General features: G+C 72.1%; 57 protein-coding genes (1 of these 57 only partly in view). 33 read left to right on the top strand and 24 right to left on the bottom strand.

Annotated elements, in window-relative coordinates; all coding sequences use genetic code 11:
- Nucleotides 1-1126 carry the 3' end of an aminomethyl-transferring glycine dehydrogenase gene (gcvP, locus tag IEY91_RS37990; RefSeq protein ID WP_164326519.1) on the top strand. Its footprint begins 1763 nt before the window's first position, so 1126 of the gene's 2889 nt are visible here — the last part of the coding sequence; its start codon lies beyond the left edge, outside the window; its stop codon occupies nt 1124-1126.
- 112 nt (nt 1127-1238) lie between these two features.
- Here gcvP and IEY91_RS37985 read toward each other — a convergent pair whose 3' ends face one another.
- Entirely contained in the window at nt 1239-1445 is a 207-nt protein-coding gene (locus IEY91_RS37985) for a DUF5999 family protein (RefSeq protein ID WP_164326520.1), read from the bottom strand.
- A gap of 328 nt (nt 1446-1773) precedes the next feature.
- A complete protein-coding gene (locus IEY91_RS37980; RefSeq protein ID WP_164326521.1) occupies nt 1774-2358 on the bottom strand; it encodes a hypothetical protein in 585 nt (194 codons plus the stop codon).
- Nucleotides 2359-2841: 483 nt separating this feature from the next.
- On the opposite strand from IEY91_RS37980, the gene IEY91_RS37975 reads away from it, so the two are divergent.
- Nucleotides 2842-4362, top strand: coding sequence for a glutamate-cysteine ligase family protein (locus tag IEY91_RS37975; protein ID WP_164326522.1), 1521 nt, complete (start codon nt 2842-2844; stop codon nt 4360-4362).
- A 9-nt stretch (nt 4363-4371) separates the two neighbouring features.
- Here IEY91_RS37975 and IEY91_RS37970 read toward each other — a convergent pair whose 3' ends face one another.
- Entirely contained in the window at nt 4372-6144 is a 1773-nt protein-coding gene (locus tag IEY91_RS37970) for a substrate-binding domain-containing protein (protein WP_189177401.1), read from the bottom strand.
- A gap of 182 nt (nt 6145-6326) precedes the next feature.
- On the opposite strand from IEY91_RS37970, the gene IEY91_RS37965 reads away from it, so the two are divergent.
- Entirely contained in the window at nt 6327-7127 is an 801-nt protein-coding gene (locus IEY91_RS37965) for a CPBP family intramembrane glutamic endopeptidase (RefSeq protein ID WP_164326524.1), read from the top strand.
- 42 nt (nt 7128-7169) lie between these two features.
- On the opposite strand, the gene IEY91_RS37960 is transcribed toward IEY91_RS37965, so the two are convergent.
- Nucleotides 7170-7997, bottom strand: a complete 828-nt coding sequence (locus IEY91_RS37960) for a PhzF family phenazine biosynthesis protein (RefSeq protein WP_189177400.1) — start codon at nt 7995-7997, stop codon at nt 7170-7172.
- A 291-nt stretch (nt 7998-8288) separates the two neighbouring features.
- On the opposite strand from IEY91_RS37960, the gene IEY91_RS37955 reads away from it, so the two are divergent.
- Both IEY91_RS37955 and IEY91_RS37950 read left to right on the top strand, forming a co-directional pair.
- Nucleotides 8289-9077, top strand: a complete 789-nt coding sequence (locus IEY91_RS37955) for a trypsin-like peptidase domain-containing protein (protein WP_189177399.1) — start codon at nt 8289-8291, stop codon at nt 9075-9077.
- 228 nt (nt 9078-9305) lie between these two features.
- Nucleotides 9306-9935: a PadR family transcriptional regulator gene (locus tag IEY91_RS37950; RefSeq protein WP_164326527.1), complete on the top strand. Its 630-nt coding sequence runs from the start codon at nt 9306-9308 to the stop codon at nt 9933-9935.
- 102 nt (nt 9936-10037) lie between these two features.
- Here IEY91_RS37950 and IEY91_RS37945 read toward each other — a convergent pair whose 3' ends face one another.
- The gene (locus tag IEY91_RS37945) at nt 10038-10466 is read right to left on the bottom strand and encodes a type II toxin-antitoxin system Rv0910 family toxin (RefSeq protein WP_189177398.1); all 429 of its coding nucleotides are present in this window, start codon (nt 10464-10466) and stop codon (nt 10038-10040) included.
- A 155-nt stretch (nt 10467-10621) separates the two neighbouring features.
- Here IEY91_RS37945 and IEY91_RS37940 point away from each other — a divergent pair, with 155 nt between their 5' ends.
- On the top strand, nt 10622-11404 hold the full coding sequence (locus IEY91_RS37940; RefSeq protein ID WP_189177397.1) for a putative protein N(5)-glutamine methyltransferase: 783 nt from the start codon (nt 10622-10624) through the stop codon (nt 11402-11404).
- A gap of 73 nt (nt 11405-11477) precedes the next feature.
- On the opposite strand, the gene IEY91_RS37935 is transcribed toward IEY91_RS37940, so the two are convergent.
- Nucleotides 11478-11648 carry a hypothetical protein gene (locus IEY91_RS37935; protein ID WP_229697511.1) on the bottom strand — a complete coding sequence of 57 codons (171 nt, stop codon included), beginning with the start codon at nt 11646-11648 and terminating at the stop codon, nt 11478-11480.
- Between the two features lie 215 nt (nt 11649-11863).
- Between IEY91_RS37935 and IEY91_RS37930 the strand changes: the two genes are divergently transcribed.
- From IEY91_RS37930 to IEY91_RS37920, 3 genes are all read left to right on the top strand, one after another.
- Nucleotides 11864-12418 carry a Clp protease N-terminal domain-containing protein gene (locus tag IEY91_RS37930; RefSeq protein ID WP_229697510.1) on the top strand — a complete coding sequence of 185 codons (555 nt, stop codon included), beginning with the start codon at nt 11864-11866 and terminating at the stop codon, nt 12416-12418.
- Between the two features lie 130 nt (nt 12419-12548).
- On the top strand, nt 12549-13586 hold the full coding sequence (locus IEY91_RS37925; RefSeq protein ID WP_373288114.1) for an EamA family transporter: 1038 nt from the start codon (nt 12549-12551) through the stop codon (nt 13584-13586).
- A 317-nt stretch (nt 13587-13903) separates the two neighbouring features.
- Entirely contained in the window at nt 13904-14914 is a 1011-nt protein-coding gene (locus tag IEY91_RS37920) for a DMT family transporter (RefSeq protein WP_189177395.1), read from the top strand.
- A gap of 313 nt (nt 14915-15227) precedes the next feature.
- On the opposite strand, the gene IEY91_RS37915 is transcribed toward IEY91_RS37920, so the two are convergent.
- Both IEY91_RS37915 and IEY91_RS37910 read right to left on the bottom strand, forming a co-directional pair.
- Nucleotides 15228-15872: an FMN-binding negative transcriptional regulator gene (locus IEY91_RS37915; RefSeq protein ID WP_189177413.1), complete on the bottom strand. Its 645-nt coding sequence runs from the start codon at nt 15870-15872 to the stop codon at nt 15228-15230.
- A gap of 7 nt (nt 15873-15879) precedes the next feature.
- On the bottom strand, nt 15880-16584 hold the full coding sequence (locus tag IEY91_RS37910) for a pyridoxamine 5'-phosphate oxidase family protein (protein ID WP_164326532.1): 705 nt from the start codon (nt 16582-16584) through the stop codon (nt 15880-15882).
- A 156-nt stretch (nt 16585-16740) separates the two neighbouring features.
- Here IEY91_RS37910 and IEY91_RS37905 point away from each other — a divergent pair, with 156 nt between their 5' ends.
- Nucleotides 16741-18072 (top strand): aminotransferase class I/II-fold pyridoxal phosphate-dependent enzyme, encoded by a 1332-nt coding sequence (locus tag IEY91_RS37905; protein WP_189177394.1) that lies wholly within the window; start codon nt 16741-16743, stop codon nt 18070-18072.
- Here the strand turns inward: IEY91_RS37905 and IEY91_RS37900 are convergent.
- Complete coding sequence (locus IEY91_RS37900; RefSeq protein ID WP_229697509.1) at nt 18063-19067, bottom strand: DMT family transporter; 1005 nt, start codon at nt 19065-19067, stop codon at nt 18063-18065. The genes IEY91_RS37905 and IEY91_RS37900 overlap by 10 nt on opposite strands.
- 74 nt (nt 19068-19141) lie before the next feature.
- Between IEY91_RS37900 and IEY91_RS37895 the strand changes: the two genes are divergently transcribed.
- The gene (locus IEY91_RS37895) at nt 19142-20044 is read left to right on the top strand and encodes a LysR family transcriptional regulator (RefSeq protein WP_164326534.1); all 903 of its coding nucleotides are present in this window, start codon (nt 19142-19144) and stop codon (nt 20042-20044) included.
- Between the two features lie 9 nt (nt 20045-20053).
- Here IEY91_RS37895 and IEY91_RS37890 read toward each other — a convergent pair whose 3' ends face one another.
- The gene (locus tag IEY91_RS37890) at nt 20054-20521 is read right to left on the bottom strand and encodes a pyridoxamine 5'-phosphate oxidase family protein (RefSeq protein ID WP_164326535.1); all 468 of its coding nucleotides are present in this window, start codon (nt 20519-20521) and stop codon (nt 20054-20056) included.
- A gap of 206 nt (nt 20522-20727) precedes the next feature.
- Between IEY91_RS37890 and IEY91_RS37885 the strand changes: the two genes are divergently transcribed.
- The gene (locus IEY91_RS37885) at nt 20728-21372 is read left to right on the top strand and encodes a cysteine hydrolase family protein (RefSeq protein ID WP_164328709.1); all 645 of its coding nucleotides are present in this window, start codon (nt 20728-20730) and stop codon (nt 21370-21372) included.
- A 67-nt stretch (nt 21373-21439) separates the two neighbouring features.
- On the opposite strand, the gene IEY91_RS37880 is transcribed toward IEY91_RS37885, so the two are convergent.
- Entirely contained in the window at nt 21440-22006 is a 567-nt protein-coding gene (locus IEY91_RS37880; protein WP_229697508.1) for a Rieske (2Fe-2S) protein, read from the bottom strand.
- A 32-nt stretch (nt 22007-22038) separates the two neighbouring features.
- Nucleotides 22039-24174 (bottom strand): S9 family peptidase, encoded by a 2136-nt coding sequence (locus tag IEY91_RS37875; RefSeq protein WP_189177393.1) that lies wholly within the window; start codon nt 24172-24174, stop codon nt 22039-22041.
- Nucleotides 24175-24304: 130 nt separating this feature from the next.
- Between IEY91_RS37875 and IEY91_RS37870 the strand changes: the two genes are divergently transcribed.
- The 7 genes from IEY91_RS37870 to IEY91_RS37840 all read left to right on the top strand — a co-directional run bounded on the left by IEY91_RS37870 (nt 24305) and on the right by IEY91_RS37840 (nt 30581).
- Nucleotides 24305-25081: a HipA family kinase gene (locus IEY91_RS37870; protein WP_189177392.1), complete on the top strand. Its 777-nt coding sequence runs from the start codon at nt 24305-24307 to the stop codon at nt 25079-25081.
- A 131-nt stretch (nt 25082-25212) separates the two neighbouring features.
- Complete coding sequence (locus tag IEY91_RS37865; RefSeq protein WP_164328711.1) at nt 25213-25563, top strand: DUF3037 domain-containing protein; 351 nt, start codon at nt 25213-25215, stop codon at nt 25561-25563.
- Nucleotides 25564-25790: 227 nt separating this feature from the next.
- Nucleotides 25791-26552, top strand: a complete 762-nt coding sequence (gene fabG / locus IEY91_RS37860; protein ID WP_164326538.1) for a 3-oxoacyl-ACP reductase FabG — start codon at nt 25791-25793, stop codon at nt 26550-26552.
- A 51-nt stretch (nt 26553-26603) separates the two neighbouring features.
- Nucleotides 26604-27359 carry an SDR family oxidoreductase gene (locus tag IEY91_RS37855; protein WP_164326539.1) on the top strand — a complete coding sequence of 252 codons (756 nt, stop codon included), beginning with the start codon at nt 26604-26606 and terminating at the stop codon, nt 27357-27359.
- Between the two features lie 216 nt (nt 27360-27575).
- Complete coding sequence (locus IEY91_RS37850; protein ID WP_164328712.1) at nt 27576-29108, top strand: ABC transporter substrate-binding protein; 1533 nt, start codon at nt 27576-27578, stop codon at nt 29106-29108.
- A gap of 145 nt (nt 29109-29253) precedes the next feature.
- Entirely contained in the window at nt 29254-29937 is a 684-nt protein-coding gene (gene ung, locus IEY91_RS37845; protein ID WP_189177391.1) for a uracil-DNA glycosylase, read from the top strand.
- A 125-nt stretch (nt 29938-30062) separates the two neighbouring features.
- Entirely contained in the window at nt 30063-30581 is a 519-nt protein-coding gene (locus IEY91_RS37840; protein ID WP_164326541.1) for a hypothetical protein, read from the top strand.
- Nucleotides 30582-30631: 50 nt separating this feature from the next.
- Here the strand turns inward: IEY91_RS37840 and IEY91_RS37835 are convergent, their stop codons facing one another.
- Nucleotides 30632-31225 carry a hypothetical protein gene (locus IEY91_RS37835; RefSeq protein ID WP_189177390.1) on the bottom strand — a complete coding sequence of 198 codons (594 nt, stop codon included), beginning with the start codon at nt 31223-31225 and terminating at the stop codon, nt 30632-30634.
- A gap of 217 nt (nt 31226-31442) precedes the next feature.
- Nucleotides 31443-32060: a TetR/AcrR family transcriptional regulator gene (locus IEY91_RS37830; RefSeq protein WP_189177389.1), complete on the bottom strand. Its 618-nt coding sequence runs from the start codon at nt 32058-32060 to the stop codon at nt 31443-31445.
- Between the two features lie 206 nt (nt 32061-32266).
- Between IEY91_RS37830 and IEY91_RS42160 the strand changes: the two genes are divergently transcribed.
- The gene (locus IEY91_RS42160; protein WP_229697506.1) at nt 32267-33172 is read left to right on the top strand and encodes a Gfo/Idh/MocA family protein; all 906 of its coding nucleotides are present in this window, start codon (nt 32267-32269) and stop codon (nt 33170-33172) included.
- Here the strand turns inward: IEY91_RS42160 and lnt are convergent.
- From lnt to IEY91_RS37800, 5 genes are all read right to left on the bottom strand, one after another.
- Nucleotides 33096-34757 (bottom strand): apolipoprotein N-acyltransferase, encoded by a 1662-nt coding sequence (lnt, locus tag IEY91_RS37820; protein ID WP_229697505.1) that lies wholly within the window; start codon nt 34755-34757, stop codon nt 33096-33098. The genes IEY91_RS42160 and lnt overlap by 77 nt on opposite strands.
- A 107-nt stretch (nt 34758-34864) precedes the next feature.
- A complete protein-coding gene (locus IEY91_RS37815) occupies nt 34865-35407 on the bottom strand; it encodes a nuclear transport factor 2 family protein (RefSeq protein WP_164326544.1) in 543 nt (180 codons plus the stop codon).
- A gap of 305 nt (nt 35408-35712) precedes the next feature.
- On the bottom strand, nt 35713-35862 hold the full coding sequence (locus IEY91_RS37810) for a hypothetical protein (RefSeq protein WP_373288113.1): 150 nt from the start codon (nt 35860-35862) through the stop codon (nt 35713-35715).
- 231 nt (nt 35863-36093) lie between these two features.
- Entirely contained in the window at nt 36094-36705 is a 612-nt protein-coding gene (locus tag IEY91_RS37805; RefSeq protein WP_189177388.1) for a DUF2165 domain-containing protein, read from the bottom strand.
- A gap of 86 nt (nt 36706-36791) precedes the next feature.
- Nucleotides 36792-37775: a LysR family transcriptional regulator gene (locus IEY91_RS37800; protein WP_189177387.1), complete on the bottom strand. Its 984-nt coding sequence runs from the start codon at nt 37773-37775 to the stop codon at nt 36792-36794.
- A 140-nt stretch (nt 37776-37915) separates the two neighbouring features.
- Here IEY91_RS37800 and IEY91_RS37795 point away from each other — a divergent pair, with 140 nt between their 5' ends.
- On the top strand, nt 37916-38479 hold the full coding sequence (locus IEY91_RS37795) for a cupin domain-containing protein (RefSeq protein WP_229697504.1): 564 nt from the start codon (nt 37916-37918) through the stop codon (nt 38477-38479).
- Here IEY91_RS37795 and IEY91_RS37790 read toward each other — a convergent pair.
- Nucleotides 38451-41288: an alpha/beta hydrolase gene (locus IEY91_RS37790; RefSeq protein WP_189177386.1), complete on the bottom strand. Its 2838-nt coding sequence runs from the start codon at nt 41286-41288 to the stop codon at nt 38451-38453. The two genes, IEY91_RS37795 and IEY91_RS37790, sit on opposite strands and share 29 nt — an antisense overlap.
- A gap of 233 nt (nt 41289-41521) precedes the next feature.
- On the opposite strand from IEY91_RS37790, the gene IEY91_RS37785 reads away from it, so the two are divergent.
- The 9 genes from IEY91_RS37785 to IEY91_RS37745 all read left to right on the top strand — a co-directional run bounded on the left by IEY91_RS37785 (nt 41522) and on the right by IEY91_RS37745 (nt 47491).
- Entirely contained in the window at nt 41522-42085 is a 564-nt protein-coding gene (locus tag IEY91_RS37785) for a GNAT family N-acetyltransferase (RefSeq protein ID WP_189177385.1), read from the top strand.
- A gap of 409 nt (nt 42086-42494) precedes the next feature.
- On the top strand, nt 42495-43514 hold the full coding sequence (locus tag IEY91_RS37780) for an ATP-grasp domain-containing protein (protein WP_229697503.1): 1020 nt from the start codon (nt 42495-42497) through the stop codon (nt 43512-43514).
- Between the two features lie 83 nt (nt 43515-43597).
- Nucleotides 43598-44083, top strand: a complete 486-nt coding sequence (locus IEY91_RS37775; RefSeq protein ID WP_189177384.1) for a pyridoxamine 5'-phosphate oxidase family protein — start codon at nt 43598-43600, stop codon at nt 44081-44083.
- Between the two features lie 195 nt (nt 44084-44278).
- Nucleotides 44279-44653: a hypothetical protein gene (locus IEY91_RS37770; protein ID WP_164326552.1), complete on the top strand. Its 375-nt coding sequence runs from the start codon at nt 44279-44281 to the stop codon at nt 44651-44653.
- A gap of 138 nt (nt 44654-44791) precedes the next feature.
- Nucleotides 44792-45121 (top strand): peptidase inhibitor family I36 protein, encoded by a 330-nt coding sequence (locus IEY91_RS37765; protein ID WP_164328713.1) that lies wholly within the window; start codon nt 44792-44794, stop codon nt 45119-45121.
- Nucleotides 45122-45237: 116 nt separating this feature from the next.
- Nucleotides 45238-46404: an acyl-CoA dehydrogenase family protein gene (locus IEY91_RS37760; protein ID WP_189177383.1), complete on the top strand. Its 1167-nt coding sequence runs from the start codon at nt 45238-45240 to the stop codon at nt 46402-46404.
- Entirely contained in the window at nt 46401-46679 is a 279-nt protein-coding gene (locus tag IEY91_RS37755) for a hypothetical protein (protein WP_189177382.1), read from the top strand. Before IEY91_RS37760 ends, IEY91_RS37755 begins: the two co-directional genes overlap by 4 nt.
- Nucleotides 46658-46810: a hypothetical protein gene (locus IEY91_RS37750; protein WP_189177381.1), complete on the top strand. Its 153-nt coding sequence runs from the start codon at nt 46658-46660 to the stop codon at nt 46808-46810. The genes IEY91_RS37755 and IEY91_RS37750 overlap by 22 nt, the downstream gene beginning before the upstream one ends.
- Before the next feature lie 213 nt (nt 46811-47023).
- Nucleotides 47024-47491, top strand: a complete 468-nt coding sequence (locus IEY91_RS37745; RefSeq protein WP_189177380.1) for a hypothetical protein — start codon at nt 47024-47026, stop codon at nt 47489-47491.
- A gap of 390 nt (nt 47492-47881) precedes the next feature.
- On the opposite strand, the gene IEY91_RS37740 is transcribed toward IEY91_RS37745, so the two are convergent.
- From IEY91_RS37740 to IEY91_RS37730, 3 genes are all read right to left on the bottom strand, one after another.
- On the bottom strand, nt 47882-48757 hold the full coding sequence (locus tag IEY91_RS37740) for an undecaprenyl-diphosphate phosphatase (protein ID WP_164326557.1): 876 nt from the start codon (nt 48755-48757) through the stop codon (nt 47882-47884).
- Nucleotides 48758-49033: 276 nt separating this feature from the next.
- Nucleotides 49034-49678 (bottom strand): SAM-dependent methyltransferase, encoded by a 645-nt coding sequence (locus IEY91_RS37735; protein ID WP_189177379.1) that lies wholly within the window; start codon nt 49676-49678, stop codon nt 49034-49036.
- Between the two features lie 114 nt (nt 49679-49792).
- A complete protein-coding gene (locus tag IEY91_RS37730) occupies nt 49793-50263 on the bottom strand; it encodes a winged helix-turn-helix transcriptional regulator (protein WP_164328714.1) in 471 nt (156 codons plus the stop codon).
- 95 nt (nt 50264-50358) lie between these two features.
- Between IEY91_RS37730 and IEY91_RS37725 the strand changes: the two genes are divergently transcribed.
- Entirely contained in the window at nt 50359-51528 is a 1170-nt protein-coding gene (locus tag IEY91_RS37725) for a thiolase family protein (RefSeq protein WP_164326559.1), read from the top strand.
- 91 nt (nt 51529-51619) lie between these two features.
- Here the strand turns inward: IEY91_RS37725 and IEY91_RS37720 are convergent, their stop codons facing one another.
- Nucleotides 51620-52324, bottom strand: coding sequence for a TVP38/TMEM64 family protein (locus IEY91_RS37720; RefSeq protein ID WP_189177378.1), 705 nt, complete (start codon nt 52322-52324; stop codon nt 51620-51622).
- Nucleotides 52325-52361: 37 nt separating this feature from the next.
- On the opposite strand from IEY91_RS37720, the gene IEY91_RS37715 reads away from it, so the two are divergent.
- Both IEY91_RS37715 and tuf read left to right on the top strand, forming a co-directional pair.
- The gene (locus tag IEY91_RS37715; RefSeq protein WP_189177377.1) at nt 52362-53120 is read left to right on the top strand and encodes a DNA alkylation repair protein; all 759 of its coding nucleotides are present in this window, start codon (nt 52362-52364) and stop codon (nt 53118-53120) included.
- A 321-nt stretch (nt 53121-53441) separates the two neighbouring features.
- A complete protein-coding gene (gene tuf, locus IEY91_RS37710; protein ID WP_189177376.1) occupies nt 53442-54623 on the top strand; it encodes an elongation factor Tu in 1182 nt (393 codons plus the stop codon).
- Nucleotides 54624-54651: the final 28 nt, after the last annotated feature.

Genomic DNA, 54651 nt, shown 5'->3' with positions numbered 1-54651 from the left:
CCACCGCGCCAACGGCGACGACCAGCGCACCGTGTGCCTGATCCCGTCCTCCGCGCACGGCACCAACGCCGCCAGCGCCGTGATGGCCGGGATGAAGGTCGTCGTCGTGAAGACCGCGGACGACGGCGAGATCGACGTCGAGGACCTGCGCGCCAAGATCGAGCAGTACCGCGAGCAGCTCGCCGTCCTGATGATCACGTACCCGTCGACGCACGGCGTCTTCGAGGAGCACGTCGCCGACATCTGCGCGCAGGTGCACGAGGCCGGCGGCCAGGTCTACGTGGACGGCGCCAACCTCAACGCCCTGGTGGGCCTCGCCAAGCCGGGCCACTTCGGCGGCGACGTCTCGCACCTGAACCTGCACAAGACCTTCTGCATCCCGCACGGCGGCGGCGGACCCGGCGTCGGCCCGGTGGCCGTGCGCGGGCACCTCGCGCCGTACCTGCCCAACCACCCGCTGCAGCCCGCCGCGGGACCCGAGACGGGCGTCGGGCCCATCTCCGCGGCGCCGTGGGGCTCGGCCGGCATCCTGCCGATCTCCTGGGCGTACGTCCGCCTCATGGGCGGCGAGGGCCTCAAGCGGGCCACGCAGGTCGCCGTGCTCTCGGCGAACTACATCGCCAAGCGCCTTGAGCCGCACTTCCCGGTGCTCTACACCGGCCCCGGCGGGCTCGTGGCGCACGAGTGCATCATCGATCTGCGCCCGCTGAGCAAGTCCACAGGCGTCAGTGTCGATGACATCGCCAAGCGGCTCATCGACTACGGCTTCCACGCGCCGACCATGTCCTTCCCGGTCGCCGGCACGCTGATGATCGAGCCGACGGAGAGCGAGAACCTGGACGAGCTGGACCGTTTCTGCGAGGCGATGATCGCCATTCGCGGCGAGATCGAGAAGGTCGCGAGCGGCGCCTGGTCCGCCGACGACAACCCGCTGCGGAACGCCCCGCACACCGCCGCCGCGCTCGGCGGCGACTGGGAGCACGGCTACAGCCGCGAGGAGGCCGTCTTCCCGGCCGGTGTGGTGGCGGCGGACAAGTACTGGCCGCCGGTGCGCCGCATCGACCAGGCGTACGGGGACCGGAACCTGGTCTGCTCCTGCCCGCCGCTGGATGCGTACGAGGACTGATATCGCGGCAGCATGCGTGAAGCCGGCACCGATCGTGGGGTGCCGGCGGACATGAGTCAGGGCCGGTTCGGACAGTGCGTCCGGGCCGGCCCTTGGATTCGTGGTGGACGGCTCAGGCGGCCGTCATCACCTGGGTGGCGCCAAGCGGTCGGTGCGGGGCGATGATCTCCCCGTTCGGCAGCAGCTCACCGGTGTCCTCGAAGAGCAGGACGCCGTTGCACAGCAGGCTCCAGCCCTGTTCCGGGTGGTGTGCCACGAGGAACGCGGCTTCCCGGTCGGCGGATTCGGCTGTCGGACACGGTGGCTGGTGCTGGCACATGGATGGGTTCTTTCGCTGGGTCGTGATCGTGGTGAAGTCTGTTCCGCGGCTCGATGCGTTGGTCATGGCCGCTCCCCCGTTTTCGTCGGTCCGGTCCAGTGTTGCCCCACGAGCTCGATTCCGCAGGGATTTTGCTGCAGCGGTTCCTACTGCTTAATGACGTATCACCCGCCCGGACGGTTCAGCCCAACTTCCCTGTCCCTTCGGGTGGTTCGTGATGGCCGAAGTGGACTAGTCCGGATGGGCCCCGCGCGTCGGACACGGTCGTGCCCCGCGGCCCGGGCGGGGCGGCGGGGCACGAGAAGGCCGGGGTGGCCGAGGGGCCGGGTCAGGCGGGCGAGCCCAGGAGCGGTGCCGGGCTCAGGCGGTGGGTGAGCACGGGCAGCAGGTCGGCGGCGCGGTGCGGGCGGTGGGCCGCGATGCCGGGGGGTGCGGGGGCGAGCGGCACCAGGAGGTCGGCGGGGGCGAGCGCGCCGCTCGCGCCGTCGTCGGCGCAGTCGGCGTGCAGCCACAGCGTGAGCATGTAGAGCTCCGGCACCGAGAGGAGCCGGGGCTGATAGGCCTTGGGCATGGCCTCGGCGTGGCGCAGGGCCAGCTCGGAGGAGGTGATGTACGGGCCCTCGCAGAAGTGCGAGAAGGCCCAGCCGTCCGGGGTGAGCATGGTGTCCGCGGCCGCCACGGCGCCCTCGTCGCAGCGGATCAGGAAGCGCCAGCCGGTGAGCCTGGTCGGGGACGTGCCCGCCGCCGTGACGTGGTCCAACTCATGGACGGGCAGCGGCAGCTCCGGGCTCATGGGTCCCTGGGCGGCGCGCAGGGACGGGGTGCGGGACTCACGGACGGCGGTCGGGGAACCGAGGGCCGCGAGGACGCTGCGCAGGGCGGGCGCTGGAGCCGGGGGGACATGCAGGGGCATGGTGGGTCGCCTCTCTCATTCGACAGGCACAGTGGAGCGGGGGCAGGTGCGGACGGCGCTGTCAGCTCTGGGCCAGAGGGGCGGGGGCAGGGGGACCGCGAGCGCCAACTCTCTGCCTCAACCGCGGAGTTTATACGACCCGTGTTCAGGGGGTGTTTCAGCTAGCCGCTTCCCATATGACGGGCAAGTCGCTATTCGGTCGCCGTCCTGGGAGGTTTCTCCCGATTCCGGATCGCCTTCCGGGCGGTGGCCTCGGTATTTCCCGCGGCCGCGGTCGGCTGATTCTCGTCGGTTTTTTTCACCACAACCCCGGGACCGGAAACTGCGCCTTCCCTCATGCCCGGTGAATGTGCCGCGCGGCAACTCCGCCAAGGGTACTGCGCCATGGTCCGCGGCGGGGCGTTATGGATCACATCGGCTGGGCATCATCCCCCGTACACAGCGGCCGGGTCACCGGCAGCCCATCTGAGGAGGGAAGCTTCGATGGGGGAGAAGGTCGTGGCAGGAACGTTCGACCTGTCCGATCGCCACCAGTACCGGATCAAGCTCCGGCAGTGCCTGGACGGGCTCGGCCGGCTCCTCGAGGAGCAGCGCTTCGACCGGCCCAAGAATCTGATGGGACTGGAGATAGAGCTGAATCTGGCGGGGCCCGACGGCATGCCGAGAATGATGAATGCGGAAGTTCTCGAGCGTATCGCGAGCCGTGATTTCCAGACCGAGCTCGGAATGTTCAATCTGGAAGTGAACATTGCTCCGCACCGCTTGGGCGGACGCGTTCTCGACCGGCTTGCCGAAGAGCTGCGCACGGGCCTCGCCTATGCCCACCGGAAAGCGAACGAGGTGGACGCGGGCATCGTGATGATCGGCATTCTGCCGACGCTCTCGCGCCAGGACCTGGTCTCCGCGAACCTCTCCGACGTCGACCGCTACGTGCTGCTCAACGACCAGATCGTGGCGGCCCGCGGCGAGAGCTTCGCGCTCGACATCGAGGGCGTGGAACGCCTGACCTGCACGTTCGGGTCGATCGCGCCCGAGGCGGCGTGCACGTCCGTGCAACTGCACCTCCAGGTCACGCCGGGGAAGTTCGCCGACGTGTGGAACGCGGCGCAGTCCGTCGCCGCCGCGCAGGTCGCGGTGGGCGCCAACGCGCCGTTCCTGTTCGGTCGCGAGCTGTGGCGCGAGTCCCGTCCGCCGCTGTTCCTGCAGTCCACGGACACCCGGCCGCCCGAGCTGCAGGCGCAGGGGGTGCGGCCGCGCACCTGGTTCGGGGAGCGGTGGATCTCCAACGCGTACGAGCTCTTCGAGGAGAACCTGCGGTACTTCCCGGCCCTGATCCCGCTGTGCGAGGACGAGGACCCGCTGCGCGTGCTCGACGCGGGCGGTGTGCCGCAGCTCGCCGAACTCGCCCTGCACAACGGCACGGTGTACCGCTGGAACCGTCCGGTGTACGGCATCGCCGACGGCGTACCGCATCTGCGCGTGGAGAACCGGGTGCTGCCCGCCGGGCCCACGGTGACCGATGTGATCGCCAACGTGGCCTTCTACTACGGCGTGGTGCGGGCGCTGGCCGAGGAGGCGCGGCCGGTGTGGTCGCGGCTGCCGTTCGAGGCGGCGGCCCGCAACTTCGACACCGCCTGCCGCTACGGCATCGACGCGCGCCTGGAGTGGCCGCGGCACGGGCGCTACGGCGGCATGACGCAGATCGCGGTCGTCGACCTCGTACGGGACGAACTGCTGCCGCTGGCCGCGGCCGGGCTCGACGCGTGGGGCGTGGAGCCGGCCGACCGGGACCTGTATCTCGGCGTGATCGAGGAGCGGTGCCGCAGGCGGGTCAACGGGGCCTCCTGGCAGGCGGCCACCTATCACCGTGCCCTTGAGCGGGGTATGGAGCGCGATGCGGCGCTCGCGGCGACCACGCGGCGCTACTGCGAGCTGATGCACGAGGGGGAGCCGGTGCACACGTGGCCGGTGGGGCTGCCGGAACCGGCTCTGCCGCTGGGGTAGACGCTGTTCCTACTGCTGTGTGCCCGCCTGCATGATCGCCTTCAGGATCACCGAGTGGATCTGGGCCGGGTCGTCGACCTCGTGGCCGGAGCCGCCCGTGGCGCGGGCGATCTGGTCGACCTCCCGCTCGTCGGCGTCCGGGCCGACCGCGATCGCGATGATCGGCAGCGGCTTCTCGGGGTCGGCCAGGGCGCGCAGGCGGGAGACGAGTTCGGTGCGCGTGATGCTGCCGGGGTCCTGGTTGACGCCGTCGGTGAGCAGGACGAGGGTGTTGAACCTGCCCTTCACGTAGCCCTTGCGTGCCTTCTCGTACGCGGCCAGCGTCGTGTCGTACAGACCCGTGGCCCCTCCCGGCACCGGCCGCAGCGCACCGAAGGCCTTGGTGAGGCGGTCGCGCTGGGTGCCGTCGCCCCGGCGGTCGCCCAGGCGGCCGGTGGGCACCAGCTCGCGGTAGTCGCGCGCGCCGTCCAGGCGGGTGGCGAACTCCCACAGGCCGATCTCGTCCTCGTCCGTGAAGCCCGAGAGGGCTTGCAGCAGCGCGGCCTTGGTGACGTCCATGCGGGACTCGCCGCGCCCCGGCACGATCTGTCGCATGGAGTCGGACGCGTCGACGACCGTGATGAACCGCGCGCTCTGCACGGTGATGGTCCACAGGCCGAGGGTCTCCTGCACCTCCTTGTCGGAGGGTGTGTCGCCGGGCTCCTGCGCGTACGGCTGCGGTGTGCGGCCGCCCGCCGTCGTGACGAGTGCGGCCGACGGCTTCGAACCGTCCGTGCGGAACCCGTGCTTCTGCAGGATGCGCCGGCCCGTGTCGTCGCTGAACAGCGTCATGAAGCGCAGCGCGGCCCGGCTCTGGTCGGTGGAGAGGTCGTTCTCGCGGATCAGCGTGTAGGGGTAGTCGAGGGCCGGTGAGCCGTCCTCGGGGTAGAAGAGGTCGAGCGCGTGCTCCTCGTCCTCCGCCGCGTTGTGCGCGAACGACGCCTGCTCGGAGAGGATCAGCGCCTGGTTGCGGCGCGGGTTGCCGCTCTCGGCGCCGGAGGCGTCGCGGGCCAGGGTGTCCAGGAGCCTGCTGTCGTTGTCGGACGTGCGCGACGCCAGTGCCTTGGCCGTCGCGGCGGCCCGGGTGTCGGCGTCCTTGGATCCTGACTTGCGCGCCGAGGCGCCGAGTTTGGTCAGGGCGAGCAGGCCGCTCGCGCTGCGCGCCGGGTCGGCCGCGCCCAGGCGCAGCTTGTCGCCGTCGGCCGCCGCGCCCGCCAACTCGGCCCAGGTGTACGTCTTCCGGGGCCAGCCGAGCTTTTCGGCGGCGGACCCCACCATGCCCACGCCGATCGGCGACGACGCGATGTTGCCCGCGGGCGACACCTGCGACCGCCCGCCGCCGAGCCCGGCGCGCTGCACCCACAGGCCCGAGTCGGGCACCCACACGTCGTACTCCGGCTTCTCGCCGTCCCGGCGGAGCTCGTCGGCGACCTTGTACGGCTCCCGCGCGGCGACGCGGATGTCCATGCAGTGGCCGTCCGAGGTGACGTCCTTCTCGCGTACGTGGGCGGCGGCGTCGCGCAGGGCCGGGGCCACGGCGGGCGCGGCGACGACGTCCAGGCGCACCGCGTCGTCGCGGCAGTCGTCACCGAAGGGCAGGAATCCGGCGCGGACCGCGACCGCCGTGCCCGCCGCGACGCACAGGACGAGCGCCGTGGCGAGGGCGACGGTGCGCCCGCGCCCGCGTGGTCGCGGGTCGGCTGCTCCCGTCCTGCGCCCATCAGGCAAGCTGTGACGTCCCATGGCGGTGCTGCCCTCCCCGTGTGAACAAGGAACGAACAAGGATGAACACGGACAAGGGGGGCGGCACGCCACGGTCGGCGTCCGTCCCCCTCGGCCTGTCGCGCACGTGGTTCGTAAGTTCTTTCGAGACCCTAGCGGCACGGGGACGGGGATGAGGCGGGATTACTCAACTGGAGGCAGGAGTGCAAGCGGAGCCGGGGCCAATGGCCGGTTCTTTTCCTGAGGCGGGGCTCTCGCGACGGTTCCTGCGGGACGAGACGGTGCTCGTCCTGGCGCTCTCGCTGGGCGCGAGCGGAGTGTCCGCGCTGATCAGCTTCATCGGCTCGGTCACCAGGCCGGGCGGTCTGAAGGATCAGGCGGCGACCCTCAACTCGTCCGCCGCGCCGGGGCGTCCATGGCTCGATCTCGCGTGGCAGCTGTTCGGCATCACGACCGCCCTGGTGCCGGTGGCGCTGGTCGCGCACTTCCTGCTGCGCGAGGGCTCGGGGCTGCGGGCCATCGGCTTCGACCGGAGCCGGCCGTGGCCGGACCTGGGCCGGGGCACGGCGATCGCCGCGGTCATCGGTTCGACCGGCATCGCCTTCTACCTGGCGGCGCGCGGGCTCGGCTTCAACCTCACGGTGGTGCCGGAGGACCTGCCCGACGTGTGGTGGAAGTACCCGGTCCTGGTGCTCTCCGCGCTGCAGAACTCCGTCCTCGAGGAGGTGATCGTCGTCGGCTATCTGCTGCGCAGGCTGGACCAGTTGGGGTGGTCGCCGATGGCGGGGCTCGTCGGGAGTTCGGTGCTGCGCGGGTCGTACCACCTGTATCAGGGCATCGGCGGGTTCGTCGGCAACATGGCGATGGGCGTGGTGTTCGTGCTTCTGTACCGGCGGTGGGGGCGGGTCGGGCCGCTCGTGGTCGCCCACTCCCTCTTGGACATCGGGGCGTTCGTGGGTTACGCGCTGCTCGCGGGGAAGGTGGGGTGGCTGCCTACGGCGTGACGCCCGACCGGGCGCCACGCCGACAGGGCGCGCCACCTGGATTTACGCCAGCAGGTCGCCCTCGATGACCGTGACGGCGCGGCCGGTCAGCAGCGTGCGGTCGCCGCGGAGATCCGTACGTACGAGGCCCGAGCGCGCCGAGGCCTGCAGTCCTGTCAGTTCGGTGCGGCCGAGGCGCCCGCTCCAGAACGGGGCGAGCGCGGTGTGCGCGCTGCCCGTCACCGGGTCCTCGTCGATGCCGACGCGCGGGAAGAAGCCGCGCGAGACGAAGTCGTAGCCCCGGGCGGGGTCTTCGGCGGGCGCGGTCGCGATCACGCCGCGCTCGGAGTACTGGGCGAGTGCCCGGTGGTCCGGGGTGAGCGCGCGCACCGTCTTCTCGTCGGGCAGCTCGACCAGCAGGTCGCCCAGGTGCGGGCCCGTGTCGTAGGCGGCGAGCGGCTGGGCGCCGAGGGCCTCGACCGCCGCGGCCGGGAGCTCGGCCGGGGTGAGCGGGGCGGTCGGGAAGTCGAGCGTGAGGTCGCCGTTGTCGTGGGCCGTGGCGACGAGCACGCCCGCGCGGGTGGCGAAGCGCACCGGGCCGGTGGCCGCGCCGGTGGTGTGCAGGACGTGCGCGGTGGCCAGCGTGGCGTGGCCGCACAGATCGACCTCGGTGGCGGGCGTGAACCAGCGCAGCGCCCAGTCCGCGGCGCCGCCTTCGGGCAGCGGGTGCGCGAAGGCGGTCTCGGCGTGATTCACCTCCGTGGCCACGTGCTGGAGCCAGGTGTCGTCCGGGAAGGCGTCGAGGAGTACGACACCGGCCGGGTTACCGGTGAAGGGGCGCTCGGCGAAGGCGTCGACGATGCGGAGGCGTGTGCGCGGGTGGGTGGTCATGGGGCGACGGTAGGTAGCCACTGGGTCATCTCGCCAAGGCCAATTCCGCGTGACTGGACTTTCTCGATGAGCAACAGGCTGATTTTGGCCATGGTCTGCCCCGCCGCATCAGTGGCTGTACGCAAGCCCTCGCGCCCCGGTGGCCTGCCTGCCGGGGCCGACCGGTGTGCGGTCTGTGTTTCTGGCATCCGTGAGTGATACAAGAAGGTGGTTCTGATCGGCGTGGTGGTTGACCCGAGCCGCAGCCCTGGGCTTCGGTCAACTGCCCGGTCCCATAAGGAAAGTGATGGCATGATACGTCCGTTACGCGCTCTCGGCTTGGTTGTCCTCCTCGCGGGCATGACCCTCACCGCGGCCCCGTCCGCAGGCGCCGCCCCGGCGCCGGCCCCCGCCAAGAGCGAGCAGTCGCTCACGCCGATCGGCGGCGGCACAGGGATCATCTTCCGGCTGAAGCCGACGCCCGAGGAGCCCACGAGCTACAACGTCTGCACTCTCACCGCGGTCGGCCGCGACGCGGCGGGCAACCTGGTCGGCCTCACCAACGCCCACTGCTTCATCGACGAGCAGGGCAACAAGTTGGTCGGCGAGGAGGTCTACCGGGACATCTCACCGGCGGGCACGGCCGCCGCCCCGGCCGACCTCAACGCCAGCCGCCCCGACCTGGAGACGGGTTCCATCGGCAAGGTCACGTACGTCAGTACGCCCAACAACCTGCTCAACACCGGGCCCAAGGGTCTGGACTACGCGGTGATCAAGCTGGACGAGAGTCGGGTCGCCCCCACCAGCACCGTCGGTTCGGTGACCATCACGTCGATCGGGGCGCCGCCCGCCACCGGGACCCGGATGTGCAAGCAGGGTCACCGGACCGGCCTCACCTGCGGTATCAGACTGGGCACCAACGGGATCTGGTTCACCCACCTCATCTGGACCAACGGCGGTGACTCCGGTTCCCCCGTCGTGCACGGCCAGACCCTGGTCGGCAACGCGTGGGGCGCCCAGCACGGTTCGTCGATCCTGAGCATCATCGACGAGATGAACGCCAACGGCGGAGTCGGCGCCGGCTTCCACCTCGCGAACTGACGCCACTCCGGAACCACTCCGGAACCACTCCGGAAATCCCCTGCGCGCCCTGGCCTCGTGCCAGGGCGCGCTGCCGTACCGGGCGGCGGCCATGGCGACGTTTCCGGCCGTGGGGTTGCCATCCGAACAGTGCCGATATATCGTTGACGCATCGCGACTGATCAATGATGTCGCGGGCGATCCTCGGCGGAACGAGGAGCACGGGAAACGACGAAAGGGATGATTGACATGCGTTCCCACGGTTTTGAACACGAGCACAGGCACGGTCACGGACGCGGGCGCGGCCCGTACGGGCCCGGTCGCGAGGAGCGGGGCGGTTTCGAGGGGCGGCGCGCGGCGTTCGGACCCTTCGGGCCCGGCTTCGGCGGCGGCGGTCCTTGGGGCGGCGGTCGCGGTGGCCGGGGCGGTCCCCGGGGCAGGGCGCGGCGCGGTGACGTACGCGCATCGATCCTGGCCCTCCTGAAGGACCGGCCGATGCACGGCTACGAGATGATCCAGGAGATCGCCGAGCGCAGCGGCGGGGCGTGGAAGCCCAGCCCCGGCTCGGTCTACCCGACCCTCCAGCTCCTGGAGGACGAGGGGCTGATCACCAGCGAGAGCGAGGGCGGCAAGAAGCTCTTCTCGCTCACCGAGTCCGGCCGCGAGGCGGCGGAGGAGGGTCCGGACGCGCCCTGGGAAGAGGCCGGGCGCGGGGTCGACTGGGAGGCGCTGACCGAGATCCGGCAGGCCGGCTTCGGCCTGATGGAGGCGTTCGGCCAGGTCTGGAAGACCGGCTCCAAGGAGCAGCGCGAGAAGGCGCTCACGGTCATCAACGACGCCCGCAAGAAGCTGTACCTGATCCTCGCCGATGAGGACTGAGGTGGTGCGGGCCCGCCGCCCGCGCCGCCGGTGAGGCGCCCCGCGTGAGATGCGCGGGGCGCCTTGCTGGCGTATGCGGGGCCGCTTTGTCGCGTACGAAACTCAGGTCACCAGCGCCCCCAGCTTGCGCAGCGACTCGTTCATGGCCGCCGTCGCCGAGTCCTTGAGCTTGCCCGCCATGAGCGACACCGCGGCGCCGGTGAACTCGCCGTTCGTGCGGATCGTCGTCGCCCCGCCGTCGGGTTCGAGCGTGTAGCGGGTGCTGACGTCGACGCCCATCGGGCCCTTGCCCTTGATCGCGAACGTGCGGGCGGTCTCCAGCTCCACGATCGTCCAGGCGACCTCGGCCGGGAAGCCCATCAGCTTCATGTTCTCCGTGAAGGTGCCGCCCACTTCGAGCGTCGCGGGGCCGCCCTTAGGGAAGCTGGTGTGGGTGGAGCTCCACTGCGCGTAGGAGGAGAAGTCCGTGAGTTGCGCCCACACCTTCTCCGCCGGTGCCTCGATGCGTGCCTCCGCGCTGACTTCGGCCAATGCGACCACCCCTTCTCGTCGGGTGCTGCGGCGGGCGCAGCCACGGTGTCGCGGAACGTATCCCCGGGCCCGGGAACATTCAATACTGATGGACCGTCAGATCTGGCCGGGCGGGTAGGGTTGGCTTCTTTGTCCGGAGCTCAGAAAGGCCCTCGATGCCCCTGCCAGTGCACTCCGCCGTCGTGGAACGGCTGCGTGCGGCGGGCTGTGTGTTCGCCGAGGAGGAGGCGGACCTGCTGCTCGCCGCGGCGACGGGAACGGACGAGCTGGACGCCATGGTGGTGCGGCGCGCGAGCGGGCTGCCGCTGGAACACGTCGTCGGGTGGGCGGAGTTCGGAGGGCTGCGGATCGCCGTGGACCCGGGTGTGTTCGTGCCGCGCCGCCGCACCGAGTTCCTGGTCCGCGAGGCCGCCTCGCTCGCCGGACCCGGCGCCGTGGTCGTCGACCTGTGCTGCGGGTCGGGCGCCCTTGGCGCCGCCCTCGCCGCCTCGCTCGGCCGGGTCGAGCTGCACGCGGCCGACATCGACCCGGCGGCGGTGGCCTGCGCGCGCCGCAATGTCCGCGCCGCGGAGGGTCATGCCTACGAAGGCGATCTGTACGCGGCCCTGCCCGAGGGACTTCTGGGCCGCGTCGACGTGCTCCTCGCGAACGTTCCGTACGTTCCGTCGGACGAGGTCGCGCTGCTGCCCGCCGAGGCCCGCGAGCACGAGGCGCGGGTGGCGCTCGACGGGGGGTCGGACGGGCTCGACGTGCTGCGGCGGGTGACCGCGGACGCGCCGCGGTGGCTCGCGCCGGGGGGACGGCTGCTTTTCGAGACGAGCGAGCGTCAGGTGCCCGCGGCGGTCGCGGCTGTGACGGCCGCGGGGCTCGTGCCGCGGGTCGTGACGGACGAGGAGCTGTACGCGACCGTGGTGGTGGGGGCGCGGCGCGGGGCGTAGGCGGGTTCGGTACGCGCCGTGGGGCGTACGTGGTGGGTGCACGGCCCGCGATGGGCCGTCGTCGCGTCCCGCCTCAGCCCACGCGCTGTATGACGGCCGCGTCGAAGAGGTCCAGGGCCCGCGGGAACGGCCCCTCGTCGTGGCAGTGCCAGGCTTCCCAGAACAGGTCGGCCAGCAGTGCGTCCGCGGGGGCGTACACGCGGTACACGTACTGTCTGCCGTCGATGGCCGGCAGGGCGACCATCCAGCACCTGCGCTCCATGCCAGCGCAGACGAGCGCCGGTGCGGAGCGGTTGCGCACCCGGCGCGAAGCAAGACGGCGCGCGCCCCACCTGGAAGAACGGCGAGATGTCATCCGTAAGGAGGACAACCCGCTCACGCATGCCCAACCTGTGTCGGACGCGGAAATGCTTCCCGCCGCCGATGACGATGCCCCCAGAGGTTGATGGGGTGGGGGTTGTGCAAAGCCGTATCCCCCAGGGCGCCGAACCCGGCCCGACCCCAGCAGACATCGAGGCAGGCCTGAGCGCCGCGCTGGCCTCGGTGATGTCCGGCGCGCGCCGGCGCGCCGGCCGCGACGGGGACCGGCAGGTCGACACGGCGCATCTGCTGCACTCGCTGCTCGAGTACGAGCCGCAGGTGCGGGCCGTCTTCGACGGCGGGCCGCAGGTCGCCCGGCTGCTCGGCTATCTCGTCCAGCGCAGCATCGGATACGGGCTGCAGTGGCAGGGCACGGTCGAGGACTCTGGAGCCGTGCCGCTGGTGGCAGCGGCCAAGGAAACGGTTCTCTCTCCCGCGGCCGCCGGAGCGATGGAGGCCGCGCTCGACCGCGCCGTCCTGCGCGGCGAGCCGCAGGCCGACGGCGTCGACCTGCTCGCCGCGCTGGCCGCCGACCCGGAGTGCCGGGCCGTGGAGGTGCTGCGCAGCGCGGGCGTGGACGTGGGGGAGCTGTTGCTGCGGATCGAGGGTGGGCGTGAGACCGGGTGTGAGTCGGGCTGGACGTCGGCCCGGTGACCCGCGTCGGCCCGCTGTCGGCGTCTGCTCGTTGACGGCGCTGGTCCTTGGCCGCTCACCTCTCTGACTGCGTCCGCACGTTGAGACAGTGGTCATCAAGGGTGACGGTCATGACTTCGGCTGTCATCATGTGCCGGTGCTTGGGTCTCAGGAGTCGTCTCAGGGGAAATCGCAGGCCGGCCTGCCGGAGCGCGCGGAGCGCGGCCGTGGGTTCGGCCTGGGTCTCGCGCTGCTCTCGGCGTTCGCGTTCGGCGGCTCCGGGGTCGCGGCCAAGCCGCTGATCGAGGCGGGCCTCGACCCGCTGCACGTGGTGTGGCTGCGGGTGGCGGGCGCGGCCCTGGTGATGCTGCCGGTCGCCTGGCGCCACCGCGCGCTGGTGCGGCGCAGGCCCGCGCTGCTCGCGGGCTTCGGCCTCCTCGCCGTCGCCGGCGTACAGGCCTGTTACTTCGCCTCGATCTCCCGCATCCCCGTGGGCGTCGCCCTGCTCATCGAATATCTCGCGCCCGCGCTGGTCCTCGGCTGGGTGCGGTTCGTGCAGCGCAAGCCCGTCACCAGGGCCGCCGCGTTCGGTGTGGTCCTCGCCGTGGGCGGGCTCGCCTGCGTCGTCGAGGTGTGGTCCGGGCTGAGCTTCGACGCCGTCGGCCTGCTGCTCGCGCTCGGCGCCGCCTGCTGCCAGGTCGGCTACTTCGTGCTGTCCGACCAGGGCAGCGACGCGGGCGACGACGCGCCGGACCCGCTCGGCGTGATCGCGTACGGACTGCTCGTCGGCACGCTCGTGCTCACGGTGATCGCGCGCCCCTGGGGCATGGACTGGCAGATCCTCGCCTCCAGTGCCGACATGAACGGCTCGGCGGTGCCCGCCTGGGCGCTGCTCGGCTGGATCGTGCTGGTGGCGACCGTCGTCGCGTACGTCACCGGTGTGGTGTCGGTGCGGCGGCTCTCGCCGCAGGTCGCGGGCGTCGTGGCCTGCCTGGAGGCGGTCATAGCGACCGTGCTCGCCTGGGTCATGCTCGGTGAGCGCCTGTCGCCGCCGCAGCTCGCCGGGGGCGCGATCGTGCTCGTCGGCGCGTTCATCGCGCAGTCGGCGACGCCCGCGAAGCCGGAGCCCGTGGTGGCCCGCGTCTCAGACTCCGGAGAGGAGTTGTCGCCCAGCGGCACAGCCGCCTAGGGTGGTGATCATGCACGCACGAGCACTCGTTCTTCCGCCTCCGGCCGCCTAGCGCGGGCCTTCACGGATCATGTCCGGCCATCGGCCGGGCGGAACGGTGCTGCCCGCAGACGCCAGTCCAGGACCGGCGTCACCGGCCTTTCCCCGGTGCGTGTCCGCACACTCGTGAAACTCATGGCGCTCGTGACAACTCACGGCACTCGTGACCCTCACGGCACTCGTGAATCCGAGATTGTGCGCCCACACGCCCGCTCGCCCGTGACGCGGTCTTCTTCCTGAACTTCTGCGGAGATTTCCACGTGTCCAGCGTGTCAAGCATGTCGAGCGCGGCTTCCGCGCCCACCGAGTCAACTGCCGTGTCCGGTCTGTCCGTCGGGCGCGGCCTGGCGTATCTGGGGATCGCCGGTGCCGCCTGGGGCACCGCAGGCGCCGCCGCGTCGCTGGTCTTCTCGGACAGCGACATGGGCCCTGTCGCCCTGTCCTTCTGGCGCTGCGCCGGAGGGTTCCTGCTGCTGCTCGTCGTACGGCTGCTGCGGGCGCACCGAGCCGCGGCTTCCGTACGTACCGAACGCACCGAGCGCGTCGCGGTGAGCCTGCCGCGCCGCAGCCGGGTGCTGCGGATCACCGTCACGGGTGTCGCCCTCGCCGTCTTCCAGACCGCCTACTTCGCCGCCGTCGAGGCCACCGGGCTCGCCGTCGGCACCGTCGTCACGCTCGGCGCGGGGCCCGTCCTCATCGCGCTCGGCGCCCGATTCGCGCTGGGGGAGCGGCTCGGGCTCGGCGGGATCTGCGCGGTGGGCGGCGCCCTTGCCGGCCTCGCCGTGCTGTTCGTGGGCGGCGGGGACGCGGCGGTCCGCCCGTGGGGCGTCGCCTTCGCGCTGGTCTCGGCCGCCGGGTACGCCCTCATGACGCTGCTGACGCGCTGGTGGGGGCGCGACGGCGGAACGGACGCCTCCGACACGACGGTGTGGGCCTTCGCGGTCGTGTCGCTGTGCCTGCTGCCGCTCGCCGCCGTCGAGGGGCTCGTACCGCACACCGCCGAACCCGCCCGCGTCCTGGGCTGCTTGGTCTACATCGCCGCCGTGCCGACGGCCCTCGCGTACGCGCTGTACTTCGCCGGGGCCGCCGCCGTCCGCTCCGCGACCGTCTCCGTGATCATGCTCCTGGAGCCGGTGAGCGCGGCCATCATCGCCGTCACCCTGCTCGGCGAGGAGCTGAACACGGCGACCGTCGCGGGGACGCTGCTGATGCTGGCGGCGGTGACGGGGCTCGCGGGGGCGGAGGCGCGGGCCGCGCGGGGGCGGCGGGGAGGGGTGGGGGCCGGCTGAGGCCGCGGGGCGGGGCGCCTTCGGGTGGCGCGCCCCGCTGGGTCGGGGCAGGGCCCGGACTGCCGTGTGGCGGCCGGGGGTTCGCCCCGGCCGGGGCGGCGGCCAGGGCCCCGCTCCACCTGCCCGTCCCGCTCCCGCCGAGCGTCGTGCAGGGGCTTCGCCCTGCCGAGCGGCATGCGGCGCTCCGCTCTGACACGTCGGAACCATGGTTCCGTGCCGCTGAGCGGAGTGCGGCGCCTCCGCCCCGGGCGGGCGGTGGGCGGGTGTCCGTCCCGTGGGCGTGGGGCCGGGGGCGTGCACCCAACGGCCCCCGCTACCCCCGCACCCGCCCTTGCACCTGGTGCGCCAGCGCCGCCTCGTCGCGCGGACCGCCGCGCTCCTTGAGGTGCGCGGCGATGCGGTCCTGCACCTCCAGCGGCTTGTGGTGGGCGTACTTGAACTTCGCTTGTACGTCCACGACTTCGAGGGAGAGGCCCCGGATGCCGGGCAGCAGTCGGCCGAACGGGGCCTCTCCCGCGGTGGTCGTCGCCGAGCCGCCGTCCGGCTGGAAGTGGCCGACCTGGCGGTTCAGGAGCGCGGCCTTCTCGGCGGGGTCGTCCACGACGTGCGCGGTGCAGCGGAGCTGGACGGCGGCGTAGAAGCTGGTCGGCACGCCGTGTTCGGGCGGGGTGTCCGGGGCGGCGCCCCAGGGGCCCGGCACGAAGACGTAGTCGTCCACGACACTGAGGACCACGTCAGGGTTCGCCTCGATCGCGGCCCACAGCGGGTTGGGGCGCGCCAGGTGGAGCAGGACGCGGCCGCGCGGGCCGGAGTCGGCGTCGTACACGAAATGCGTCGGCTGTATGTGGGGCGGCTCGCCCGGCAGGCCGTTCACGGCGAGCTGGCCGAAGTCGTGGTCGGCGAGCCACCCCTGCCACTCGGCGTCGTCCGTCGGCGCGTCCCAGGGGTGGACGAGCATCACCACGTCACAGCTCGATCAGGTAGTCGGGGACCTCGATGCCCGGGGCGAGGTCCTCCGACGGTACGACGGGGTCGTAGCCCTTGCGGAGCGGGACGACTCCGGACCAGAAGGGGAGGTCCATGTCCTCCGGCTCGTCGTTCGGGCCGCCCGTGCGCATCTTCGCCGACACCTCGGCGAGGTCGAGGTAGAGCACGGCGGTCGCGGCGAGCTCCTTGGGGTTGGCGGGGCGGGAGTCGGCGGCGCGGCCCGGCACGACGTGGTCGACCAGCGCGTCGAGGGCGGTGCGCTTCTCCTCGGGGTCGGTGACCGGGCGCGCGACGCCGTGCACCACCACGGAGCGGTAGTTGATGGAGTGGTGGAAGGCCGACCGGGCAAGGACCAGGCCGTCGACGTGCGTGACCGTCAGGCACACCGGAAGGCCCGGGTCCGTCTCTTCGGCCGGCACCGCGCCCGCCATCCGCAGCGGCCGCGACCCCGTCGAGCCGTGCACGTACAACCGCTCGCCGACCCGGCCGAACAGCGTCGGCAGCACGACGGGGGTGCCGTCGCGCACGAAGCCGAGGTGGCAGACGTACGACTCGTCGAGGATCGCGTGCACCAGCGCGCGGTCGTACGCGGCGCGTTCGCGGGCCCGGGTGGGGACGGTGCGGTCGGTCGATTCGTAAGGGGCGCTGTCCGGCGTGGCCGCCGGCTGCGTCGTCGTCTCCATGGCCTTCTCCCTCTCCATCGCCGCACGAGGTCCCCGTGGACCGCACATGGTTCCCCGGGGGTCTCGACTGCGGCTCGCGTCAGTGACTTACGGCTTACGACTTGGACTTACGGTTTACGACTTGCTTTGATATTGCACTAGTGCATAATGTGCTTTGTGCTAGGAGACTATCCGATCGAAGGGCGGCGCGCAGCCGAGATCGCGGCGAGCGTCGAGCGCGCGGTGGGCCGCGGCGCCCTGGAACCAGGTCAACCACTGCCCCCCATGCGGGAGTTGGCGGTTCACCTGGGCGTCAATCCGAATACCGTCGCGGCCGCCTACCGCACCCTGCGCGAGCGCGGAGTCATCGAGACGGCCGGGCGGCGCGGCAGCCGCGTGCGCAGCAAACCGGCCACCACGGCCCGTGAGTACAGCCGCCTCGACGTGCCGTCCGGCGTGCGGGACGTGGCGAGCGGCAACCCGGACACGGCCCTGCTGCCGCCCCTCGCCGCGGCCTTCACGACGGCCGCGGAGCAGGCGGACAAGACGCCCGCTCTGTACGGCGAGGCCCCCGTGGTCCCCGAACTCGCGCGTGCCGCGCGTGCCGCGCTGGACGCGGACGGGGTGCCGGAAGGACCCGTCGCCGTCACGTCCGGGGCGCTGGACGCCATCGAGCGGGTGCTCGCCGTGCGCCTCAAGGTCGGTGACGCGGTGGCCGTCGAGGACCCGGGCTGGGGCAGCCTGCTCGACCTCGTGTCCGGACTCGGGCTGCGGTCGGTCCCGGTCCCCGTGGACGACGAAGGGCCGCTGCCCGACGGCGTGGAGCGGGCCCTGAAGTCCGGCGCGCGCGCCCTCATCGTCACCAGCCGCGCCCAGAACCCGACCGGCGCCGCCGTCGGCGAGGCACGCGCGCGTGCCGTACGAAAGGTCCTGGCCGCGCACAAGGAGGTGCTGGTCGTCGAGGACGACCACGGGCACGGCATCGTCGACCTGCCGCTGCACACGCTGTCGGGGGTCACGCACGCCTGGGCCTTCGTCCGCTCCACCGCCAAGGCGTACGGTCCCGACCTGCGGCTCGCCGTGCTCACCGGGGACGCGGAGACCGTCGACCGGGTGCAGGGCCGGATCAGGTTCGGGCCCGGCTGGGTCAGCAAGGTGCTCCAGCGGGCCGTCCTGCACTTGTGGGAGAGCGGCGCCGTGGACGCGCGGGAGGTGTCGGCGGCGTACGGCCGCAGACGTGACGCGCTGATTGCGGCGCTCGCCGATCGGGGCGTCACCGCCTGCGGCCGCAGCGGCATGAACGTATGGGTGCCGGTGCCGGACGAGACCGGCGCGGTCGCGCGGCTGCTGCACGCGGGCTGGGCGGTCTCTCCGGGGGCCCGATACCGCCTCGGCGCGCCTCCAGGGGTGCGGATCACCGTCTCCACGCTGTCCGGTGACGACATCGAGGCGGTGGCTTACGCCGTCGCGGCGGCCGTGGGTCCTGCGCCCGCGCGGCGCTACGGCTGACGGCGGGCGGCCCGCGGTCTGGACTGGGTGAGCGCGGCCCCCGCGAGGATGATCACGGCGCCCACGGGAGTCGTCCAGGTCAGCGACTCGCCGAGCACGGCGACGCCCGCCGCGGTCGCGATGACCGGGGTGAAGTACGTGACCATCTGCGCGGTCGTCGGGCCGACTTCGGAGACGATGTCGTACTGCACGAGGAAGGCGAGGCCCGTGCCGAGCGCGCCGAGGGCGACGATCGCCAGCAGCGGCACGACCGGGAAGTGGCTGGGCATCGAGGTGAACAGCGGGGTCACCAGGGCCAGTTCGAGGGTGGCGACGAAGAGCTGGGCGCCGGTCAGGGCGACGTTGGAGTGGCCGGAGCCCGCCAGCGTGCGACGTACGTAGATCCAGCCGATGGGGTAGCAGAGCGAGGCGAGCAGGGCCATCGCCGTGCCCCGGGCGTCCAGGCCGCTGAAGCCGTTCCAGGCGCCGAGGACGGTCAGCACGCCGAGGAAGCCGAGGCCGAGCCCGGCGACCCGGCGCCGCGTCGGCCGGTCCTCGGAGAGGGCCACGAGCGACAGGGCCATGCCCCACAGCGGCGACGTCGCGTTGCAGATCCCCGCCAGCGTCGACGGAATCGTCAGCTCCGAATACGCGAAGAGCGAGAACGGTGCCGCGTTGAGCAGCAGGGCCGCCACCGAAAGATGCGCCCAGGTGCGTGGAGAGCGGGGCAGTCGCTCGCGCTTGACGACGATCACGGCCGCGACCACCGCCGTGCCGAACAGCAGGCGCCCCAGGGTGACCTGGAACGGAGCGAACCCCTCCGTGCCGACCTTGATGAACAGGAAGCTGAAGCCCCAGACGAGGGAGAGGAAAGCGAACCGAACGCGCCAGTCCAGCTTGCGGCGCCCTCCGCCGGGCCGCTCCTGATGTGCTGCGGGCGTGGCGGCGGTCCGCGCCTGCGCGGGGGCGGAAGCCGGTGCCTCGGGGAGTGCCTGTGGGGTGGCGGAGGTGCTCATGAGGCCACCATGGATCAAGCCAATGTCGTAGCACAAGCGAGTTTTTGTGTGCGGTAGCGCGTAGCATTGCTTACATGTTGAATTTGGAGCGCCTGCGCACCCTCGACGCCCTCGCCCGGCACGGATCGGTGAGCGGTGCCGCGGCGGGGCTGCACGTGACGACGTCGGCCGTCTCCCAGCAGATGACCAAGCTGGAGCGGGAGGTGGGCCAGCAACTGCTCGCGAAGAACGGCAGGGGTGTGCGCCTCACCGATGCGGGGCGGCTGCTCGCCGACCACGCGGCGCGCATCCTCTCCCAGGTCGAGCTCGCCCAGTCCGACCTGGAGCAGCAGCGCGGCAAGGCGGTCGGTGAGCTGCGGATCTCCGCATTCCCGACGGCGATGCGCGGCCTGCTGCCCGCCGCGCTCTCGTCCCTGCGCGTGCAGCACCCTGGGCTTTCCGTGAGCGCGGCGGAGCTGGAGCCGCAGCAGGCCGTCAACGGCGTGGTGCGCGGCGACCTGGACCTGGCGGTGGTCCTCGACTGGTACAACAAGCCGCTGCCCGTGCCCGACGGCCTCATGAAGGCACCCCTCCTCGACGACCCGGCGGATGTCGCGATGCCCGCCGCCCACCCGATGGCCGACCGCGCGGAGGTGGACCTGGAGGACTTCGCGGAGGACGAGTGGATCACGTGGGCGGAGGGCGAGTTCTGCCACGAGTGGCTGATGTTCACGCTGCGCGCCAAGGGCTTCGAGCCGCGCATCGCCCACCGCGCGGAGGAGCACCACACCCAGCTCGCGCTGGTCGCGGCGGGCCTCGGCGTCTGCGTGGCGCCGCGCCTCGGCCGTGACCCGATGCCGACGGGCGTGCGCACGGTGCCGGTGCGGCACCGGGTGCGGCGGCATGTGTACGTGCTGTGGCGGGCGGACGCCGACCGCCGCCCGTCGATCCGGGCGGCGGTGGAGGCGCTGCGGGTGGCGGGGGCGGGGCTGGGGTGACCGTAAGGGCTACGACTGTGTCAGCTTGCGGAAGTCCCAGGAGGCGATCGCGTCCGGAGTGAGCCGCAGCCACGCGTGGCGGCCGTCGTGCACCATCTCCTCCAGGCCGAAGTTCTTGCGGATGAACAGCCGCTCCGGCACGTCGAGTTCAGGGCACGGCTCCCCGGTGCGCGGGGACTCGCCGACGAACTGCGCGGTGCCGGTCAGCTCCACGCCGCGCAACTCCCCGTACTGCTCACCGGCGTCCACGACCACGGCGATCCGCGGATCGCGCCGCAGCTCGGCCCAGCGCCTGCTGCGCGTGAGCGAGTACAGCCACAGGGACGTGCCGTCCCACACGAACCACAGCGCGCTGACGTGCGGGGCGCCATCGGCGGACACGGTCGCGACCCGGCAGGTGCGCTCGGTGGTCAGGAAGGCGTCCAGCTCGCCCGGAGTCATCATGATCCTGCGACCGCGGCGCTGTGTGGTGGCCATGCGTCGTCCTCCCCTTGCCGTCGTGTGACTGCGAACAACTGTGAATGCCCGCGAACAACTGCGAATGCCAGCGGAACTGACTGTGCGTCAGGAAATCATGGGCTGTCTTCCGTCATGACGCAATGCCGGTTAGCCTCCCGCGCACCGCGATCGTCCGCACCGCGAACGCCCGCATCACGGGAGCCACGCCGTCGACAGGGAGAGCCATGCCGTCGCACGAACAGCTCAGGGAGATCCTCGACCCCGCCACCACCGTCCTGATGACGGTCGAGTGCCAGCAGGGCGTCGTCGGGACGGAGAGCGCGCTGCCCGAACTCGCCAAGGAGGCGCGCTCGTCGGGTGCGCTGGTCAACGTCGCCCGCCTGGTCGCGGCGGCCCACCTCGGCGGCGTACAGGTCCTGCACGCGGTCGCCGAGCGGCGCCCCGACGGCCGCGGCGCCAACCGCAACGCACGGCTCTTCCGCGCCGCCGAACGGCTCCCCGTGCAGCAGCTCTCCGGCACGACGGCCGTGCGGATCGCGCCGCCGATCGAGGTCGCGGAGGAGGACTTCGTCGTACGCCGCCTGCACGGCCTGTCGCCGATCGCGGGCACCGAGGTGGACGCGCTGCTGCGCAACCTGGGCTGCCGCACCCTGATCGTCTCGGGTGTCTCGGCGAACGTGGCGATACCGAACGCGGTCTTCGACGCGGTGAACCGCGGCTACACCGCCGTCGTGCCCGCCGACGCCATCGCGGGAGTCCCCGCCGACTACACCCCCGCGATGATCCGCCACACGCTCGCCCTGGTCGCCACCGTCGCCTCGACGGAGGACGTCCTGGGCGCGTGGAAGAGGCCGCGCCGCTCCGGGTGACGCCCCGGAGCGACGCGGCCCATGGCCCGGCGCGCCTGGAGAACGGCGGGTCGGCGCGCGCGGCGCGTCAGGCCAGCTTGATGGAGTCGCCCTCGACGGTGATGGTCTTCGTAGGCAGCGGCTTCGGTGCCGGGTTCTGCTTCACGCTGCCGTCGGTGATGTCGAACTTGCTGCCGTGACAGGGGCAGTTGATGGTGCCGCCCTCGACGCTCGTCACCGGGCACTGCTTGTGCGTGCAGCGGTTGGAGAAGGCCTTGAACTGGCCCTCCGTCGGCTGTGTGACGACCACGCCCTCGTCCTTGAAGATCTTGCCGCCGCCCACGGGGATGTCCGCCGTCTTGGCGAGCACGGCACCGCCTGCACCCCCGCCGCCCTCCTCCTTCTCCGACGCCTCGCCCGCCGGCTCCGAGTCCTTGTCGTCGCCCGAGCCGCAGGCGACGAGCGCGGCGGCCAGGCCCGCGGCGCCCACCGCGGTGACGACGGTGCGACGGGTGGGACTGGGCGAGCGGGTGGGGCTCGGGGAGGTGCTCAGGCAGAGGCCCGAGGGGCGTGCGGAGGGGGTTGTGGTGGGGCGGTCCGCGGTGGGCAGGAGCGGCTCGGCGGTGTCCGCCCTGTCTTCCCTGGAAGCAGTCATGCCGGATGGTACGGACGGCGGTGCCGTGTCGTTCAGGCGTTCAACGACTTTTTCAGGAAGTCGAGCTCCAGATTCAGCAGATTGGCGGCAACGTCCTCCCGCGCGACCATGTGGCTCGCTCCGGGCAGCGGCAGCACGGTGTGCGGACGGCCCGCGGCGAGCAGCGCCGCCGAGAGCCGCAGGGTGTGCACCGGCAGGACGTTGTCGTCCGACAGGCCGTGCACCAGCATCAACGGCCGCGAGAGCTGGTGCGCGTGGGCGAGCAGGGAGCAGCGTTCGTAGTGCTCCGTCTGGACGTCGGGGTGGCCGAGGAAGCGCTCCTTCCAGTGGGTGTCGTAGAGCCGCAGGTCCGAGGGCGCGGCCCCGGCCACCGCCGCGTGGAAGACGTCCGGTCGGCGCAGCACCGCGCCCGCCGCGAGATAGCCGCCGAACGACCAGCCGCGGATGCCGACCCGCCCCAGATCGAGCTCCGGGTGCAGCTCGGCCGCGGCGCGCAGCGCGTCCACCTGGTCGTCGAGCACGGGCGTCAACTGATCGCCGTACACCGCGTGTTCCCAGGTACGCCCGCGCCCCGGAGTGCCCCGTCCGTCCGCGATGAGCACCGCGAAGCCCTGCTCGGCGAACCACTGCGCGACAACCGTCCACCACGCGCGCGCGTGCACCACGAGCTGGATGCCAGGGCCCGAGTAGGGGCACAGCAGGACAGGCAGCTTCCCGGACCCCGGTGTGTGCCAGGACGGCAGGAACAGCGCGCCGCGCACCGCGCGCTCCCCGAGCGTGAGATGACGCGGCGCGGGCACGACGACGGGCTCTTCGGAGAGCACCGCCATGTGCCCGTCCGGCTTCCCCGCGCGCAGGACGGTCACCGTGTGCCCGTCCGGCGTCCTGCTGTCCAGGACCACGGTGTCGCCGCCGACCGCGGCGGTGTGCACGCCGGGGCCGTCGCTGACACGCTCCGGTTCGCCCGTCTCGTCGAGCGCCGACAGCGACCACACGTGGACATCCGTGGGCTCCTCCGAAGCCGTGAACCACACGCGCTCGCCCACGGTGGCCAGCACTTCGCGCACGTGCAGTCCGGGCGGCGTCAGCACCTCTCCCACGCGCAGGCCCGCGGTATCGCTGTCGACCTGCCGGTGCCGGACCGGCGCGCTGCTCGCAAGGCGCGCCGGGGTGCCTGGCACGAGGTCCAGCCACGGGCGCTCGCGCTGGTGGCAGACCACCTCGGACTCGCCGCTCTCCGGGTCGACTTCCAGGACGTACGCGGAGCGCTGGTCGCGGGTCTGCAGCGTGACCTGCGGCCCGTGCGCGTCCCACGACGCCCGCAGGACGTACTCCAGCGTGGCGTCCGTCCACGCGCCCGCCAGGTGGTGCTCCGCCACCTTCTCCGGCGTCCGGACCGCCGCGCGCGAGCCGTCCGTCCGCAGGATGTGCAGCGTCGTCCCGGCGTTGGCGGTGCCCGCCGCCGGGTACGGCACGGAGCGCGGCGGCCGTTCCGGGTGGGCGGGATCCGACAGCCACCAGCGCCGCACGCGCGCGGTGTCCACGCGTGCGACGAGCAGGGCGTCGCCGTCCGGCGACCACCAGAACGCCCGGTGCCTGCCCATGGATTCGGCGGCCACATGATCCGCGAGTCCGTACGTGACGTCGTCGCCCTCGGGCTCGCCGAGCGCCCGGTCGGCCGTGCCGTCGGCGCCCACCACGCGCAGGGCGCCCCCGGTGACGTACGCGATGAGCGAGCCGTCGGGCGACGGGCGCGGGTCGACCACGGGACCCGCGGTGTCGATCCTGCGCGGCGCGCCGCTGTCCGTACGCACCGTCCACAGGACCCCCGACAGCGCGAAGGCGACCACGCGCGCGTGGGCGTCGGCGGCGAAGGCCACCACTCCTTGGGAGGCCTCCCGCGCGCGTTCCCTGCGCACGAGTTCGGCCTCGGGCACCGGGTCGGCGCCGCCGCCGAGCGTCAGCGGGTCCGCGAGCATCCGCTCGGCGCCGTGCGCGCCGTCCGCGCCGACCTCGTACAGCCAGAGTCTGCTGACCGGGTCGTCGCCCGCCGTCGAGCGCAGGAACAGCACGCGGTCGCCGTCCCGCGACACCGTGAAGCCGCGCGGGACGCCGAACGCGAAGCGGTGCGTGCGGGCGAACTGGGCCGGGAGATCAGGGGAGTTCATGGGGTGACTGTAGGCACCACGGAGGCCGCGCGGCAGGGGCGGGCGGCCTCCGCGCGGCGGTCCGGCGGGGCGCGGGCGGCGCCGCGGGGGAGCGGTCCGGGCTGTCGGACCCCGGCAGTAACCTGGGGCAATGCTCACCGAAGTCACCGCCGTCCGCTATGTCACGCCGCTGCGTGAGGGCGGATCACTGCCCGGACTCGTAGAGACGGACGACGGCCAGGGGACGTACGCGACGTACGTCATGAAGTTCACCGGCGCGGGCCAGGGCCGCAAGACGCTCGTCGCCGAGGTGATCTGCGGGCGGCTCGCGCGCCGCCTCGGCCTGCGCGTGCCGGATCTCGCGGGCATCAGGCTCGACCCGGTGCTCGGCCTCGGCGAGCCGGACCAGGAGGTGCAGCAGCTCCTGAAGTCCAGCGGCGGGCTGAACCTGGGCATGGACTATCTGCCGGGCGCCCTCGGCTTCGATCCGCTGGCGTTCGTGGTGGACCCGCTGGAGGCCGGACGCGTCGTCTGGTTCGACGCGCTGATCAACAACGTGGACCGCTCCTGGCGCAACCCCAACCTCCTGGTGTGGCACGGCGACGTCTGGCTCATCGACCACGGCGCGAGCATGATCTGGCACCACAACTGGCCCACGGCCCCGGCCGCGTCCGCCAGGCCCTACGACGCGTCCGACCACGTCCTCGCGCCGTACGGCCCCGACATCGCCGCCGCTGCCGCCGAGCTGGCCCCCCAGGTCACCAAGGAACTGCTCGCCGAGGTGACGGCCGACGTCCCCGACGAGTGGCTGACCGGCGAGCCCGGCTTCGACAGCGCCGACGCCGTGCGGCACGCGTACGCCGACGCGCTGCTCCCGCGCGCGGAGAGCATCCACGAACGCATCACCCTGGAAGGCGCCGCGAAGTGAGCGACATGAACGAGGCGAGCGACGCCAAGGCGAACGAGGCCCCCGCGCGGGACGTCCCCCGGAGCAAGGCCCCCACGCGGGACGTCCCCCAGAGCAAGGCCCCCGCGCGGGACGTCTTCGAGTACGCCCTCCTGCGCGTCGTCCCGCGCGTGGAACGCGGTGAGCAGTTCAACGCGGGCGTCGTGCTCTACTGCCGCGCCAAGTCCTTCGTGGCCGCCCGCACGCACCTGGACGAGGCGAAACTGCGGGCCCTGGACCCGGCGGCCGACGCGGCCGGTGTGCGGGCGGCGCTGCGGGCCGTCGAGGGCGTGTGCGCGGGCGGGGACGCGGCGGGGCAGGCGGCGGGGGACGACCCGGGCCGGCGCTTCCGGTGGCTGATCGCGCCGCGCTCCACCGTCGTCCAGCCGGGACCGGTGCACACGGGCCTGACCGCGGACCCGGCGGCGGAGGTCGAGCGCCTCGTCGAGCTGCTGGTGCGCTGAGGCGTGTCCGCGGGTCCGTGAGGCGCCGCCGGGCGGCGGTTCCCGGCCTCCGGGCGACGTAATGAGTCACAGTGCGCCGGGCTGCCGTTGACACCGCGTGCCAGGGCTTCTAGCGTCTCGTCTGCTGAAGGTACTAAGCGGTCGCTCACCAGGGGTCATGCACCTCCAGAAGAACTGCACCGCAAGAGCCGCACAAGAGCCGCATCCCAAGGGCGAGGAGAGCCAGCATGTCCACCACTGAGCAGCGCGTCGCGGTCGTGACCGGAGGAGCGCGAGGCATCGGCGCGGCGACCGCCGTCCGGCTCGCCGCCGAGGGCCGCGCCGTCGCCGTGCTCGACCTCGACGAGGCCGCCTGCAAGGACACCGTCGAGCAGATCACCGCCGCCGGCGGCAAGGCCGTCGCCATCGGCTGCGACGTGTCCGACGAGGCCCAGGTCGAGGCCGCCGTCACGCGGATCGCGACCGAGCTCGGCGCGCCCACGATCCTGGTGAACAACGCGGGCGTGCTCCGTGACAACCTGCTGTTCAAGATGAGCGCCACCGACTGGGACACGGTCATGAACGTGCACCTGCGCGGCGCCTTCCTGATGTCCCGCGCCTGTCAGGCGCACATGGTGGACGCGGGCTTCGGCCGCGTCGTCAACCTCTCCAGCTCCTCCGCGCTCGGCAACCGCGGCCAGGTGAACTACGCGGCCGCCAAGGCCGGCATGCAGGGCTTCACCAAGACGCTCGCCAAGGAGCTCGGCAAGTTCGGCATCACCGCCAACTCCGTGGCGCCCGGCTTCATCGTCACCGAGATGACCAAGGCCACCGCCGAGCGCGTCGGCATGGGCTTCGAGGACTTCCAGGCCGCGGCCGCCACCCAGATCCCGGTGCAGCGCGTCGGCCGGCCGGAGGACATCGCCAACGCCATCGCCTTCTTCACCGGCGACGCGGCGGGCTTCGTGTCCGGCCAGGTCATGTACGTCGCCGGCGGCCCGCTCAACTAGCGCCCCGCTTCCACAAGCACCAGCCCAGCACCAGCGCAAAGGACGGCACAGATGGCAGTGCAGGACAGCGGGAAGGCGGCGCTCGTCACCGGCGCGAGCCGCGGGATCGGCTACGGCATCGCGGAGGCCCTGGTCGCCCGCGGCGACCGCGTGTGCATCACCGGACGCAACGAGGACGCGCTCAAGGAGGCCGTGGAGAAGCTCGGCGCCGACCGCGTCATCGGCGTCGCGGGCAAGGCCCACGACGAGGCGCACCAGGTCGTCGCCGTGGAGCGCGCCATGGAGGCGTTCGGCCGCGTCGACTTCCTCGTCAACAACGCCGGTACGAACCCGGTGTTCGGGCCGATGGCCGACCTCGACCTGAACGTGGCCCGCAAGGTCTTCGAGACGAACGTGATCTCCGCGCTCGGCTTCGCCCAGCTCACCTGGAAGGCCTGGCAGAGCGAGCACGGCGGCGCGATCGTCAACATCGCCTCGATCGCCGGGGTCGCGCCGTCCCCGTTCATCGGCGCGTACGGCATGAGCAAGGCCGCCATGGTCAACCTGACCCTCCAGCTCGCGCACGAGTTCGCGCCCAAGGTGCGGGTCAACGCGATCGCCCCGGCCGTGGTCAAGACCAAGTTCGCGCAGGCGCTGTACGAGGGCCGCGAGGAGGAGGCCGCGGCGGCCTACCCCCTCGGCCGGCTCGGCGTGCCCTCCGACATCGGGGGCGCGGCCGCGTTCCTGACCTCGGCGCAGTCCGACTGGATCACCGGCCAGACGCTCCAGGTCGACGGCGGCATGTTCCTCAACGCGGGCGTCGGCTGACGGCCCCAGGACAGATGCGGTCGAAGCCTCGCATAGGGCGAGGTGTCGTACGTACGTGACGTTTCCGCCCATGAAGTGCCCCGCCGGTGAGCCGAGTTGGCATGGCGGGGCACTGCGGTATGGTCTGCCGACCCATGGCACGGCAGACCGAGGAGCGTGCACGTGTTCAGAAGAGTTCACCTGCGGTGTCTGCGGCCGTTCACGCTGCTGGCGTCCATGTCCCTGGTCGCGGGATGCGGTGTGCTGTCCTCCGGTGGCTCCGACGGTGAGGACGCGATCACCGTCGGCACGACGAGCGCGCCGAGCACCCTCGACCCCGCCGCGGCCTACGACGGCTCCTGGGAGCTCTACAGGAACGTCTTCCAGACGCTCCTGAGCTTCCCCTCGGGCGCCTCCCAGCCCCAGCCCGACGCGGCGGAGCGCTGCAAGTTCACGGACACCTCCAGCATGGTCTACACGTGTACGTTGCGCGACGGCCTGAAGTTCTCCGACGGGGACACGCTGGACGCGCGGGCCGTGAAGTTCTCCATCGACCGGATGCGCCGCATCGACGTCGAGGGCGGCCCCGCCGGGCTGCTCGGCGCGCTGCGCACGGTCGAGACCAAGGGCGACCGGACCGTGATATTCCGGCTGCGCAAGCCCGACGCCACGTTCCCGTTCGTGCTCGCCACGCCCGCGATGTCCATCGTCGACCCCAGCGAGTACCCGGCCGACAAGGTGCGCGAGGGCAACGAGATCAGCGGCTCCGGGCCGTACGCGCTCAAGGACTACCGGGCGGGCGACAGGGCCGAGCTCGTCAGGAACAGCCACTACGAAGGCGCGGCCGACCGCAAGAACGACGCCGTGACCATCCGCTACTTCCGCGACTCCGACGCCATGGTGGACGAGCTGCGCGCCAAGGAACTGGACGTCACCTTCCGCGGCCTCGGCGCCCAGGACATCGTGAAGCAGCAGGGCCCGGACAAGAAGAGCGAGATCCGGCTCGTCGAGGGCGCCGGCACCGAGATCCGCTACCTGGTGTTCAACCCCAAGGACCCGTGGGCGCGCAAGCCCGCGGTGCGCAAGGCGTTCGCCCAGGTCATCGACCGCGGCGCCATCGCCCACAAGATCTACAAGGACACCGTCGAGCCGCTGTACTCCATGGTCCCGCGCGGGGTCACGGGACACGGCACGGGCTTCTTCGACGAGTACGGAGACCCGAGCGCGGCCAAGGCGAAACGAATCCTCACCGCGGCAGGCATCACCGAACGCGTCCCGCTCACCCTTTGGTACACCACCGACCGCTACGGCTCGGCGACCGCGCCGGAATTCGCCGAGATCAAGCGGCAGCTGGAGAGCTCGGGCCTGTTCCGCATCACGATCAAGGGCGCGCCGTGGCAGAAGTTCGACAAGGCGTACAAGAACGGCGAGTACCCCGTCTTCGGACGCGGCTGGTTCCCCGACTTCCCGGACGCGGACAACTTCATCGCGCCCTTCGTGGGCGAGCGCAACGTCCACAACATGCCCTACCTGTCCCGGGAACTCACCGACGAGGTGCTGCCGCGCTCGCGCCGGGAGGCCGACCGCAGCAATGTCGTGGACCAGTTCGAGCAGGCGCAGCGGATCCTCGTCGACGACGTGCGGCTGCTGCCGCTGTGGCAGGGCAAGCAGTACGTGATGGCGAGCGAGGAGATCTCCGGCGGGGAGCGGGCCCTCGACCCCTCGGCGATCATGATGATGTGGGAGCTGGGGCGCAAGACGAGCTGGTAGGGGTGCGGTGACGGGCGGGCCCCCGCGCGCGTGGGTGTGGTGATGGACGGGCCCCGCGCGCGTGGGCCGGTGGTCCCGGCCGATTGTCAGTGGTCGCCGGTAGGTTCTGTGGTGCAGAACTGAACGCACCCCGGAGGTTGTTGACGTGACCGACATCACCATGCTGCCCGCGTCCTGGCGCGGAGTCCTCGGCGAGGAACTGCAGAAGCCCTACTTCAAGGAGCTCACCGAGTTCGTCGAGGAGGAGCGGGCGAGGGGGCCGGTCTTCCCGCCGCGCGACGAGGTGTTCGCGGCGCTGGACGCCACGCCGTTCGACGAGGTCAAGGTCCTCGTCCTCGGCCAGGACCCGTATCACGGCGAGGGCCAGGGCCACGGCCTGTGCTTCTCGGTCCGCCCCGGAGTGAAGACCCCGCCCTCGCTGCGGAACATCTACAAGGAGATGAAGGAGGAGCTCGGCCACCCGGTGCCGGACAACGGCTATCTGATGCCGTGGGCCCAGCAGGGCGTACTGCTCCTGAACGCGGTCCTGACGGTCCGCTCCGGCGAGGCCAACTCCCACAAGGGCAAGGGCTGGGAGAAGTTCACGGACGCCGTCATCCGCGCGGTGGCCGAGCGCCCCGACCCGGCGGTCTTCGTCCTCTGGGGGAACTACGCGCAGAAGAAGCTGCCCCTCATCGACGCCGAGCGGCACGTCGTGGTCAAGGGCGCGCACCCCTCGCCGCTGTCCGCGAAGAAGTTCTTCGGCTCCCGCCCCTTCACGCAGATCGACGAGGCGGTGGCGGCCCAGGGGCACAAGGCCATCGACTGGCGCATCCCCGACCTGGGCTGAGCAGGCGGGAGCGCCCGGCCGCGCACCGCGCCTGACCGTGATTGTCAGTGGTGCCCGCTAGCGTCGACATCGGTTCGTGGGACTGCCTGCCGGCGGCCCCGCGGCCGACGGACGACTGACATCCGATGGCGGACGCGGAGGGCCACGCGGTGGCGGAGCAGCAGGAACAGACGGCGGAAGACGAAGACGCCACGATGACCCGGATCGGGCAGGCGGTCATGCTGCAGCACGCCGGCGACCGCGAGGAGGCACAGGCGCGCTTCCTCGCGCTCTGGTCGGAGATCGGCGAGGAGGGCGACCCCCTGCACCGCTGCACGCTCGCGCACTACATGGCGGACACCCAGCAGGACCCGGCCGATGAACTGGCCTGGGACCTCAGGGCGTTGTCGGCGGCACACGAGCTGACGGACGAGCGCGTCGGCGCTCACCACCAGTCCCTCGCGGTGCGCGGGTTCTACCCCTCACTGCATCTGAACCTGGCGGCGGACTATGTGAAGCTCGCCCGCCCGGCGGCCGCCCGCAGCCATCTGAGGCTGGCGCGCGGCGCGGTGGGCGCGCTGGGGGACGACGGCTATGGGGACGGCATCCGGGCGGCCCTGGAGCGGCTCGAGGCGCAGGTGGGGGAGGGGGATGTGGAGGAGTAGGCGGGGGCGAGGGCTGCGGCGGGGTGGGGGAACCCGACTGCGTACGCGGCTCAACGGCCGTACGCCTCCACGCAGATGACCGCCTCCTTGCTGCCCGGCTCCCAGCCCCCGTGCGCCTTGCCGAGGGCGCACAGACGCAGGTCCGGGTGGGCGCGGGGAGAGGCGTCCTGCTGGGATGCGGCCTTGTCGTCGTGGTGGTCACGGCGGTCGTGGTCGTGACGGTCGTGGGGGTCCTGGTGGCGGCCGTCGTGCCCGTTCCCGCGCCCGTTCCCCTTTCCGTGCCCATGCCGGGGCCGGTCCCCACGCTCGCGCTCCGCGGGGCGTGAGCGCGTCGGTGTCGCGTCGGCGCTGGACGAGGCGGACGTGTTCGAGGGGCCGGCGTCCGGGCCGGCCGTCGCCCGCGGGGACTCGGTGCGGGACGGGGCCGTCGTCGGGCCCACGCGCACCAGTGAGTCATGGCCGGGAGCCTCCACGGCGCTCGAAGGCCACGGCGGCAGCGCCTGAGTGGGAGTCTCCGCATACGTGGCCGCCCGGCCGCCGGACGCCTTGCCGTGCCAAGCCGTCCGATCCACCCCCGCGCATCCGGAGAGCGCAAGGACCGCCACGGACGCGAGAAGCACTGCGGTGTTCGTCGATCGCTGCACTCGGTTGTTCTTCGATCGCTGCACCCGCGCCACTCTGCTGCCCCCGGCGCACCGCGGAGCGACGAACCAACCCGCATCCTCCGCACGGGTGACACCGGCGCGCGCGACACCACGTCACGCACGCCCCCCAGAAGCCCCGACCGCCCCCGAGCCGGCCGCCCGCGCGGCCCCCACGAACACCGTCGTCCCCAGCGCCTTCAGCGGCACCGGCCGACGCTCAGGCCCCAGTGGCCGAGTCGTCCCCGTCGAGCATCCCCCGCAGCAACTCCCGGAACCCGGCCCGCAGTTCGTCCAGCGTCGGGGCGATCGCGTGGTAAGAGCCCGCGACGCACGAGAACATCATGCCGTCGCACCACGCCACCAGCGACAGCGTGTGCCGCTCCGGCTCCTTCGAGCCCGCCGCGACCATCAGCGCGGACAGCGGTTCACGGAACTGGGCGCCGGAGGAGTCGTAGTACGACCGCAGCTCGGGGCGACGGGTCGCCTCCAGGGCCAGTTCGTAGCGGGACAGCAGCAGGTCGCGGTGGTCGTCGCCGGCAAGGAAGCGGTGCAGGGCCAGGGCGAGTCCGGTGACCAGGGAGTCGCGGTCGCCGGCCGGGCCGGGGAGCTCGCTCGGCGTGAGGATGTCGTTCTCACGCTCGGCCTGCCGGCGGACGGCGGCTTCCAGGAGGGCCTGCCGCGTCCTTGCCTGGTTCGACGTCGACCCCGGAGGCAGCCCCGCCGCCTCGTCGACCGCGCGGTGGGTGAGGCCGCGCATCCCGCGCTCGGCGAGCAGAGCCAGGGCGGTGTCGGCGATGAGTTCGGTGCGGGCTGCCCCCGTGGCACGTACAGACATGGGGTGCAGCCTACCGCTGAAACTACAGATGTAGTAGCCGTGCGGTGCGGGCGCTGCGCCTGTACTGACGGCGGTTGCGCCTGCGCCAATTATGCGCGCGACAAGGTGAGAGCGTGGCCGAAGCAGCGAATTCCGGGACCCGTATGCTGCGGGAACGGACGCGGGGGCGCAGGGGCGTCCCGTCGCACGACGGTAGGGAGACACTGGTGAAGGTCGGCTGCATCGGACTCGGAGACATCGCGCGGAAGGCGTACCTCCCGGTGCTCGCCACGCAGCCCGGCGTCGAACTGCACCTGCAGACGCGCACGCCCGCGACCCTGGAGCGGGTCGCGGCGACCCACCACATCCCCGAACCGCAGCGCCACACCGACCTGGACTCGCTGCTCGCCCAGGGCCTCGACGCCGCGTTCGTGCACGCGCCCACCGCCGTCCACCCCGAGATCGTCACACGGCTCATCGAGGCGGGTGTGGCGACGTATGTCGACAAGCCGATCGCGTACGAACTCGCGGACTCCGAGCGGCTCGTGGCCCTGGCCGAGGAGCGCGGCGTCAGCCTCGCCGTCGGCTTCAACCGCAGGCACGCGCCCGGCTACGCCCAGTGCGCGGAGCACCCGCGCGAGCTGATCCTGATGCAGAAGAACCGCGTGGGCCTGCCCGAGGACCCGCGCACCATGATCCTCGACGACTTCATCCACGTCGTGGACACGCTGCGGTTCCTCGTGCCGGGACCGGTCGACCACGTGTCCGTGCGCGGCCGCCTCGACGGCGGTCTGCTCGAACATGTCGTGCTGCAGCTCGCGGGCGACGGGTTCACCGCGCTCGGCGTGATGAACCGGCTGAGCGGGTCCACCGAGGAGATCCTCGAAGTCTCCGGTCAGGACACCAAGCGGCAGGTGCTCAACCTCGCCGAGGTCGTCGACCACAAGGGGCAGCCGACCGTGCGGCGGCGCGGCGACTGGGTGCCGGTGGCGCGGCAGCGCGGCATCGAGCAGATCGTGCTCGCCTTCCTCGACTCCGTGCGCGCGGGCAAGGTGATCAGCGCCCGGGACGCGCTGGAGACCCATGAGCTGTGCGAGCGGGTGGTCCTTGCGGTTCAGGAGCAGGCCTCCTGAACCGGTACGCCCGCACGCCCTCGGCGACGCACAGCAGCGCGAGGACGCCGAGCGCCGTGTGGACCGGCCAGTCCCCGTACCGCACGTACGGGGTGGTGCCCGTGGCCAGCGGAACCTCGTACTCCGCCGTGCTCGACGCGGAGGTGCCGAGCGGCTTCCCGACGCGCTCGCCGCTCGGGCCGTAGACCGCCGAGACGCCCGTGAGCGTGGCGTGCACCATGGGGCGGCCGGTCTCGGCGGCACGCACCGCGGCGAGCGACGCGTGCTGCTGCGGCGCCCAACTGTGCTGGAACGACGAAGTGGCGGACTGCGCGAGCAGCACCTGCGCGCCCTCGCGCGTGAGGTGGCGGCTCATGTCGGGGAACGCCGACTCGAAGCACACCAGCGGGCCCACCCGCAGCCCCTGCCCCAACTCCATCACGACCGGCCGATCGCCCCGCCTGCGGTCCTCGCCCGCCGCCTTGCCGACAGAGGTCGCCCAACCCAGCAGGGAGCGGGCCGGGACGTACTCGCCGAAGGGGACCAGGCGCATCTTGTCGTAGCGATCGCCCGTCGGTCCTTCCGGGCCCACGAGCACCGTGCTCTTGAAGATGCCGGGCCGGTCCGAGCGGCGGGCGTCGACGTTCACCAGGATGTCGGCGCCGACCTCCCGGGACAGCGCGGTGATGCGCTCGGCGAGGTCGGGCCGGTCGGCCAGGTCGTGGGCGACGCTGCTCTCGCCCCACACCACCAGGTCCACGTCGTGTCCCGTCAGAGAGCGGGTCAGCTGCTCCTCGCGGGCGAAGCGCTCGTCGGCGCCGCCCAGGCCGTTCATGACGCCGGGCTGGACGACGGCGACGCGGACGTGCCCGGCGGGGTCGGGGCGGGGGGACCAGGTCCAGGCCGCGGAGGTGGCGGCGGCCACGGCGACGAGGCCCGCGAGCGCGGGGACGCGGGCGGCGCGGTGGGCGACGAGGGCGGCGACGGCCGTGTTCACGGCCACCACCAGGGCGCTGACCAGCCAGACACCGCCGACCGACGCGAGCCGCAGCGCGGGCTCGACCTGCCACTGGCTGGAGCCAAGGAGTCCCCAGGGCCCGCCGAGCCCCTCCCAGGACCGCACCAGTTCCACCATCAGCCAGCCGGACGGCAGCACGAGCAGCGCGGCGGCGGCCCGCCCGGGTGAGGCGACGCCGCCCAGGAGATGGCGTACGAGCCAGCCCCACGGCGCCCACAGCAGTCCGAGCAGCGCGGCGATGACGAGCGTGAAGACGTGCAGGCTCGGCAGCAGCCAGTGGTGCACCGCCACCATGAAGCCGAGCCCGCCGAGCCAGCCGTCGAGCGCGGCGCGGCGGCCCGTCGGCGCCGAGCGGGCGAGCAGCAGCCACGGCACGAGCGCGACGTACGCGAACCACCACCACGAGGGGGCGGGGAATGCCAGGGCGGGTAGCGCCCCGCACAGGGCGGCGAGGATTCCGCGCCGCCACGGGGAGGCCAGCGCCGCGTGCCACTGGCGCGCCTCGAAGGCCGATCCCAGACGCCGGCGCAGAGCCTGCGTCCGGGACGGCACCCACTGGTGCCGCCGGCTGCCGCCCAGTACCTCCATGCCAGCGCGCCTCCCTGCCCCGACTCGGCTCCGACACCGCCGTCACCGTCGTCCGCCGTCGTCGCGATCGTCGCCGTCGTACGTCCAGTGTGCGCGCCCTCGACGATCTAGGACAGGGGGCGCCCGGTTCGCGTTGCCGGGGCGGACCAGTGCTGTCTGCGCCACTTCTCCTGTACGAGGACATGGCGCAGGAGCCAGCCGGTGTGGGTGCGCACGGCGGTGAATTCGTAGCGGCCGCCGCATTCGAAGTCGGGGGCGGTGGCGGGCTCGGTGGTCCCTTCGGCCGGTTCGTGGGCACCGTCGGCGTCGGGCCGGTGCTCGGTCGCGAGGCGCATGGGGTTGGAGTAGTCCGCCTGTACGCGCGCGGTGTCGCCCACGTCCTGCTCGCGGACGTCGAAGCGGATCCTGCGATTGACGATGAGGTGCTGGCGCATCGCGAACATCCGCAATGTCTCCGCCAGCCAGTCGCCGACCTCCGGACCGGTTCCTTCGATGCCGCCCGCCGACCTGTAGTCGGCCCTGCCGCCCGGTGCGAACAACTGGCGGTAGCCGTCCCAGTCGCCGTCGTCGACAGCGATGGCGTAGTCGGTGATGAGGCTGTCGATGGCCAAACGGTCAAGGACTGCGGCGAGTTCCACGCGCTGCGTCATCGGGTCAGTCTTGGGTACCGGGGGTGCGGAGCCAAGAGGCAGTACGACAGTCGTCGTTCTGCGGGGAGGCGCGGGTGCGCGGCCGAAGGCTGAGGGGCATGCGCACGCGAGCGTGTGGGGCACGCTCGCGTGCGTGGACGAGCTTCTCGATGACTCGATGCTTGTTGACTCGACGCGTATGGAGATGACTCGACGACTCGGGACCTGATGACTGGACTTACTGGACTACTTGACGAGGAGCGATCGACCTCGGGGTCGACTGGCGGCCTGCACAAGGAAGATGTGGCTGTTCCCCCGCCCGCCGCTTACGCGGCCTGCACGATCTCCGCGCGCACCGCCTCGGCCCACTCGGTCACGAGCTGCTCGTACTCCCGGCGCTGCTCGATGGAGAGACGGCCACCGGCGCGGAGCCAGAGGCCTCGTATCCGCTCGTTCAACTCGGCTGACGACCGCACGGAACCATGGGGTTGAGGGGTTAAGGGCATGCGGTCAAGCCTAGGGGATAGCTCTGACAATCGGAACTGTCAGCTACCGCACACCTGCGGCACGTGATCGCGCCAAGGCGCCGCAAGGCGCGCGAGCCCGGCGCGAGTTGGCGCGTGCGCGCTGGTCAGCGGGGCGGGTGGGGGTCACTGGGGCCCAACGGGAGCCGGCCGGAGGATGGTTGTCAGTGACGGATGGCACGTCTACTGATGGTTCGGTGCCGAGTGGGGTGCCGAGTCGTGTACGGCGTCGGGTGCCGGGTCGGCCGAGCCGCGTCCCGTGAAGGGCAGGTGGATGAAGAGGAGCACGATTCCGCAGAGGGTGAAGACGCGGGTGGCGGCGTCGAGGCCGTTCCAGTCCTCCGACTGCCACATGGCGAACCACTCGCCGCCGATCCCTATGAAACCGCCGCCGAACAGCAGCATGAGCATCAGCAGACCCACGGTGCTGAGCCGCCGCGCGCGGCCGTGGCCGTCGCCCCGGCCGCGCAGCGCCCTGCCCCACAGGGCCGTCGCGGCGATGAGGACGAGTGCCGCCAGGGTCTCCCAGGCGATGATGGCGACGTACGCGGTGTCCTGGAGGGCGCGTGACTCGATGGCGCGCCACATGACGTCGTCGTCCTTGAAGGTCGTGTCCATCGCCAGGACGTGCCGTACGAACTGCTGGTTGTTGTCGAAGTCGGTGATGTTGCCGAACGCGACGAGGGCGATGTAGAGGGCGACGACTCCGGTCAGCACGGCCGCCGCCACGGTCGGCGCGCCCAGGGCGGGGCCCCGGTCGTCTCGCTTCTTGCTGGTGGTTGGCGTGGCGGTCATGCCGGGGCTCCCTCTGGGGACGGTTGGTGCGGCTGCTGATCGGGCCGCGCGAGTGCTCGGGGCGGTCGCGCGGTCGACCCATGGTCTCAGGGGTTCACTCGCGGCACAGTGGTGCACTCCTGTTTCGCATACGCCTGCGGCAACACCCCGTCCTCCAAGGTGTGTTGGGCTGGGTGTGCCATGTCGTCGAGCGCGCTCAGGAGTTGCCGGAGCGGTGGGCTCGGCGGCCCCGACGGCACGGCGAGCGATGTGATGACGGTCGGGGCGGCGAGGCGGCGTACGGTCACGTGGGGGATCGGCGGCAACCCCGTGACCTCGTAGAACACCGTCCAGGACGGGGCGTCGGCGCTCTGCTCGGCGAGGCCGGTGAGGGTTTCCTGGAGGGTGGTGAACGGCGGGCCGAGCAGCGGTTCGGCTCCGGTCGCCGCCCGCACCGCGCCGGTCACCAGGTCGTGGAAGGGCGGGTTGTGCTCGCGCGGGGCGAGGCGCAGCGGCAGGTGGGCGAGCTGGTCGAGGCCCAGTGGGAGCCCGTCGTCGGCTGTGGCCGCCACCGGATGCTCCGCGGGGAGCGCCACGTACAAAGGATCGCTCCACACCGGCAGCAGCTCTAGCCCTGGCGCCTTCCGCGCCGCCCGCACCAGCGCCGCGTCCAGTTCGCCGGAACGCACCGCGGCGAGCCGCTCGGTGAGGGGCAACCTCCGCAGCCGTACGCGGAGTTGAGGAGCCGCACGCCGCAGTGCCTCCAGAAGGCGGTACGTGCGGTCGCCCGGTCCCTGGACGGTGCCCAGGCGCAGCAGGCCCTCGGTGCCCGAGGCGAGGGCGGACGCGACGTCCCGGGTGCGGCGCGCCGCCGCGAGCACGGCGTGCGCCTCGGGCAGCAGCCGCTCACCGGCGCCGGAGAGCCGGACGTGCCGTGTGGACCGGTCGAACAAGGAGACGCCGAGTTCCCGCTCCAGGCGGCGGATCTGCTGGCTGACCGCCGACTGCACGATGCCGAGGCGCTCGGCGGCGCGGCTGAAGCCGCCCTCTTCGGCGACGGCGGCGAAGTATTGAAGCTGACGCAGTTCCACGAGGTTCCCCCTGCCACACGAATGCGTGATGCGCGATGCGTGATGCGCGACGCGTCATTCGCGATTCATCACGATCGGTGATTTCTGCAGGGAACAACTGCTTCTGGTTCGCGTCTTCTTCCCGGGCTCGAATGGAAGACATGGAAGACATGGAAGACGAAGACATGAAAGACATGGACAGACAGCAGACGACCAGAGCCCTGATCGTGCCGCCCGGCACCGCTGAACACGTCGCCCTGCCGCACGGCGGCGGCTTCGACCTGCTGGCCGACGGCGCGGACACCGGCGGCGCCCTGGGCGCCAACCGCCTCACGCTCGGCGAGGGCGCCGACGGGGCCAGACCCCACCACCACGCCAGGTCGACGGAGCTGTTCCACGTACTCGACGGGGTCGTGGAGTTCTTCCTGGACGGCGGGACGACGACGGTGGCGCGAGGCGGACTCGTCGTCGTCCCGCCCGGGATGCCGCACGCGTTCGGCGCGGCGCCCGGTGCGACCGCCGACCTGCTCGCGGTCCTGACACCGGGTGTCGACCGGTTCGGCTACTTCCGTGCCCTGGGCCGCATCCAGCACGGCCTGGACACGTTCGAGAGCCTCCTGCCCGAACAGGACCGGTACGACGTGCACTTCCTGGGCGGCGCGGTCGCCGCGGACTGGGCGACCGCGCGCGCTCGGGCTACGAAGGGTCGCGCACCGTCCCGGTGACCTCCGGGCCCCGGTGCGGCTCCCACTCCTGGTCGTAGGTGACAAGGCGCAGCCGCAGGGTCTCCTTCGGCTCCCGCACCCGGTCCTTGACCGTGGGCACGCTCACGTCCACGCTCCGCTTGCCCGCGGCGATCCGCGCCGGGATGTACGGCATCTCGGAGACCTTGGACAGCGGGCGGGCCGGGTTCGGGGAGCTCCCGAAGACGTCCTTCAGCCAGCGCTTGCCGACGTCCTTGGTGGACAGCTCCTTGCCGCCGCTGACGCGCCGGATGTCGAAGCCGGCCTCGATGTCCGTGTCGGCCGCGGCGGACAGCGAGACGCGCCACTTGAGGGACTTCCCCTCGGTGACGCGGTTCGCCACCGGCTTCACGGTGACCTTGGGCATCGGGTCGTCCTCGGCCACCTGCACACCGCCGTGGTACGAACCGACGACCGTGCCGCGGACCGCCTTGGCCAGGACGTCGTACGAGAGGTCGGCGCCGTAGCGCTTGTTGCCCCGCACCGTGACCGGGAGGTCGACGGGCTCGCCGCCGGGACGCACGGTCACCGTCTTGTACGTCGTCTTGTGCGTGCGCGGGTCGGTCACGAACAGGCGGACCTTGCCGCTGCCCTGGCCGGTGACCCGTACGGGCACGCGGTAGTCGCGGACGCCCGAGTCACCTTCCTTGACCTTGAGCTGACCGATGTCGACGCGCGTCAGCTCGGCCGTCCCGGCGTCCGGGGTGCCCGGGCGCCAGCCCCACGCGTCCATCAGCCAGGCGCGGCCCGACCGGTTGCGCGGGGTCAGCTCCAGGGAGGTCACCTGCTTGAGGTCGAGCCCCGCGCGGGCGGCCGCGGAGAGCGGCACGCGCACCTCGCGACCCCAGTAGGACGCGGTCGCGTCGGTGCCGGGCAGGCCGTCCACGCGGACCTTGCCGAGCGTCGCACGGCGGCCCGACGCGTCGGTGACCGCGACGTCGAGCCGGGTGCCGGTGCTGTTCGGCGGCACGATCACGCGCAGCGCCAACGCGTCGGATCCGTCGAGGGAGATGGCCTTGCTGGGACGCACCTTCGTCACGGCGCCTGGTTGCGACCAGCGCATCGCGACCGCGTGGCGGCCCGGTTCCGGCGAGGGGTCCCAGGCGGCGAAGTGGGGCGAAGCGCCCTTCGTCCCGGAGGGGAGGCAGGCGCGGGACGCCCTTTCGTCCACCTGCGCGCACAGCCGGCCGCCGCCGGACACGGCGAGCGAGGAACTCGGCACGAACGCGGGCGTGCGGTTGCCGCCGACGGCGTGGGTCAGCACGTGCGCGGGCTTCGCCGAGGGGGCGCGGCGGCTGGAGCCGTCGAGGAGCGGGCGCACCCGGTCGTCACCGTCGACGAACAGCCGGGCCGCCGCCGCGATGTAGGTGGAGCCCGCCGTCTGCTGCTGCTTGGCGGTCAGGCGGGTGTCCTTGCCCTTCGCGCACACCGGGTCGGGCCGCTCGCCGGACTGGAAGTCGTCGTCGGCCGGGGCCGCCGCCTGTCCGGGAGTCCACTCGCTGTTGAAGAAGTTGTGGTTCGCGCCGACCACGTAGACCGCGCTGTGCAGGGCGGTGCCGCGGCCGACGCCGCGCGTCCCGTCGGCGTAGATCTGGCCCTGGAGGTCGGAGACGTCGCCGTCGCAGCCCGGCAGGATCGTCATCGACGGCACGTCCGGGACCGGGTTCTGGCCGAAGATCGTGGGGCCGATGAGGACGGTGCCGCGGATGTTCCAGCGGGCCGGGCCGGGGGCGCCGTCCTCGGCGGCGGGCGGCGGGGTCAGGCTGTCGAGCGCGGCGCGGTTGACGCCTTCGCCGCCCCGGGAGTGGCCCACGAGCATGACCTTGGTCAGGTCGGCGGGCGCGGTGTCGCGCACGGCCTTCGGCACGTCGCCGCGGCCGGCGGACCAGTCCGCCCAGCGGGCGAGGTGCTGACGCACCAGCGACGAACGGGCCTGCGCGCCGCCGTCCGCGGCGACGTCGTCCTGGCCGTTGATGCCGTTGGCGGAGATCGACACCGTCACATAGCCCTGCGAGGCGAGGAGCTTCTGGTCGTGCAGGTAGCCGCGGTAGCTGGGCACCGGCTTCATGCCGGACTTGCAGGGCCAGCCGCCGTCCTGGGCGCCGCCGGACTTGTAGCACGTGTAGTGGCGGCCGTGCAGGAACAGCGCGAGCGGCCGCTTCCCCGGGGCGTCCGTCGGGCCCACGACGGTGGCCTTCATCTCGACGGGATTGGGGAATCCGGGCAGGCGCACCGACTTCTGGGTGTACTCACCGCTGACGGTGCGGTACTTGCCCGGGACGCCGGGGTCGACGCGGTTCGCGGGCTGGGGAGCCGCGGACTCGGCGGGCGGCGAGACGCGCGACGGCGCGGGCGTGTCCTTCGCGCCCTCGTCCAGACGGCGGCCCCCGGCCTGCGCCTGAAGGTCCGCGGCCTGCCCGATGTTCGCGCCGTCGAGGCGCAGCCGGAACGTCCGCTGGTCGTCCGTGGGCTGGGGGACGCCGAGGAGCCGGTCGCCGGCGTAGAACTCGACGCGGGCGTCGCCCATGGGCACCGGTTCGGCGGCGCGCCAGACCAGGTGCTTCTCGGCGCCGGAGCCGTCGACCCGCCAGCCCTTGGGGAGTTGGCCTTCGCCGTCTCCCGGCGGTGTGGGGTCCCCGAAGGCCGCGGGGAGGCCCGACGGCAGGGCGTCTCTCGGTGACGCGGACGGTATTCGGTCGCCGGACGGCTGCGCGTGCGCCAGGCCCGGCACCCCCACCGCCAGCGCGAGGACCGCCGTGGCGGCGGTCACCGAGCGCGGGACATGGATCAAGACGTTCTCCCGTTCATCAAGTTCCTCCAGTGCATCCAGCAGTGCGTCCAGTTGATCCACTGCGTAGGATCCCCCGGTCCTGGAGGATGACGGTGGGAGCGCGGGGGTTGCTTCGTGGGGTTTCGTACGTCGTCTCAAGGGGCGTACGAGGTGGGGAATGCCGGGCAAATGGGGCAAGTTGGGGGTTAGGGTTGCCCTTGTGGGCGAGGGTGGGCGCCGCGCATGATGCCGGTATGGCTGATGATCTTCCTACGCCCGCGCCTGCGCCCGTTTCCCTGCCTTTGGCAGCGGTCCCGCTCGCCGCGTACACACGTGCCGACCTGACCGAGATACTCGGCGACGCTCCCGACCCCTTCGGTGTCGCGGACACCGGACTGACGTGGCTGCCCAAGGACGTGCACTTCGGTGTGCGGGCGGAGGGCCGACTCGTGGCCCACGCGGGCCTGTTGAGGGTGCCGGTGTCGATCGGCGGCACCGAGGCCGAGGTGATCGGCGTCGGCGGCGTGGCCGTCGCGGCCGACGTTCGGGGCCGCGGCCTCGCCCGGACCGTTCTGTCGGCGGCACTCGACCACGCCCGCACGATGGGCCCCCGGCACGCGCTCCTGTTCTGCCGCCCGCCCCTCGTCGCCCTCTACGAACGGCTCGGCTGGCGGACGCTGGAGGGCAAGGTGTACGTCGAGCAGTCCGCGGGCCCGGCGGTCATGCCGCTGCGCACGATGTGGACGCCGCTGAAGGAGGGGCAAGAGGGGGCAGCGTGGCCGGACGGGGACGTGCGGCTGCTGTCGTTCCCGATGTGAGCCCGTGCCCGGCCGGGGCGAGGAACTGCTCGACGTACAGGGCGCACGACCGGTGCAGGCAGCGCATACTCGGAGCAGGAGCAGGGCGCGCCTGCGCCCTGGCAGGCTCCCCGGCGCGCGCCTACAGTGTGGGCCCAAGGCTCTGCGGCACGGAAAGGCAGGGCCTCGGCCCTGCGGCACGGATCGCGGAAAGGGCGCAGCCCCGTCCCGTGGTCACCAGCATCCCGGCCGGGCGTCGCCCCGGCCCGCCACCGCCGGGACGACCAGCGGGCGCGGCCGACGCGGCGCCGTAAGGGGTGCGGTGGCCTCCTGCCGCGGGACAGACACCATCCCGCCATGATCTCCACCCGGATCCGCGCCGCGACGTGCGCGCGGGCCGAGTGCGCGCCGAGAGCCGCTGGAGGCACCCATGTCCGGACCGTGCGTCGCCCTGATCGCCGACCCCACGTCGCCCGAGGGCTGCCGGGACTACCTCGCCCAAGCCGTCGAACTGCTCACGGGCACACCGCCGCACCGCATCGACGCCCGCCACTTCGCCCCCTGCGGCACCGGCCGCGTCCGGGACCGCGACGGCGTGCGCTTACGCCTCCACGTCCCCGACCAGGGGCTGGAGGTGGTGCCTGACGTGGTCGTGCTGTACGAGATACCACCGCACCGGCGCCGCGCCCTCGCCGCCTTCCAGCGCCTGCTCGCCCACCACCACGCGGTGACGCTGGGCTCCGGCGTCGCGGCATGGCGGTCGGCCACCGAGAAGGACCGCACGGTCGCCCGCTTCGAGCGGGACGGCGTCGCCCAGATGGACACCGTCGTCCTGTCGCGGCCGGGCACGCGGGAGACGGCCGCCGCGTTCGAGCGGCTCGGCCGTGACACCTGGGCCCGGCCGGTCGTCGGCACCGGCGGCAGTGACACCTTCCACGTGACCACCGACGCCCAACTGGCCGAAGCCGCCGAGTACTACGCGCGTCGGCGCAGCGCCTGGCTGCTCTCGCGCGACGCGGGCAACGTCACCGCCGACGGCGACCGGCACCAGTTCCGCGTGTTCGTGCTCGGCGGCCGCGTCATCCACGCCCGCGAGCACATCCAGCCCGCGACGGACACCCCCTGCAACACCTGCCAGGGCGCGACGGCCATCCCCATCGCCCCGCCCGACCTGCCGCGGCGCCTCACCGAACTGGCCGTGGCCGCCACCGCGTCGATGGGACTGCCCTTCGCCGGGGTCGACCTGGCCATCGAGAACGGCGGCGTCGTCTTCGAGGTCAACGTCCAGCCGGCCTTCATCGAGGGCGAGTTGGAGACGGTGGCCGTCCCCTACATCCAGGCCCACCTCGACGCGCTCGCCCAGACCGCGGGGGGCCGCAGAAGCCGCCACCCGGCGCGGGGCAGGCGGCGCGGCAGCCAGGTCAACGGGCGCTCGCCCCGGGTGGCGTAGGTCTCGCGTAGGCCGGGAGACGTAGGTCGCGTACGGCCGCAGCCCCATGTGCGGCGCCGGGGCGCCGACTACGGTCGGCGTCCATGCAGACCACCGGAAGCACACGGCGCGACCTGCGGGAACGTACCCGCGACACCCTTCGGCGACTCACCGGTGAACGGGACATCTGGCTGGCGACCTCCCACCCCGAGCACGGCCCCCACCAAGTGCCGCTGTGGTTCTGGTGGGACGGCGACGCGGTGTGGATGTGCACCGGCGAGAAGTCCGCGACGGCACGCAACGCGCTCGCCGAGCCGAGGGTGCGGCTCTCGCTGCCGGACACCTTCGACGTGGTGCTGCTGCGCGGGGATGCGGAGTGCTTTCCGGCGCGGGAGGTGCCGGGGGAGGCGGCCGACGCGTTCACCGCGAAGTTCGGGTGGGATCCACGGACGGAGGAGGCGCCGTTCCTGTACATCCGCGTGGCGCCGAGGTCGGTGCTCGCGTGGCGCGGGGAGGCGGAGTTGCGGGGGCGGGTGATTCTGTGGGAGGGCGAGTGGGTGGCGCGGGACGGACACGGGGGCCGGGGCTGAACCGTTCGGTGCGCCCGGCGTGAGCCTGCCGCGGGTCCTTCACCACCTCGTATGCGGAGAAAGGCTTCTTCCGCCCCGGTCCTACCCCTTTGGGTGAATGGCCGAATGCGTGGCTCCGCATGGGGGCAGTCTGGCGATGGCCCGCCCGCAGTCGACGGGGCGGGCCGTTCCCGACCCAGCGACACGAAGGTGGTCATGCTCCGCAGACTCGCCCTGTCCACCGCCCTGCTCGCGGCTCTCGCCCCCGCGCTCGTCTCGACAGCGCCCGCGTCCGCGCTCGGCCCCGGCGTCGAACGCGGCCCCGGCGAAGTGTGCTTCTGGACCCAGCCGGGCCAGCACGGCACGGGCTGGTGCTACAAGCCCCCGGGTTACGCCGATCTTCCCGAATCCCACCACGACAAGACCGCGTCGTTCCGCTCGGACGTGAACAAGAACCTGTACGCGATCGACTGGACGCGGGACACCTGCTACTCCCGCCTCATCCGCGCGTACGAATTCAGCGACAACTGGTCCTGGGGCTCCCGGATCGACGGCATCTCCGACAAGACCGAAGGCTGCCAAGCCGCCTGACGAACCGTCCGAACAGAAAGGCACAAGCCCGACATGACGCTGAAGCACTCCTCCGCCACCACCGACTCCGCCCCCGAATCCGCCCCGAGGCGGAGGACCGCCAAGCGCGCCTTCCTGGGCGTGGCGGCGGCGCTGCTCATGACCGGCAGCCTCGCCGTGGCCGCCCCGGCCGGCGCCGCCGACTGTCCCAGCGGCCACTTCTGCGCCTGGGAACACGCCAACTTCGACGGACAGCGCGCCAACTGGTCCGGCGACGACGGCTGGTGGGAGAGCTACATCGCGGACGAGGACTCCTCGTGGGCGAACCACGGCATCTCGGGTCCCGGCATCAAGGACACCGTCAAGGTGTACTCGCGGGCCCACCAGGGCGGCCACATGACCATCTGCGTCACGCCGGGCCAGGAGGTCGGGTACAACGGCGCGGCCAACGACAACGGCGACTCCCACACGTGGGCCATGAGCTGCTGAACGAACGCGTCCCGTACGGGCCTGCCGCCTTTGGGTGGCAGGCCCGTACGTTTGCCCCGGCACAGGTCCGTCCTCCTGAAGCCGTCTGAAGCCGTCGCGAGAAGGAGCGTCCCCACGTGAGCACTCTCGGCATCCTGCCCCCGGACGAGCAGCTCGTCGTCACCACGGTGCGTGACTTCGTGGACAAGGAAGTGAAGCCGGTCGTACGGGAGTTGGAGCACACGGACACCTATCCCGAGGCCCTGATCGAGCGGATGAAACAGCTCGGGGTCTTCGGCCTCGCCGTCCCGGAGGCGTACGGCGGCACTCCCGTCTCCACCTCCTGCTACGTCCTGTTCACCGAGGAACTCTCCCGCGGCTGGATGAGCCTGGCCGGTGCGATGGGCGGCCACACCGTGGTCGCCAAGCTGCTGCGGCACTACGGCACCGAGGACCAGCGCCGCCACTACCTCCCCCGGATGGCCACCGGCGAGATCCGCGCGACCATGGCCCTCACCGAACCGGGCGGCGGCTCCGACCTCCAGGCCCTGCGCACCGTCGCCCGCAGGGACGCCGACGGCTATGTCGTCAACGGTACGAAGACGTGGATCACGAACTCCCGCCGCTCGGGTCTGATCGCCCTGCTGTGCAGGACCGACCCCGACGCCACCCCGGCGCACCGCGGCATCTCCGTCCTCCTGGTCGAGCACGGCCCCGGCCTGACGGTCTCTCGCGACCTGCCCAAACTCGGCTACAAGGGCGTCGAGAGCTGCGAGTTGGCCTTCGAGGACCATCGCGCCCCGGCCGACGCCCTGCTCGGCGGCGTCGAGGGCCGCGGCTTCGCCCAGATCATGCGGGGCCTGGAGACGGGGCGGCTCCAGGTCGCCGCCCGCGCCCTCGGAGTCGGCCGGGCGGCCCTGGAGGACGCGCTGGCCTACGCGCGCGAGCGCGAGTCGTTCGGCAAGCCGATCTGGCAGCACCAGTCGATCGGCAACTACCTCGCCGACATGGCCACCTCCCTCACCGCCGCCCGCCAACTCACCCTGCACGCCGCCCGCGAGGCCGACGCGGGACACCGCGTCGACATGGAAGCGGGCATGGCCAAGCTCTTCGCCTCCGAGACCGCCATGCAGATCGCCCTCAACGCCCTGCGCATCCACGGCGGCCACGGCTACTCCACCGAGTTCGACGTGGAGCGCTACTTCCGCGACGCCCCGCTGATGATCGTCGGCGAGGGCACCAACGAGATCCAGCGCAATGTGATCGTGAGCCGGCTCGTGGAGCGGGGTGGCCTCGACGTGTGAGGCTTCGTTCGTACGTCGATGGGGTGCCCGCCCGCACCACCGGGCCGCGCACCCCCGAACAGGCCGCCCGCCGCCGCGGACTGCTGGAACCCCTGTTGCCGGACCTCGTCGAGGGGCTGGGGGAGGCCGACTTCCGCGTGACCGAGGTGACGCTGCGCCTCGCCCTCGACTGCTACCGCCTCGGTGACCATGCCGTCGCCATGCCCCTTTTCGAAGGCCTGCTCCCGTCGAGTCCGGCGACCCCGAGCGTGCGTTGGCGCTCCGGAAATCCCTGATCGAACTGCTGCGCAACAAGGTGGGGGTCGCCCCCGACCACCTGGACGCGGCCGTGGAACTGCGGGCGCTGATCAAGCGGCGGATCCGTGCCGAATGGCGCGGCGGCACCCGCACGTGGTTCCGGGCCTGACACAGGCCGGCCGGCGCACAGGGGGCGGCTCACAAGCGGAGCCGGACGGCGCATAAGCGGAGTCGTACCGCGCATAAGAGAAGTAGGGCGTCGTGGCCCCTCAAGCGGCCGACGGCGCACAGTGCCCCGGACCCCGGCGCGCCCCCCTCGTGGGGGCGTCATGCCTGTCCGTCCGCGGCCCTCCCCGGGCGTGGCGGCAAGAGGAGGTCGGCTGTGGGGAATGTGCGCCGCATGTCGGAGGCGGAGTGCCGTGAGGTGCTTGCCCGGGCCTGGACGGGGCGGCTCGCGGTGGCGCGGCGCGGGCGTCCGTATGTGGAGCTGGTCGGTCTGGTGGTCCGTGACGGGGCGCCGGTGGCGCTGGTCTCGGACGTCGGTCCGGTCGCGCGGGCGCTGCCTCCCGTGGTGGCCCCGCGGCAGTTGGTGGTCCTGGAGGCCGACGATGCCGAGTACGCCGAAGACGCCGAGTATGCCGAGGACAGGGACGGCGAGCACCGCGCGGTGCGGGCGGTCATCGCGCTCGGCCGACCGCGCTGGGTCGTGGCGGTCGACGAGGTGGGCGCCTGCCGCCGTGCCGCGAGCGCGCGGGGTCTGGACGTCGCGCCGGGCATCGGGTTCCTCACGCTGACGAGCCCGGTCCTGAGCGGGGAGCACCATCTGCTGCGGTGCCTGACGAAGCCGTAGGAGGGGGCAACAGGCGGCCGGGGCGCGCTCCAAGGCAGCGGACACGCGATCCCGGCTCCACCTCTCCTCGGGGGTGGCTCCCGCCCGCCCCCGAGGAGAGGGCGGCGGTGCGAGGACGCCCGGCGGAGGGGGAGCCGCCACGTCCTCGCACCTTCGGCCGCCGCCCCCGCCGACAACCCGGCGGCGGCCACCCGGGGATGGGCCCGTACCTCCAGCGTGCACCCATCCGACGCAAAAAGCGCCACCCTTGCCTACACAACGTGCCGAGAAGGCCTATTTAGGTAACACAGGGGCGGATGGGACGTAAGTGACCACGCAGAGTTACCAGTTCGGGGCGCGTGCCGGGCCTTGAGGGGCGCGCAGGGCCCCCGGCCGGGCGCCGGTGCGTCGCTAGCCCGCCGACTCGCCCGCGTGCGGGCTCAGCGTGCCCGCGCCGACGAGGATGAACAGCGCGATGCCGAGCAGGATGCGGTAGTAGACGAACGGCATGAAGCTCTTGGTGGTAATGAACTTCATGAACCATGCGATTACGGCATATCCCACAACAAAAGCGACAATTGTGGCGAAGATCGTGGGGCCCCAGGAGACATGGCCGCCCTCGCTCGCGTCCTTCAGCTCGAAGACACCCGAGGCGAGCACGGCCGGGATGGCGAGCAGGAAGGAATAGCGGGCCGCGGCCTCGCGGGTGTAGCCCATGAGCAGGCCGCCGCTGATCGTGGCGCCGGAGCGGGAGACGCCGGGGATGAGCGCCATGGCCTGGCAGACGCCGTAGATCAGACCGTCCCTGACGCCCAGTTCCTTGAGGCCCTTGCGGTGGCGTACGGCACGGTGCTTGCCGCCGGTCTCGTCGCGGGCCGCGAGGCGGTCGGCGATGCCGAGGACGATGCCCATGACGATCAGCGTCGTGGCGATCAGGCGCAGATCACGGAACGGCCCCTCGATCTGGTCCTTGAACGTGACGCCGAGGACACCGATCGGGATCGAGCCGACGATGACGAGCCAGCCCATCTTCGCGTCGTGGTCGGACCGCGGCACCTTGCCGACCAGCGAGCCGGACCACGCCTTGATGATCCGGCCGATGTCCTTGCGGAAGTAGATCAGGACGGCGGCCTCGGTGCCGATCTGAGTGATCGCGGTGAAGGCGGCACCCGGGTCGTGCCAGCCCGCGAACGCCGCGGTCAGCCGCAGATGCGCGCTGGATGAGATCGGAAGGAACTCGGTCAGTCCCTGGACGAGTCCGAGAATGAACGATTCGAGCCAAGACATGAAAACTGCGCCGTCCAGTAACTGATCGTGCGCTGACCCGTGAGGTGGCGGTCAGAGGCGTGGGAGGGGAACCGGGAGCGGCGAGGCGTGGTGCGGGCGTGCGCGGGGTCGAGCGGTGGGCCGGGAGGGGTGATCACGTGCCTCGCCGGGGGCAGCGTAGCGGCACAAGATGAAGGGACCGCGCGAGGGCCGTCGGTTGCGGGCCCCGGGCGGGCTCCGGGCCGCGCCCGCCGATGGCCCCGGGGCGGGCGGCGGCGGGCGGTGACCTCTGGCGCGCTACCTCGCGCGGCGGAGCTTGAGTACGGAGTCGGCGCGGGTGCCGGGCCGGCCGTCAGGACCCGCCAGCTCGCGCGTGAGGAGTTCGTCGGTCTCGACGGTCCACCCCCGGCGCGCCGGGTCGAGCCGGGCGAGCATCTCGGCGTTCGTCGGGAAGTGGTGGGCGAACGGCGGCTCGTCCTGCCACGACGGCCAGCCCGCGTGGCTCCCGATGACCAGGACCCCGCCGGGCGCGACCGCGTCGGCCGCCCGGTCGAGGATGTCCTCGCGCTCGCCGTCGCGCGCCACCGGTGAGTGCAGGAACTGCGCCGACACCAGGTCGTACGAACCCTCCGGGGACGACTCCGACAGGTCGTGCCGCTGCCAGTCGATCCGGTCCGTGAGACCGGCATCGGCCGCGCGTTCCGCGGCCCGGCGCAGCGCCGTGGCGGACACGTCGGCGGCCGTGACCCGCCAGCCGAGGCCGGCGAGCCACAGCGCGTCGGAGCCCCCGGCGCACCCGAGGTCCAGGGCCGTGCCGGGTGTCAACGAGGCGACTTCCCGGACGAGGAGGACGTTGGGCTCACCGGAGCCGCCGGTGCCCGGGTCTCGGTAGAAGTCGTCCCAGTACTGCTGAGCCGTGTTCTTCGGCGGGGTGCTGGTCATCGTCTCTCCCTCAGGCGGGCGCCGGTACTTGAGGGAGAGGGTGCGCGCACGGAGGCGAACCCGGCGACATTCTTTGCCGGTGCGGCAAAATGCGGGCTCGGTCAGGAGCCTCGGTCAGGCGGCAGTGGGCCCCGTGACCGTCCAGCCGGGCGCCTGCGGATGGGCCGTCAGGTCCTCGTGGCGCACTTCGCCGCCGCACGCGGAACACGTGACCGCGGGAAGCAGTTCGTGGCCGCAGATGTGCTCGATGACCATGGGGCGGTCGTCGTCCGTACGCAGATGGCGGTCGCCCCAGGCCATCAGCGTCATCAGGACGGCCTCCAGTTCGAGGCCCGCCGGCGTCGGCCGGTACTCGTGGCGCGTCGGCCGTTCGCTGTACGCGGCCTTCTCCAGTACGCCCGCGTCCACGAGGCGGCGCAGGCGCGTCGTGAGGATGTCGCGCGGGGCGCCGGTGTTGCGGGCCAGCTGATCGAAGCGCCGTGCGCCGAGGAAGACCTCGCGCAGGACGAGCAGCGAGTACTTCTCGCCGACCAGGGCGAGGGTGTCGGCGATGGAGCACGGGCGTGGATCTTTCATGGAGGACAGTCTAAAGGTGGGTTGGAAAATCAAACCCACCTGGTTATCGTGGGGATTGCTAGTGAGTCCAGTTTTCCAACTCGACCCATCCGGGAGACACCGCCATGCGTGACGCCGTCATCGTCGAAGCCGTACGCACCCCCGTCGGCAAGGGCAAGCCCAACGGCTCCCTCGCCCACGTCCACCCGGTCGAGCTCCTCTCCCACACGCTCCGCAGCCTCATCGAGCGCTCCGGTGTCGACCCGGCGCACATCGACGACGTGATCGGCGGCTGTGTCGACCAGGTCGCCGAACAGGCCATGAACACCACGCGGTACGCCGCCCTGTCCGCGGGCTTCCCGGAGTCCGTCCCCGCCACCACCGTGGACCGCCAGTGTGGCTCCTCGCAGCAGGCCGTGCACTTCGCGGCGCAGGGCGTCCTGTCGGGCGCGTACGACATGGCGGTCGCCTGCGGAGTGGAGTCCATGAGCCGCGTACCGATGTGGTCGAACGTGCCCGCGGGCGCGGACCCCTTCGGGCCCGGCATCGCCGAGCGCTACCCGGAAGGGCTCGTCCCGCAGGGCATCAGCGCCGAGCTCATCGCCGCCAAGTGGTCCATCAGCCGTGAGGAGATGGACGTCTTCGCGACCGGCTCGCACCAGAAGGCCGCCCGCGCCTGGGAGAGCGGCCTCTTCGACGCGGAGGTCGCGCCGCTGGACGGCGTCACCCGCGACGAGTCCGTACGTCCCGGCACGACGCCCGAGATCCTCGCCGGGCTCAGGCCCGCCTACGAGGACCCCGCCTTCGCCGAGCGCTTCCCGCAGATCGACTGGTCCGTCACCGCGGGCAACACCAGCCCCATCAACGACGGCGCTTCCGCCGTCCTCATCACCACCAGCGAGAACGCGGCCCGCCTCGGCCTGCGCCCGCTGGCCCGGCTGCACAGCTTCGCCGTCACCGGCTCCGACCCGCTCATGATGCTCACCGGTGTCCTGCCCGCGACCGAGAAGGTGCTGCGCCGGGCCTCACTGACGCTCGACGACATCGATCTGTTCGAGGTCAACGAGGCGTTCGCGAGCGTGGTCCTGTGCTGGTTGCGGGAGACCGGCGCGGATGAGCGGCGGCTGAACGTCCACGGTGGTGCGATCTCCCTTGGACACCCGCTGGGCGCGAGCGGCACTCGGCTGATGACCACGCTTGTGCATGCGATGCGGGTCCGTGGGGCGCGGTACGCCTTGCAGACCATGTGCGAGGCCGGGGGGCTCGCCAACGCCACGATTCTTGAAGCGGTGTGACCTCATGGGGGCTGCGCCCCCTCTCCCCCTGCCTTTCGGCGCTCCGCGCCTCGTCCTCAAGCGCCGGACGGGCTATTTCTTGCCGCCGCTGTCAGTGGCCGCCCAGGCCGTGGCGCTTGCGCCATGCCACCAGCGCGCCTGCTACGCCCGTCACCGCGATGAAGCCCATCGCGATCAGGAACACCGGGGACGTGGGGGTCGACGCGCGGGCTCCCGCTATGACGTACGCCGCCGTGTTCGGGATCGAGCCGATGGCCGTGGCGAGCAGGAACGGCAGCCAGCCCATGCGGGAGACCGCCGCGCAGTAGTTGGCGGCCGCGAACGGCACGCCCGGGAAGAGGCGGACGGCCAGCATCGAGCGGAACCCGTGCCGGCTGAGCTGGCCGTCGGCCGCCTTCAGCCAGCGGCCCCGCAGCAGCGGCCGCAGCGCGTCCTGCCCCAGGATCCGGCCGAGGCCGAACGACACCCCGGCCCCCATGACCGTGCCCACGATCGCCGCGGGCAGCCCGGCCTGCGAACCGAACAGCGCGCCCGCCGCCAGATTGAGCAGCGGCCGCGGCACGAACGCGACCGTGCACGTGCCGTACGCCACCGCGAACACGCACACCGCGGCGGCGCCGCCGAACTGCGGCGGCCAGCCGTCCGCGATCAGCCGCTGCGGCTCGAAGAGCAGCACGCCCGCGGCGGCCGCGGCGAGCAGCAGCACGAGCAGGGACAGCCGCGCCCACGGCGAGAGGAGCACCCGTGTGCAACGCACGGCGAGGCCCGGCGTCGGGGCGGCGGCGGTGTCGAGCATCCGGAGAGACTAACCGGCTCATGTGTCTGATCGCCGTATGGTGCGTCTCATGGGCGTCACAGTGCCAGTCCCAGGGCCAGTCACCGTGCCGAGAAGTGCTCTCGCCGACGATGTCGTCGGGCGGCTCACGACGACGTACGCCGAAGCGGCCGATCCGGCGCGGGCCGCGGACATGCGCGCGTACATGAAGGACATCGCGCCCTTCCTCGGCCTCACCGCGCCGGTCCGCCGGGACCTCAACCGCGCCGTCCTCGCGGGCACGCCCCGCCCCGAAGAGGCCGACTGCGCCGCGCTCGCGCTGCGCTGCTGGGAACTGCCCGAGCGGGAGTACCAGTACTTCGCCGTGGACTATCTGCGGCGGCACGTGAAGCGGTGCTCGTCCGGCTTCCTGCCCGTCGCCCGGCAGCTGGTGACGACCCGTCCCTGGTGGGACACCGTCGACGCGCTCGCCGCGCACGTCGTGGGCGGCCTCGTCGCCGCCGACCCCGCGCTGAGGGCCGACATGGACGCCTGGATCCAGGACGAGGACATGTGGGCGGTCAGGACCGCGCTCCTGCACCAGCTGCGCCACAAGCACGCCACGGACACCGGCCGCCTCTTCGCGTACTGCGAACGGCAGGCACGGCACCCGGACTTCTTCATCCGCAAGGCCATCGGGTGGTGCCTGCGGGAGTACGCGAAGACGGACCCCGACGCCGTACGGGACTTCGTCGCGACGCACCGTGAGGTCCTCGCGCCCCTGTCCGTGCGTGAGGCGCTGAAGAACATCGGGGGCATCGGGGGCATCGGAGGCTGACGCGCCGCAACTGCCCTGTGTGACCGGTGTGTCAGGGAAAATGATTCGACGCCGACCAGGGCGTCGGCAATGATCGTCGACATGTTCCGGCACGCCTTTCACACAGTTTTGTCCGCAGTCGCGGGCGCTGTTCGGGCTGCCGTCGTTCCGCTCGCAGCGCGGCTCGCAGCCGCCCTTCCCCTTGACGGCGCCCGAAGCTGACCCTCCCCGGACATTCCGGCGGACCCCGCAGGGGGAGGGTCGGCCAGGCCCCGGGGGTCCCCGTCCGCAGGCCGTCCGAGCCGCGGGCCACACCTTTCGAGTTCCGGAGCAGGAACCACCATGTCCAAGACCGCTTACGTACGCACCAAGCCCCACCTCAACATCGGCACGATGGGCCACGTCGACCACGGCAAGACCACCCTGACCGCCGCCATCACCAAGGTCCTCAGCGAGCGCGGCACCGGCACGTTCGTGCCCTTCGACCGCATCGACCGCGCGCCGGAGGAGGCGCAGCGCGGCATCACCATCAACATCGCGCACGTCGAGTACGAGACCGACACCCGGCACTACGCCCACGTCGACATGCCCGGCCACGCCGACTACGTGAAGAACATGGTCACGGGCGCCGCCCAACTCGACGGCGCGATCCTCGTCGTGTCCGCCGCCGACGGGATCATGCCGCAGACCGCCGAGCACGTCCTGCTCGCCCGCCAGGTCGGCGTCGACCACATCGTCGTCGCCCTCAACAAGGCGGACACCGGCGACCCCGAGCTCACCGACCTGGTCGAGCTGGAGGTCCGCGAGCTTTTGTCCGCGCACGGGTACGGCGGCGACGCGGTGCCCGTCGTACGGGTCTCCGGCCTCAAGGCCCTTGAGGGGGACCCGCGTTGGACGGCGGCGGTCGAGGCGCTCCTGGACGCTGTGGACACGTACGTCCCGATGCCGGAGCGCTATGTCGACGCGCCCTTCCTGCTCCCGGTGGAGAACGTCTTCACGATCACCGGCCGGGGCACGGTCGTCACCGGCGCCGTCGAGCGCGGCACCGTCCGCGTCGGCGACCGCGTGCAGGTCCTGGGCGGCGATGCCGACGACAACACCGAGACGGTCGTCACCGGCCTGGAGACCTTCGGCAAGCCGATGGACTCCGCGCAGGCCGGCGACAACGTGGCGCTGCTCCTTCGCGGCCTGCCACGCGATGCCGTCCGCCGCGGCCACGTCGTCGCCGCGCCCGGCAGCGTCAGTCCGAGCAGTCGCTTCACCGCGCAGGTGTACGTCCTGTCCACCCGCGAAGGCGGCCGCGCCACCCCGGTCTCGACCGGTTACCGGCCGCAGTTCTACATCCGTACCGCGGACGTGGTCGGCGACATCGACCTGGGCGAGACGGCCGTCGCCCGGCCCGGCGACACGGTCACCATGACCGTCGAGCTCGGCCGCGAGATCCCCCTGGAGCCGGGGCTCGGCTTCGCGATCCGCGAGGGCGGGCGGACGGTGGGGGCGGGGACGGTGACGGCGGTCGGCTGAGCCTTCCGCTCGGCGTGCCTCCGCCAGG

The organism is Streptomyces lasiicapitis (genome assembly GCF_014646335.1).
Lineage (GTDB): Bacteria > Actinomycetota > Actinomycetes > Streptomycetales > Streptomycetaceae > Streptomyces > Streptomyces lasiicapitis.
Note: the sequence above shows the minus strand (reverse complement) of the source record. Positions and strands in the feature narration are given on the sequence as shown.

What these genes read in the sequence shown, in the direction of transcription:
- IEY91_RS37985 (WP_164326520.1), bottom strand. Translation starts at nt 1,445, where the DNA reads ATGTGCCAGCACCAGCCACCGTGTCCGACAGCCGAATCCGCCGACCGG.
- IEY91_RS37980 (WP_164326521.1), bottom strand. Translation starts at nt 2,358, where the DNA reads ATGCCCCTGCATGTCCCCCCGGCTCCAGCGCCCGCCCTGCGCAGCGTC.
- IEY91_RS37975 (WP_164326522.1), top strand. Translation starts at nt 2,842, where the DNA reads ATGGGGGAGAAGGTCGTGGCAGGAACGTTCGACCTGTCCGATCGCCAC.
- IEY91_RS37970 (WP_189177401.1), bottom strand. Translation starts at nt 6,144, where the DNA reads ATGGGACGTCACAGCTTGCCTGATGGGCGCAGGACGGGAGCAGCCGAC.
- IEY91_RS37960 (WP_189177400.1), bottom strand. Translation starts at nt 7,997, where the DNA reads ATGACCACCCACCCGCGCACACGCCTCCGCATCGTCGACGCCTTCGCC.
- IEY91_RS37955 (WP_189177399.1), top strand. Translation starts at nt 8,289, where the DNA reads ATGATACGTCCGTTACGCGCTCTCGGCTTGGTTGTCCTCCTCGCGGGC.
- IEY91_RS37950 (WP_164326527.1), top strand. Translation starts at nt 9,306, where the DNA reads ATGCGTTCCCACGGTTTTGAACACGAGCACAGGCACGGTCACGGACGC.
- IEY91_RS37940 (WP_189177397.1), top strand. Translation starts at nt 10,622, where the DNA reads ATGCCCCTGCCAGTGCACTCCGCCGTCGTGGAACGGCTGCGTGCGGCG.
- IEY91_RS37935 (WP_229697511.1), bottom strand. Translation starts at nt 11,648, where the DNA reads ATGGTCGCCCTGCCGGCCATCGACGGCAGACAGTACGTGTACCGCGTG.
- IEY91_RS37920 (WP_189177395.1), top strand. Translation starts at nt 13,904, where the DNA reads ATGTCGAGCGCGGCTTCCGCGCCCACCGAGTCAACTGCCGTGTCCGGT.
- IEY91_RS37915 (WP_189177413.1), bottom strand. Translation starts at nt 15,872, where the DNA reads ATGCTCGTCCACCCCTGGGACGCGCCGACGGACGACGCCGAGTGGCAG.
- IEY91_RS37910 (WP_164326532.1), bottom strand. Translation starts at nt 16,584, where the DNA reads ATGGAGACGACGACGCAGCCGGCGGCCACGCCGGACAGCGCCCCTTAC.
- IEY91_RS37900 (WP_229697509.1), bottom strand. Translation starts at nt 19,067, where the DNA reads ATGAGCACCTCCGCCACCCCACAGGCACTCCCCGAGGCACCGGCTTCC.
- IEY91_RS37895 (WP_164326534.1), top strand. Translation starts at nt 19,142, where the DNA reads ATGTTGAATTTGGAGCGCCTGCGCACCCTCGACGCCCTCGCCCGGCAC.
- IEY91_RS37890 (WP_164326535.1), bottom strand. Translation starts at nt 20,521, where the DNA reads ATGGCCACCACACAGCGCCGCGGTCGCAGGATCATGATGACTCCGGGC.
- IEY91_RS37885 (WP_164328709.1), top strand. Translation starts at nt 20,728, where the DNA reads ATGCCGTCGCACGAACAGCTCAGGGAGATCCTCGACCCCGCCACCACC.
- IEY91_RS37880 (WP_229697508.1), bottom strand. Translation starts at nt 22,006, where the DNA reads ATGACTGCTTCCAGGGAAGACAGGGCGGACACCGCCGAGCCGCTCCTG.
- IEY91_RS37875 (WP_189177393.1), bottom strand. Translation starts at nt 24,174, where the DNA reads ATGAACTCCCCTGATCTCCCGGCCCAGTTCGCCCGCACGCACCGCTTC.
- IEY91_RS37870 (WP_189177392.1), top strand. Translation starts at nt 24,305, where the DNA reads ATGCTCACCGAAGTCACCGCCGTCCGCTATGTCACGCCGCTGCGTGAG.
- fabG (WP_164326538.1), top strand. Translation starts at nt 25,791, where the DNA reads ATGTCCACCACTGAGCAGCGCGTCGCGGTCGTGACCGGAGGAGCGCGA.
- IEY91_RS37855 (WP_164326539.1), top strand. Translation starts at nt 26,604, where the DNA reads ATGGCAGTGCAGGACAGCGGGAAGGCGGCGCTCGTCACCGGCGCGAGC.
- IEY91_RS37850 (WP_164328712.1), top strand. Translation starts at nt 27,576, where the DNA reads ATGTCCCTGGTCGCGGGATGCGGTGTGCTGTCCTCCGGTGGCTCCGAC.
- IEY91_RS37840 (WP_164326541.1), top strand. Translation starts at nt 30,063, where the DNA reads ATGGCGGACGCGGAGGGCCACGCGGTGGCGGAGCAGCAGGAACAGACG.
- IEY91_RS37830 (WP_189177389.1), bottom strand. Translation starts at nt 32,060, where the DNA reads ATGTCTGTACGTGCCACGGGGGCAGCCCGCACCGAACTCATCGCCGAC.
- lnt (WP_229697505.1), bottom strand. Translation starts at nt 34,757, where the DNA reads ATGGAGGTACTGGGCGGCAGCCGGCGGCACCAGTGGGTGCCGTCCCGG.
- IEY91_RS37815 (WP_164326544.1), bottom strand. Translation starts at nt 35,407, where the DNA reads ATGACGCAGCGCGTGGAACTCGCCGCAGTCCTTGACCGTTTGGCCATC.
- IEY91_RS37805 (WP_189177388.1), bottom strand. Translation starts at nt 36,705, where the DNA reads ATGACCGCCACGCCAACCACCAGCAAGAAGCGAGACGACCGGGGCCCC.
- IEY91_RS37795 (WP_229697504.1), top strand. Translation starts at nt 37,916, where the DNA reads ATGGAAGACATGGAAGACGAAGACATGAAAGACATGGACAGACAGCAG.
- IEY91_RS37785 (WP_189177385.1), top strand. Translation starts at nt 41,522, where the DNA reads ATGGCTGATGATCTTCCTACGCCCGCGCCTGCGCCCGTTTCCCTGCCT.
- IEY91_RS37780 (WP_229697503.1), top strand. Translation starts at nt 42,495, where the DNA reads ATGTCCGGACCGTGCGTCGCCCTGATCGCCGACCCCACGTCGCCCGAG.
- IEY91_RS37775 (WP_189177384.1), top strand. Translation starts at nt 43,598, where the DNA reads ATGCAGACCACCGGAAGCACACGGCGCGACCTGCGGGAACGTACCCGC.
- IEY91_RS37770 (WP_164326552.1), top strand. Translation starts at nt 44,279, where the DNA reads ATGCTCCGCAGACTCGCCCTGTCCACCGCCCTGCTCGCGGCTCTCGCC.
- IEY91_RS37765 (WP_164328713.1), top strand. Translation starts at nt 44,792, where the DNA reads ATGACCGGCAGCCTCGCCGTGGCCGCCCCGGCCGGCGCCGCCGACTGT.
- IEY91_RS37740 (WP_164326557.1), bottom strand. Translation starts at nt 48,757, where the DNA reads ATGTCTTGGCTCGAATCGTTCATTCTCGGACTCGTCCAGGGACTGACC.
- IEY91_RS37735 (WP_189177379.1), bottom strand. Translation starts at nt 49,678, where the DNA reads ATGACCAGCACCCCGCCGAAGAACACGGCTCAGCAGTACTGGGACGAC.
- IEY91_RS37725 (WP_164326559.1), top strand. Translation starts at nt 50,359, where the DNA reads ATGCGTGACGCCGTCATCGTCGAAGCCGTACGCACCCCCGTCGGCAAG.
- IEY91_RS37720 (WP_189177378.1), bottom strand. Translation starts at nt 52,324, where the DNA reads ATGCTCGACACCGCCGCCGCCCCGACGCCGGGCCTCGCCGTGCGTTGC.
- IEY91_RS37715 (WP_189177377.1), top strand. Translation starts at nt 52,362, where the DNA reads ATGGTGCGTCTCATGGGCGTCACAGTGCCAGTCCCAGGGCCAGTCACC.
- tuf (WP_189177376.1), top strand. Translation starts at nt 53,442, where the DNA reads ATGTCCAAGACCGCTTACGTACGCACCAAGCCCCACCTCAACATCGGC.